This is a genomic window from Bacillus sp. DHT2, assembly GCF_026241455.1.
Lineage (GTDB): Bacteria > Bacillota > Bacilli > Bacillales > Bacillaceae_G > Bacillus_A > Bacillus_A pseudomycoides.
In genome coordinates this window covers 1-57671 of the sequence record NZ_JAPHWH010000018.1, presented here as the reverse complement: position 1 = coordinate 57671, position 57671 = coordinate 1, and the positions used below count along the sequence as shown (strand labels likewise).

The 57671-nt window shown below is 36.1% G+C and carries 59 protein-coding genes, 3 tRNA genes, 3 pseudogenes and 1 riboswitch (1 of these 66 running past the window's edge); of the genes and pseudogenes, 44 read left to right on the top strand and 21 right to left on the bottom strand.

Annotated elements, in window-relative coordinates; translation table 11 throughout:
• Nucleotides 1-26: pseudogene (locus ORL93_RS27345) on the top strand (peptide-binding protein) (its annotated part extends 109 nt beyond the left edge of the window); the annotation flags it as partial.
• Nucleotides 27-61: 35 nt separating this feature from the next.
• On the opposite strand, the gene ORL93_RS27340 reads toward ORL93_RS27345, so the two are convergent.
• The 7 genes and pseudogenes from ORL93_RS27340 to modA all read right to left on the bottom strand — a co-directional run bounded on the left by ORL93_RS27340 (nt 62) and on the right by modA (nt 7351).
• On the bottom strand, nt 62-529 hold the full coding sequence (locus tag ORL93_RS27340; RefSeq protein WP_003194504.1) for a YusW family protein: 468 nt from the start codon (nt 527-529) through the stop codon (nt 62-64).
• 343 nt (nt 530-872) lie between these two features.
• A complete protein-coding gene (locus ORL93_RS27335; protein ID WP_098160166.1) occupies nt 873-2513 on the bottom strand; it encodes a peptide ABC transporter substrate-binding protein in 1641 nt (546 codons plus the stop codon).
• A gap of 142 nt (nt 2514-2655) precedes the next feature.
• A riboswitch (SAM riboswitch) is annotated at nt 2656-2760 on the bottom strand.
• 195 nt (nt 2761-2955) lie between these two features.
• Nucleotides 2956-3107: pseudogene (locus ORL93_RS27330) on the bottom strand (aldo/keto reductase); the annotation flags it as partial.
• Between the two features lie 26 nt (nt 3108-3133).
• Entirely contained in the window at nt 3134-3937 is an 804-nt protein-coding gene (proC, locus tag ORL93_RS27325) for a pyrroline-5-carboxylate reductase (RefSeq protein ID WP_097794853.1), read from the bottom strand.
• Nucleotides 3938-4371: 434 nt separating this feature from the next.
• Complete coding sequence (locus ORL93_RS27320) at nt 4372-5223, bottom strand: GRP family sugar transporter (protein WP_003194497.1); 852 nt, start codon at nt 5221-5223, stop codon at nt 4372-4374.
• Between the two features lie 641 nt (nt 5224-5864).
• A complete protein-coding gene (modB, locus tag ORL93_RS27315) occupies nt 5865-6539 on the bottom strand; it encodes a molybdate ABC transporter permease subunit (RefSeq protein ID WP_003194495.1) in 675 nt (224 codons plus the stop codon).
• 5 nt (nt 6540-6544) lie between these two features.
• Nucleotides 6545-7351, bottom strand: coding sequence for a molybdate ABC transporter substrate-binding protein (gene modA / locus ORL93_RS27310; RefSeq protein WP_018767158.1), 807 nt, complete (start codon nt 7349-7351; stop codon nt 6545-6547).
• A gap of 132 nt (nt 7352-7483) precedes the next feature.
• Between modA and ORL93_RS27305 the strand changes: the two genes are divergently transcribed.
• Entirely contained in the window at nt 7484-8431 is a 948-nt protein-coding gene (locus ORL93_RS27305) for a substrate-binding domain-containing protein (RefSeq protein WP_097794854.1), read from the top strand.
• Nucleotides 8432-8494: 63 nt separating this feature from the next.
• Here the strand turns inward: ORL93_RS27305 and ORL93_RS27300 are convergent, their stop codons facing one another.
• Nucleotides 8495-8599, bottom strand: coding sequence for a DUF3948 family protein (locus ORL93_RS27300; protein ID WP_016116987.1), 105 nt, complete (start codon nt 8597-8599; stop codon nt 8495-8497).
• A 338-nt stretch (nt 8600-8937) separates the two neighbouring features.
• Here ORL93_RS27300 and ORL93_RS27295 point away from each other — a divergent pair, with 338 nt between their 5' ends.
• Complete coding sequence (locus ORL93_RS27295) at nt 8938-9543, top strand: lysophospholipid acyltransferase family protein (protein WP_026008688.1); 606 nt, start codon at nt 8938-8940, stop codon at nt 9541-9543.
• A gap of 71 nt (nt 9544-9614) precedes the next feature.
• On the opposite strand, the gene ORL93_RS27290 is transcribed toward ORL93_RS27295, so the two are convergent.
• Complete coding sequence (locus ORL93_RS27290; RefSeq protein WP_018767156.1) at nt 9615-9710, bottom strand: DUF3948 family protein; 96 nt, start codon at nt 9708-9710, stop codon at nt 9615-9617.
• Nucleotides 9711-10205: 495 nt separating this feature from the next.
• On the opposite strand from ORL93_RS27290, the gene ORL93_RS27285 reads away from it, so the two are divergent.
• Nucleotides 10206-10646 carry a YitT family protein gene (locus ORL93_RS27285; protein ID WP_097794855.1) on the top strand — a complete coding sequence of 147 codons (441 nt, stop codon included), beginning with the start codon at nt 10206-10208 and terminating at the stop codon, nt 10644-10646.
• Between the two features lie 32 nt (nt 10647-10678).
• Here ORL93_RS27285 and ORL93_RS27280 read toward each other — a convergent pair whose 3' ends face one another.
• From ORL93_RS27280 to nirB, 5 genes are read right to left on the bottom strand one after another with little or no spacing between them, the layout of a single operon-like run.
• A complete protein-coding gene (locus tag ORL93_RS27280) occupies nt 10679-11128 on the bottom strand; it encodes a precorrin-2 dehydrogenase (protein WP_018781995.1) in 450 nt (149 codons plus the stop codon).
• A complete protein-coding gene (locus ORL93_RS27275) occupies nt 11121-11831 on the bottom strand; it encodes a sirohydrochlorin chelatase (RefSeq protein WP_018781996.1) in 711 nt (236 codons plus the stop codon). The genes ORL93_RS27280 and ORL93_RS27275 overlap by 8 nt, the downstream gene beginning before the upstream one ends.
• On the bottom strand, nt 11828-13252 hold the full coding sequence (locus ORL93_RS27270; protein WP_265959983.1) for a uroporphyrin-III C-methyltransferase: 1425 nt from the start codon (nt 13250-13252) through the stop codon (nt 11828-11830). The genes ORL93_RS27275 and ORL93_RS27270 overlap by 4 nt, the downstream gene beginning before the upstream one ends.
• 58 nt (nt 13253-13310) lie before the next feature.
• The gene (gene nirD / locus ORL93_RS27265) at nt 13311-13628 is read right to left on the bottom strand and encodes a nitrite reductase small subunit NirD (RefSeq protein ID WP_003194479.1); all 318 of its coding nucleotides are present in this window, start codon (nt 13626-13628) and stop codon (nt 13311-13313) included.
• 12 nt (nt 13629-13640) lie between these two features.
• Nucleotides 13641-16046, bottom strand: coding sequence for a nitrite reductase large subunit NirB (gene nirB, locus ORL93_RS27260; protein WP_265959982.1), 2406 nt, complete (start codon nt 16044-16046; stop codon nt 13641-13643).
• A 270-nt stretch (nt 16047-16316) separates the two neighbouring features.
• Between nirB and ORL93_RS27255 the strand changes: the two genes are divergently transcribed.
• The gene (locus ORL93_RS27255) at nt 16317-16673 is read left to right on the top strand and encodes a YxeA family protein (RefSeq protein ID WP_029427329.1); all 357 of its coding nucleotides are present in this window, start codon (nt 16317-16319) and stop codon (nt 16671-16673) included.
• A 188-nt stretch (nt 16674-16861) separates the two neighbouring features.
• On the opposite strand, the gene ORL93_RS27250 is transcribed toward ORL93_RS27255, so the two are convergent.
• Nucleotides 16862-17047 carry a hypothetical protein gene (locus ORL93_RS27250; RefSeq protein WP_255262485.1) on the bottom strand — a complete coding sequence of 62 codons (186 nt, stop codon included), beginning with the start codon at nt 17045-17047 and terminating at the stop codon, nt 16862-16864.
• Nucleotides 17048-17459: 412 nt separating this feature from the next.
• On the opposite strand from ORL93_RS27250, the gene ORL93_RS27245 reads away from it, so the two are divergent.
• Nucleotides 17460-18230, top strand: a complete 771-nt coding sequence (locus tag ORL93_RS27245; RefSeq protein ID WP_033795823.1) for a TatD family hydrolase — start codon at nt 17460-17462, stop codon at nt 18228-18230.
• Nucleotides 18231-18534: 304 nt separating this feature from the next.
• Nucleotides 18535-19068: a transglycosylase SLT domain-containing protein gene (locus ORL93_RS27240; RefSeq protein ID WP_265959981.1), complete on the top strand. Its 534-nt coding sequence runs from the start codon at nt 18535-18537 to the stop codon at nt 19066-19068.
• A 17-nt stretch (nt 19069-19085) separates the two neighbouring features.
• On the opposite strand, the gene ORL93_RS27235 is transcribed toward ORL93_RS27240, so the two are convergent.
• Together ORL93_RS27235 and ORL93_RS27225 are read right to left on the bottom strand one after the other, a co-directional pair.
• Nucleotides 19086-19871, bottom strand: a complete 786-nt coding sequence (locus tag ORL93_RS27235; RefSeq protein WP_097794858.1) for a DUF4931 domain-containing protein — start codon at nt 19869-19871, stop codon at nt 19086-19088.
• A gap of 397 nt (nt 19872-20268) precedes the next feature.
• Complete coding sequence (locus ORL93_RS27225; protein WP_026008686.1) at nt 20269-20397, bottom strand: hypothetical protein; 129 nt, start codon at nt 20395-20397, stop codon at nt 20269-20271.
• 416 nt (nt 20398-20813) lie between these two features.
• On the opposite strand from ORL93_RS27225, the gene ORL93_RS27220 reads away from it, so the two are divergent.
• From ORL93_RS27220 to ORL93_RS27190, 7 genes are all read left to right on the top strand, one after another.
• On the top strand, nt 20814-20948 hold the full coding sequence (locus ORL93_RS27220) for an RAxF-45 family protein (RefSeq protein ID WP_018767146.1): 135 nt from the start codon (nt 20814-20816) through the stop codon (nt 20946-20948).
• Between the two features lie 124 nt (nt 20949-21072).
• Nucleotides 21073-22947, top strand: a complete 1875-nt coding sequence (gene abc-f, locus ORL93_RS27215) for a ribosomal protection-like ABC-F family protein (RefSeq protein WP_265959980.1) — start codon at nt 21073-21075, stop codon at nt 22945-22947.
• 174 nt (nt 22948-23121) lie between these two features.
• Nucleotides 23122-24315, top strand: a complete 1194-nt coding sequence (locus ORL93_RS27210) for a sensor histidine kinase (protein WP_097794860.1) — start codon at nt 23122-23124, stop codon at nt 24313-24315.
• The gene (locus ORL93_RS27205; RefSeq protein WP_265959979.1) at nt 24312-24974 is read left to right on the top strand and encodes a response regulator; all 663 of its coding nucleotides are present in this window, start codon (nt 24312-24314) and stop codon (nt 24972-24974) included. The genes ORL93_RS27210 and ORL93_RS27205 overlap by 4 nt, the downstream gene beginning before the upstream one ends.
• 138 nt (nt 24975-25112) lie before the next feature.
• Complete coding sequence (locus ORL93_RS27200) at nt 25113-26045, top strand: ABC transporter ATP-binding protein (RefSeq protein ID WP_265959978.1); 933 nt, start codon at nt 25113-25115, stop codon at nt 26043-26045.
• Nucleotides 26046-26060: 15 nt separating this feature from the next.
• The gene (locus ORL93_RS27195; protein WP_097794861.1) at nt 26061-27257 is read left to right on the top strand and encodes an ABC transporter permease; all 1197 of its coding nucleotides are present in this window, start codon (nt 26061-26063) and stop codon (nt 27255-27257) included.
• An 11-nt stretch (nt 27258-27268) separates the two neighbouring features.
• Nucleotides 27269-28414, top strand: a complete 1146-nt coding sequence (locus ORL93_RS27190; protein ID WP_018782008.1) for an ABC transporter permease — start codon at nt 27269-27271, stop codon at nt 28412-28414.
• A 16-nt stretch (nt 28415-28430) separates the two neighbouring features.
• On the opposite strand, the gene ORL93_RS27185 is transcribed toward ORL93_RS27190, so the two are convergent.
• Nucleotides 28431-28628: a hypothetical protein gene (locus tag ORL93_RS27185; protein ID WP_018767142.1), complete on the bottom strand. Its 198-nt coding sequence runs from the start codon at nt 28626-28628 to the stop codon at nt 28431-28433.
• Between the two features lie 91 nt (nt 28629-28719).
• Here ORL93_RS27185 and ORL93_RS27180 point away from each other — a divergent pair.
• The 6 genes and pseudogenes from ORL93_RS27180 to ORL93_RS27155 all read left to right on the top strand — a co-directional run.
• Nucleotides 28720-28827, top strand: a pseudogene (locus ORL93_RS27180) (oligopeptide-binding protein oppA); the annotation flags it as partial.
• A gap of 241 nt (nt 28828-29068) precedes the next feature.
• Entirely contained in the window at nt 29069-30796 is a 1728-nt protein-coding gene (locus ORL93_RS27175; RefSeq protein WP_033795824.1) for an ABC transporter substrate-binding protein, read from the top strand.
• A gap of 109 nt (nt 30797-30905) precedes the next feature.
• Nucleotides 30906-31862, top strand: a complete 957-nt coding sequence (locus ORL93_RS27170) for an ABC transporter permease (RefSeq protein ID WP_018767140.1) — start codon at nt 30906-30908, stop codon at nt 31860-31862.
• Between the two features lie 12 nt (nt 31863-31874).
• Nucleotides 31875-32792 (top strand): oligopeptide ABC transporter permease, encoded by a 918-nt coding sequence (gene opp4C, locus ORL93_RS27165; RefSeq protein ID WP_018782010.1) that lies wholly within the window; start codon nt 31875-31877, stop codon nt 32790-32792.
• Nucleotides 32793-32802: 10 nt separating this feature from the next.
• Nucleotides 32803-33783 carry an ABC transporter ATP-binding protein gene (locus ORL93_RS27160; RefSeq protein ID WP_006093147.1) on the top strand — a complete coding sequence of 327 codons (981 nt, stop codon included), beginning with the start codon at nt 32803-32805 and terminating at the stop codon, nt 33781-33783.
• Nucleotides 33780-34745 carry an ABC transporter ATP-binding protein gene (locus ORL93_RS27155; protein WP_018782011.1) on the top strand — a complete coding sequence of 322 codons (966 nt, stop codon included), beginning with the start codon at nt 33780-33782 and terminating at the stop codon, nt 34743-34745. Before ORL93_RS27160 ends, ORL93_RS27155 begins: the two co-directional genes overlap by 4 nt.
• Nucleotides 34746-34783: 38 nt before the next feature.
• On the opposite strand, the gene ORL93_RS27150 is transcribed toward ORL93_RS27155, so the two are convergent.
• Complete coding sequence (locus ORL93_RS27150) at nt 34784-35656, bottom strand: Cof-type HAD-IIB family hydrolase (RefSeq protein WP_369124022.1); 873 nt, start codon at nt 35654-35656, stop codon at nt 34784-34786.
• Between the two features lie 434 nt (nt 35657-36090).
• On the opposite strand from ORL93_RS27150, the gene ORL93_RS27145 reads away from it, so the two are divergent.
• The 14 genes from ORL93_RS27145 (at nt 36091) to uvsE (ending at nt 49639) form a co-directional block, all read left to right on the top strand.
• The gene (locus ORL93_RS27145) at nt 36091-36201 is read left to right on the top strand and encodes a DUF3948 family protein (RefSeq protein ID WP_018782013.1); all 111 of its coding nucleotides are present in this window, start codon (nt 36091-36093) and stop codon (nt 36199-36201) included.
• A gap of 76 nt (nt 36202-36277) precedes the next feature.
• Nucleotides 36278-36388: a DUF3948 family protein gene (locus ORL93_RS27140; protein ID WP_018782014.1), complete on the top strand. Its 111-nt coding sequence runs from the start codon at nt 36278-36280 to the stop codon at nt 36386-36388.
• A 77-nt stretch (nt 36389-36465) separates the two neighbouring features.
• Nucleotides 36466-36576 carry a DUF3948 family protein gene (locus tag ORL93_RS27135; RefSeq protein WP_033797748.1) on the top strand — a complete coding sequence of 37 codons (111 nt, stop codon included), beginning with the start codon at nt 36466-36468 and terminating at the stop codon, nt 36574-36576.
• 69 nt (nt 36577-36645) lie between these two features.
• Nucleotides 36646-36756, top strand: a complete 111-nt coding sequence (locus ORL93_RS27130) for a DUF3948 family protein (protein WP_016117022.1) — start codon at nt 36646-36648, stop codon at nt 36754-36756.
• Between the two features lie 69 nt (nt 36757-36825).
• The gene (locus tag ORL93_RS27125) at nt 36826-36936 is read left to right on the top strand and encodes a DUF3948 family protein (RefSeq protein ID WP_016117023.1); all 111 of its coding nucleotides are present in this window, start codon (nt 36826-36828) and stop codon (nt 36934-36936) included.
• A gap of 336 nt (nt 36937-37272) precedes the next feature.
• Nucleotides 37273-38391, top strand: a complete 1119-nt coding sequence (hppD, locus tag ORL93_RS27120) for a 4-hydroxyphenylpyruvate dioxygenase (protein ID WP_003205593.1) — start codon at nt 37273-37275, stop codon at nt 38389-38391.
• A gap of 77 nt (nt 38392-38468) precedes the next feature.
• A complete protein-coding gene (locus tag ORL93_RS27115) occupies nt 38469-39425 on the top strand; it encodes a fumarylacetoacetate hydrolase family protein (RefSeq protein ID WP_265959976.1) in 957 nt (318 codons plus the stop codon).
• Complete coding sequence (locus ORL93_RS27110) at nt 39391-40560, top strand: homogentisate 1,2-dioxygenase (protein WP_098017824.1); 1170 nt, start codon at nt 39391-39393, stop codon at nt 40558-40560. The genes ORL93_RS27115 and ORL93_RS27110 overlap by 35 nt, the downstream gene beginning before the upstream one ends.
• A gap of 378 nt (nt 40561-40938) precedes the next feature.
• On the top strand, nt 40939-42354 hold the full coding sequence (bcaP, locus tag ORL93_RS27105; RefSeq protein WP_018767131.1) for a branched-chain amino acid transporter BcaP: 1416 nt from the start codon (nt 40939-40941) through the stop codon (nt 42352-42354).
• Between the two features lie 108 nt (nt 42355-42462).
• Nucleotides 42463-43737 carry an MDR family MFS transporter gene (locus ORL93_RS27100; RefSeq protein WP_006093154.1) on the top strand — a complete coding sequence of 425 codons (1275 nt, stop codon included), beginning with the start codon at nt 42463-42465 and terminating at the stop codon, nt 43735-43737.
• Between the two features lie 446 nt (nt 43738-44183).
• Entirely contained in the window at nt 44184-45269 is a 1086-nt protein-coding gene (locus ORL93_RS27095; protein WP_018767130.1) for a D-alanine--D-alanine ligase, read from the top strand.
• 61 nt (nt 45270-45330) lie between these two features.
• The gene (locus ORL93_RS27090) at nt 45331-46707 is read left to right on the top strand and encodes a UDP-N-acetylmuramoyl-tripeptide--D-alanyl-D-alanine ligase (RefSeq protein ID WP_006093155.1); all 1377 of its coding nucleotides are present in this window, start codon (nt 45331-45333) and stop codon (nt 46705-46707) included.
• A gap of 305 nt (nt 46708-47012) precedes the next feature.
• Nucleotides 47013-48587, top strand: coding sequence for a degradosome RNA helicase CshA (gene cshA / locus ORL93_RS27085; protein ID WP_018782018.1), 1575 nt, complete (start codon nt 47013-47015; stop codon nt 48585-48587).
• 89 nt (nt 48588-48676) lie between these two features.
• Nucleotides 48677-49639, top strand: coding sequence for a UV DNA damage repair endonuclease UvsE (gene uvsE, locus ORL93_RS27080; protein WP_265959975.1), 963 nt, complete (start codon nt 48677-48679; stop codon nt 49637-49639).
• 3 nt (nt 49640-49642) lie between these two features.
• Here uvsE and ORL93_RS27075 read toward each other — a convergent pair whose 3' ends face one another.
• A complete protein-coding gene (locus tag ORL93_RS27075; RefSeq protein WP_042511364.1) occupies nt 49643-50203 on the bottom strand; it encodes a rhomboid family intramembrane serine protease in 561 nt (186 codons plus the stop codon).
• A gap of 92 nt (nt 50204-50295) precedes the next feature.
• Between ORL93_RS27075 and acpS the strand changes: the two genes are divergently transcribed.
• From acpS to ORL93_RS27045, 6 genes are all read left to right on the top strand, one after another.
• The gene (gene acpS / locus ORL93_RS27070; protein ID WP_006093158.1) at nt 50296-50655 is read left to right on the top strand and encodes a holo-ACP synthase; all 360 of its coding nucleotides are present in this window, start codon (nt 50296-50298) and stop codon (nt 50653-50655) included.
• 156 nt (nt 50656-50811) lie between these two features.
• Nucleotides 50812-51759 carry a LolA family protein gene (locus tag ORL93_RS27065; RefSeq protein ID WP_029427332.1) on the top strand — a complete coding sequence of 316 codons (948 nt, stop codon included), beginning with the start codon at nt 50812-50814 and terminating at the stop codon, nt 51757-51759.
• Nucleotides 51760-52025: 266 nt separating this feature from the next.
• Nucleotides 52026-53195: an alanine racemase gene (gene alr / locus ORL93_RS27060; protein ID WP_018782022.1), complete on the top strand. Its 1170-nt coding sequence runs from the start codon at nt 52026-52028 to the stop codon at nt 53193-53195.
• Between the two features lie 248 nt (nt 53196-53443).
• Nucleotides 53444-53731, top strand: coding sequence for an antitoxin EndoAI (locus ORL93_RS27055; protein ID WP_000004571.1), 288 nt, complete (start codon nt 53444-53446; stop codon nt 53729-53731).
• Between the two features lie 4 nt (nt 53732-53735).
• Nucleotides 53736-54086: a type II toxin-antitoxin system endoribonuclease NdoA gene (ndoA, locus tag ORL93_RS27050; RefSeq protein WP_003194532.1), complete on the top strand. Its 351-nt coding sequence runs from the start codon at nt 53736-53738 to the stop codon at nt 54084-54086.
• Between the two features lie 65 nt (nt 54087-54151).
• Complete coding sequence (locus ORL93_RS27045; RefSeq protein ID WP_018782023.1) at nt 54152-56320, top strand: Tex family protein; 2169 nt, start codon at nt 54152-54154, stop codon at nt 56318-56320.
• Nucleotides 56321-56429: 109 nt separating this feature from the next.
• Here the strand turns inward: ORL93_RS27045 and cmpA are convergent, their stop codons facing one another.
• Nucleotides 56430-56546, bottom strand: coding sequence for a cortex morphogenetic protein CmpA (cmpA, locus tag ORL93_RS27040; protein ID WP_017154227.1), 117 nt, complete (start codon nt 56544-56546; stop codon nt 56430-56432).
• A 254-nt stretch (nt 56547-56800) separates the two neighbouring features.
• On the opposite strand from cmpA, the gene ORL93_RS27035 reads away from it, so the two are divergent.
• The 4 genes from ORL93_RS27035 (at nt 56801) to ORL93_RS27020 (ending at nt 57621) form a co-directional block, all read left to right on the top strand.
• Nucleotides 56801-57286 carry a SprT family protein gene (locus ORL93_RS27035; protein WP_018767122.1) on the top strand — a complete coding sequence of 162 codons (486 nt, stop codon included), beginning with the start codon at nt 56801-56803 and terminating at the stop codon, nt 57284-57286.
• Nucleotides 57287-57369: 83 nt separating this feature from the next.
• Nucleotides 57370-57444 (top strand) — tRNA-Asn (locus ORL93_RS27030).
• A gap of 3 nt (nt 57445-57447) precedes the next feature.
• Nucleotides 57448-57538, top strand: a tRNA-Ser gene (locus tag ORL93_RS27025).
• An 8-nt stretch (nt 57539-57546) separates the two neighbouring features.
• Nucleotides 57547-57621, top strand: a tRNA-Glu gene (locus ORL93_RS27020).
• Nucleotides 57622-57671: the final 50 nt, after the last annotated feature.

Below are 57671 nucleotides of genomic sequence, written 5' to 3'. Positions count from 1 at the left end.
CAAGCTTACGACATGCGAAAAAGTAAGCAAAAAATAAAGAAGTAGGCATTTGCCTACTTCTTTATTTTACTTCCTTCTTATACTCTTTCTTCGTTCCATCTGAGAACACAACTTCTAAGTCGAATTTTTGGTAGTCTTTATCAAGTTGGAATACGTCTACCACTTGATCAATTACCTCTTGATCAGGTGTGTTTTTATCAAATGTTAACTTTTGTAGAAGTGGACTTAGTTTGGCAATAGCTTTGTCACTCGTTAGCTTTACATCTGTCTTGTGATCCTCAATCTTTCCTTCCATCTTTTTGTCTGCACCTTTACTTTTGTACTCCGCTTCATAATCTTTCTTCGTATCTTGGTAGTCTGCATTTAAGTGAAATTCGTTAAAGTTAAGTTTTAAATCTTGAGGTGCTTCATTTTTAGCTTCGTCCGTTGTTTTCTTATCAGAAGTTGGAGTTTCCTTTTTTGGTGCAGTACAACCTGTTAGCGCAGGTACTAGCATAAGTGCTAATAAAACTGAAAGTAAAATTCTCATAATATATTCCTCCTTAGTGTATCGTTCCTTCCATACAAGTTTTTCCCAATTTCATGTAATTATGTATGTGCTCGACATAAATTATTTCCCGAAACGTACGCTACAAATGGTTATTATACAATAATATTTGGTGGTGGAAATTTAAAAGAAAATATTATCTCTCTATTATTTATAATTGTTATTACACAAATTTTAGCTTTAATCGCTGTAGGACTATTATCTGTATTAAAGGGAAAGAGACATTTAGTAAAAGAAGCATAAAGAAAAAGGGCATCCTTTTGGAGGATACCCTTTTTCTCTTGTAATCGAAGCTTTCGTTAAAATTAACTTCTATAAGGCGAGATTAATTCTCAACCTTTGCCCATTTGAAGTTAAGTGGTCCTGCAAAATCAACTTCAACTATTCCTTTTACATAAGAACGTTCTAAGTATGTTGTTCCATTTTGATAGAGAGGAGAGATAACAGCATCTTTAAATAAGATTTTTTCTGCCTGTTTTAAAGCTTCCCAACGTGCTTTTTCATCACCAGCTAAATCAGTTTTTACTTTTTGGATCAAATCATCAAATTCTTTATTAGAATAGTGATCTAAGTTGTATGAGTTATCAGTTGTAAATAATTCTAAGAATGTAATCGGGTCAGCAAAATCAGGGCTCCAGCCATCAACAGCAATATCATAATTTCCTTGTAGCAATAATGTGACTTGCTGTTTACGTGGTTGAGGCTTCAAGTTAATTGTTAAGCCTTCTAGATTTTTCTCTAGTTGTTCTTTTAAATATTCACCAGTTTTTTTCGAAAGGTCATTATCGCTTGTTAATAATTCAATTGAAATTTTATCAGAACCTAATTCTTGTTTTGCTTGCTTCCAGAATTTTTGAGCATCTTTTGTATTTTCTTTCGTTAAATTGCCATTCTCCTCACGAAAATCTTTTCCATTTGGTCCCTTTGCAAAGTTTTTTGGAACTAGAGAATAAGAAGGAAGAGAGCCATCATTTAAGAGAACATTTACAAATGCCTTTTTATCTATCGATTTATCGATAGCTTGGCGGATATTTACATTTTGTAACGTTTTATTTTTTTGATTCATTCGTACGAATTGTACACCAACATCTGGTCGTTCTTTAAAGTTACTATCTTTGCGATATTTATCAACAAGATCAGAGGTTAAAGTAAGTCGATCGATTTGTTTTGATTCATATAAATTAACGGCTGTTGAATGATCTTTGACGATATTAAAATTAATTTCTTCAAGTTTCACATTATCCTTATCCCAATAGTTGGTACTTTTCTTAAACTTAAAGCTTTGTTCATGTTTCCAATCACTTAATGTAAAGGCCCCATTATAGATAAGCTTATTATCTTCTAATGCATATTTATCACCTTGTGATTTAAAGAATTCTTCATTAATCGGTAAAAATGTTGGGAATGCCGTTAAGCTAATGAAGTATGGAACTGGACGCTCTAATTCAACTTCAAAAGTGTGGTCGTCGATTGCTTTTACACCAAGTTGATCAGCCGAAAGCTCTTTACTATTAATCTTTTTTGCATTTTTTATATCAAAGAATAAAAAGGCATATTCAGAAGCTGTTGCTGAATCAACTGCACGTTGCCAAGCAAAGACGAAGTCCTTCGCTGTTACGGGTGTTCCATTTGACCATTTGGAATCTCGTAAATGGAATGTATATTTTGTTTTATCCGGACTCACTTCATGAGACTTTGCAACACCAGGCACAGGTTTGTTTCCTTCACCAAGGTTATATAGACCTTCAAATACGTTTCTCATTACTTGACCAGAGTCAGTATCTGTAGCGCGTGCAGTATCCATTGTGCGGATTTCTGTACCAGCAGCTAAGTTCAATACTTGTTTATCAGGTGCTTTATCTTTTGCTTTTGCTCCGCTTGCATCGTCTTTATAGCTACCGCATCCTGTTAATAAAATACTTGCTCCTAAAACAGATGCGACAGCAGGTACAAATTTCTTTTTCATGTAAAATTCCTCCCTAAATTGTTTGGGTATTAAAAAATAGTTAATGAACAACTTTGAGGGAAAGAAAAAATCCCTCTTTTCTTATCGAGAAAGAGGGATTTTTGTTTACAAGGCATGTACCTGTATATAAACGAAGTCCCTCATTCTATCTTTCAAGCATAATGCTTGCAGGAAGTGGCACAGTATTCAAAGTGAACCTGTTGCCGAGGTTTCAAAGGGCCAGTCCCTCCACCTCTCTTGATACAATGAGTAAACATAGTAATTTGTATTAATTTTTTTGTTTCTTTGATTATTCAAAATCTTACACCCGGATAAATGAACTGTCAATGAAATGAAATATAGTTTAAATTTTCAGTCTATTAAATAGGGATATAAAAAGAAAGAGCACTGTGCAATTGCACAGTGACTCTCGTTTTTAAAAATCAAAATTATCAGGGTCTGGACCAACGCCATCTTCATTTTTGTATATTGCCGCTGTATCGATGCTGCGGTATCCATTTTTAATAGCTGCTTTTACAGAATCAATTACTTCTGTGCCATCTTCAACTTTAAAAAACACCTAAGCCAAACCAAGGCGTTTACACCGTTATGTAATGTTGTGTAAGCTTGTGAATTTCATATTAATTCCCTCTAGCTTTTTTATTGGTTGCTTCAATTGCTTGATAAATAATCTTCGGAAAATTATTTTCATATAGAACTTTTAAACCTTCTGCAGTTGAACCACCTGGTGTTGTCACTTGTTCACGAAGCATAGCTGGATCTTGTTCTTGCTCAAGCATAGCAGCAGAACCAGCAATCATTTGGATAACAAGATGTTTTGCTGTTGCTTCATCGATTCCATAGCTTTTTGTTGTTTCAATTAAACCTTCAGCAAAATGGTAAAGGAAGGCAGGTGCACTTCCAGTAACAGCGGTCAGCTGATGAACTTCTTCTTCCGTGCATAGCTGTGCTGTACCAATCCCCTTTAAGAGTAGTTGTAAAGTTTCTTGATGTTCAGCATTTACGAACTGTCCCATTGTATATAGAGAAATAGATTTTCCAATTGTCGCAGCTGTATTTGGCATAATCCAGGCAACAGGTGTACCTTGAGGAAGTTTTTCTTCTAAGTAAGATGGACCAATCCCGGCAGCAACCGTTACAACAAATTGATTGGTTAGAAGAGGAGATAACGCTGCTAATAATTGTTCATGTGCAGCTGGTGGCATCGCTAAAACAATGGTATCAACAGTTTTGATATGTTGAGTCCAATCACTCGTAATGGAGATATTATATTTTTTCTCTAATTGTTTAAGCTTTTCTATGTTACTTCGATTGGATACGATAATTTTTTCAATGTGTTCGTTACTTGTTTTGAGAAGTCCAGCAAAGATTGCTTCTGCCATACGGCCAGCACCAATAAATAAAATTCTATGTTTCTTTAGCATATCTTTTATTCCTTCCTGATTAGAATAGGGCATAAAAAACGATAACATCTTTGAGAGATCTTTGTAAAAAGAAAAGACTTATATGAATTTGCTATAAGGATTAGTATATGCCATATTAACTTTTATAGTAATTTAGCTATTGATAGGTTGGTAAGAGAGGAATGAAAGTTTTGAAAATATATAAATCCCAATTAAAACACCTACATAAAACTTTTCTTTTTAGGTGAGAGAGCATCTGGTCATGTTTAAAAGCGGATAGATTGCCAAGCTAAAGCAGAGAGAAAACAAGTGAAAGTCCCCTTTTGTTTGTCATAGCGGTAACTTAAATGTCTAAAGATCAAATTACACAGATAGATTGGAAAGAAAAGTGATTAATGAATAGAAAACCCTCTGAAGCATGTATGCTTCAGAGGGTTTAGTAATAGATTGTGTAATTATGCTTTTGTCATACCAAGTAAAACAGCACCGCCGATAATTAGGACACTACCTAGTGCAATAAATCCCATTTGGCGTTTCGTTTTCTTTTCTCCTAAGAAGACAATCGCACCGAATGTAGAGATAACGATGCCAGTTTGAGATAATGGGAAGCTTGTTGCTACTCCAACTCGTGGTAAGGAAAGAAGTAAGAATAAGTTTCCTGTTCCCCATAGTAAACCAGATAATATGTTACGAACTGCATATTTGTTAAACGGTTTATATTTAGATGTCAGTACCACTGCACCAACAAACATACCGACTGCTTGCGGTAAAATAGCAGACCAACCATCGATATTGTACCAACGAATGATAATTACATATACAAGATAACCAAAAGTAGAAACAATTAAAGTTAAAAGCCCTTTTTTCAGTTGTCCCGGTGGCTGTGCATTTTCTTTATCATCTAGTGAAGTAAAGACAACACCAATTACAATTAAAAGGATTGCAATCGTTCCCATAATAATCGTAGTAGTAGTAGTCCACTCATGGAAAGCGATAACGCCAAAGATAGAAGTCGCAACAAGTTGCATCCCAGTTGAAATGGTTACAGTTGTTGAAACACCTAGCTTTTCAACAGTTTTTAATTGGTTTGCTTGTCCTAAAGCCCAGAATAGACCTGAAATAAAACCGACGATTAAGATTGTCATAGTTAAAGCCGGTTGAGTAAATATATACATAATTGTTGCAAAGAATAAGGCACCAATTGTCATACCTAATGTTTGGCTATATGCACCGCCGCCCATTTTTACGCTTACTAATAAGACGTTTCCCCATGCAATTGCAGGAAGAAGCGCTAATAAAATGTCCATTACAAGACTCCCTTCACTTTTCTATATCAATATAATTTAATTTAATTTCGTTTTAACGATCGGTAATTTCCCACTTAGAAAGTGGAAGATTACCGATTGTTAAAACAGGATGAAGAATTTACGATATAAATGCGGTTTCATTTCTTCATTTTTTTCAAATACCTAAATATAATAACAGGAAAGTACCTATTTTAGAAAGTAAATTCAAATAGAATGTATATTTCTACAAAAATTAAGATTCTGTTATTTGATCTCGTTTTTTAAGCTTAGTAAGACCTTATCTCAAAAGTCAGCAAAAGCTAATCAAAGTTTTATTTTATCAAAATAAAAAAAGACCTCAAATTGAGGTCTTTTTTAAATGGGGATGGGGGGAATAAAGTTACTTAGCTCTTTTTAAGAAATGGGGAGAGGGGGACAATCTACTTCCCATTGGCTTTACTTTATAACTTAATTATATGGAATGTGGGAAATAGTAACTATCGAATTAGCTTACAATAGGATTACAATTTTGTAAGGTTAGGATAAAGTGAAACTTTAATCAATGGGGTTTTACAGCACTCGAACAGCAGGATAAATTGTTTCATTCTACAAAACAATTTATTTTTCGGGAAATAAAAAAGCAGCTTTTGTCGAAAGCCGCTTTAAGAAGTAGTAATTCTTTTATTAATTAGCTGGATGCACAATAAGAATAGGAGTGACATACCGACTGTTATGATAACAAGCGTCCAGGCGAGCTGCATGTTACTTGCGTCAATCGCCATATAAATGGCTGTAGGAATTGTTTGTGTTTTTCCTGGAATGTTACCAGCAAACATAAGTGTTGCTCCAAATTCACCAAGTGCACGTACAAAGCTTAATATCATTCCACTAAGTAGTGCGGGGAATGCAAGCGGCAATGTGACATGTAAGAAGACTTGGTATTCACTGGCCCCAAGATCACGGGCACCGTCTTCAATTTGCTCGTTTGCAATAGAAAAACCTGTCTTGGCCGATTGATACATAAGTGGGAATGAAACGACTGTTGAAGCGATGACAGCAGCCCATGATGTAAACATAATAGAGTGTTGAAATAATGATTCAATCCACTTACCAACTGGGCTGTTATTCCCAAAAATAATAATGAGAAAGAACCCAATAACAGTTGGCGGGAGCACCATCGGTAATAGAAAAATGGTTTCTAATAACACTTTATAGCGCCACGAGGAGCGAGCTAATACTCGTCCAATAATTGTGCCGAAAATCATAACAATAATGGTGGCGAGTGCAGCTACTCGTAAGGAAAGAAAAATAGGCGGCCAAAGTGCATCAAATGCCATGGTAGTTAAGATAGAATTGTAAATCCATATTTTTTAAAGATAGATTGTGCCTCTTTTGACTGTAAATATTCATAGAATGAAGTCGCCTCTTTCTTATGCTTGGATTCTTTTATAACCCCTGCTGGATAGTGGATCGGTTCATGAGAATTAGTTGGTGCTGCATTTGCAATTTTTACTTTGTCTGAAATGAGAGCATCTGTTTTGTATACAATTCCAGCATCTACATTTCCTGTTTCTACATATGTTAACACTTGGCGGACGTCTTTTGTAAATACAATTTTGTTTTGGAGGTCATTCCATAGATTTTCATGCGTAAGTGAAGCTTTTGCATATTTTCCGGCTGGTACAGATTCAGGTGTACCAATTGCTAGTTTCTTCACTTTTTCTTCTTTTAACTCTTGAAATGTTTTAATGGAACTTTCCTTTGGAACGACTAAAACAAGTTCATTTCCAAGAAGATTTTTCCCCTCTTTTTCATTAATAAATCCTTTTTTTACAAGCGTTTGAAATTTATCTTCTGCTGCAGAGAAGAATATATCAGCAGGAGCCCCTTGTTCAATTTGCTGCTGAAGTGCACCAGAACCACCAAAGTTAAAGGAAAGCTTTATGTTTGGTTCTTTCTGTTTATATTGTTTTTCAATTTCTTTGAAAGCATCTTGTAAACTTGCAGCTGCAGATATCGTAAGTTCAACTGTCTTTTCTTCTTTAGCAGTCGTTTTTTCTTTTTTTTCTCCACTTGTGCAAGCCGAGCTAAATATAAGAAGGAAAGAAAGCATGAATACCCCAATGTACCGTAATGTAAATCTGTTCATAAATATAATCCCCTTTCTTTTCACCATATTAATTATAACTAATTATATTTAATTATAAATAGATATAATTAAATATAATGTGAAATAAATCACTTTTTGAAAAAATAGGAGAAATTTTCTTTCTTTGTTACAATGAAAAGAGAAAGTGAGGAATCGTCTATGGATCATCATTCCTACACAACGGAAGAAGTAGCAAATCGATTAAAAGTCTCAAAGTTAACAGTGTATGATTTAATTAAAAAGGGTGAACTACCTTCCTACAGAGTTGGTAGACAAATGCGCATCGATGCAGTGGACTTAGAACAATATATTAAGCAAATGAAAACAGGGAAAGTACAAACTGCTTCTATGAAACTAAAGGAGAAGAATAGAGAATCTTCCTGTGTAATTAGTGGACAAGAGTTAACATTAGATATGCTAGCGAAACATCTTGAAAGATTTTTAACAGGCTCTAGTATGCTCCGGGCTTATCAGGGGAGTTTAATGAGTTTAATTAAAATGTCTCAAGGAGAAGGAAGTATCGTTAGTTTACATTTGTTTGATGGAGATACAGGAGAATATAACATCCCGTATGTAAAACGAATTTTAGTTGGACGGCCATGTATTGTGATGAACTTATTAGCGAGAAATGTTGGGTTTTATGTCCAAGAAGGAAATCCAAAAGGAATACAAAAGTGGGCTGACTTGAGTCGTTCATCGATTCAATTTGTGAATCGTGAAAAAGGATCGGGAATTCGTGTACTAGTAGATGAACAGGTGAGAATTCAAAATGTAGATAAAGCAAATATTCGAGGATATAATTGGGAAGAGTCTAATCATCTTGGTGTTGCCTCTCAAATTGCTAATAGGAAAGCTGATGTCGGCATAGGAACAGAAAAGGTAGCACAAATTGTGAATGTAGATTTTATTCCACTTATGGAAGAACAATATGACTTAGTAATCTTAAAAAATAAAGAAAATGAACAACTTATTGAAGCAGTAAAAGAAATACTGCAATCGACAGAATTTCAAAATGAACTACGAGCAATTGGTGGGTACGATATAAGTAAAACAGGTCAAATTATATATGAAACAAATTGAAAAAGCTGCTTGTCTATGGACGAGCAGCTTTTTCTCTATATAAAGGGGTTAGGGGAAACAAGTTTATAGGACAAGACCTTGAGCAAGTGCGTAAATAAATGCTGTAAGAAGAGCTGCGCCGCTTGCAAGTCCGATAAAGTCTAATTTGTTAAAAGTAATGTTGTTCATAGTTATCTCTCCTTATTTGTTTAATGTAGTAGCAACCGCTTTTGCATCGACAAGAGCGGATAACACCATACTCATTGTATTTACAAATTTATTTGTTTTCATTTTGTTCATTATCCGTATCCGCTCCTTTCCGAATTGTTGTTGCCCTTGTTTCTGTCTTAATTATATGAAATACGACCAGGAGTAACTATCGAATTAGCTTACAGCAAGATTACACCTTTGTAAGAATTAATTTTTGAAAATTGTCACTTAATTTTATTACCAACTACTAAAACTTAGTGTTATAATTGTTGTAAGGATATAATTAAACTTTGGATATTAAGAAAGGAACGAAACGAATGTATAAGCTAATTACATTTTTGTTGAAATATATATTTAAAACGCTTGGAAAAGTGGAGGTTCAAGGAAAAGAAAAATTACCTGAAGGTGGGCCGTATGTTATTGCTTGTACGCATACGAGTTTTATGGATGTTTTAATGCTGGCAGCTGGGATGTACCCAACGGAAATTCATTATATGGCCAAAAAGGAACTGTTTGAAAGTAAATTTACAAATTGGTTCTTTAAGAATGTAAATGCTTTTCCGGTAGATCGCGCAAATCCAGGGCCAAGTACATTGAAAATTCCATCCCGTTTATTAAAAGATGGGAAAGTAGTAGGGATTTTTCCAAGTGGAACGAGATCGACAGAGGATGTTTCTTTAAAAGCAGGAGCTGTTACGATTGCAATGCGTTCTAATGTTCCTTTAGTACCAGCAGCTTATGTTGGGCCATCAAGTGTAAAAGAATTAATTAAGGGGAAAAGAGCACAATTAATTTTTGGTAATCCGATTCAAGTTGAAGCGGGAGAGACAGTGGATCGAAAAACGGCTATGAAAATGATGACGGATCAATTAAATACAATGTTTGAAGAATTAACAGAGACATTACAACAAAATAAAAAATAGGAAAAGACGACCGGGCATAGACGGTCGTCTTTTCTATTACTATCTATATAAAGGGGAAAGGGGACACAAAATTATAGAAGCGTAGCAGCATAAATGAAAGCTGTAAGAAGAGCTGAGCCGCTAGCTAATCCGATAAAATCTAATTTGTTAAAAGTAATATTGTTCATCATACTCTCTCCTTACTTATTTAATGAATGAGCAACTGATTTTGCATCGACAAGAGCGGATAACACCATGCTCATTATATTTACGAGTTTATTTATTTTTATTTTGTTCATCATGCGTATCCGCTCCTTTTCGAATGGTTGTTGTTACTTTCTGACCTAATTGTACGAAATATAGAGGGAAGTCACTATCGAATTAGCTTACAGGAGGATTACACTTTTGTAAGGAAACTGAACATCTATGTAAGGATATAAATATTTGACAAGGGATTATGAAATTCGTACGTTAAAGAAAGAGGTGAGCACATGACAAATATTAGAGATATCGCAAAGTTAGCAGGTGTGTCCGTTATGTGCCATTACATAGCGGATTTTTTTGAGAATTTTTTTTGACTGGAAACGCGTTTCATACTTTATAACTGAATTATACCGGTTATGTAGTAATCCATGGATTCTTTTCAAGTGTTACGACAGTGAATAGAATTTGGAGGAGTATTGATGGATGAACTATTATTGAATGTGAAAAAGTATGTAGAGCCTGATGAACAAATCTTGTCTTTTATTGATATTGTTGTAATTGTAGGATCGGTATTCATTATTGGGCAAGAAATAGCAATGTATACGCTCGTTGCAGTATTTATCGGAGCAAAAGTAATCGACTTCATTGTAGAAGGAATTAATACGAAAACAGCAGTTACGATTATATCTAGTCAACCAGATTTAATTCGTGAAACGATTACGAAACATATGACACGGGGTGTTACTGTTTTAGAAGGTCGCGGTGGTTATACTGGAAAAAATAAAGAAGTACTATATGTCGTAATTAATAAGCAAGAGCTTGTAAAATTAAAACAAGTAATCAGTAATGTAGATGAAGATGCATTTGTTGTTATTCACGATGTACGAGATGTACTTGGCGGTGGTTTTAAAGCAAGCTAAAAAGATGAACGAGGGGATTCGTTCATCTTTTTTTATTTTATAATTTGGGGAAGGATCTTCATTAGTTTTTCTTTTATTCGTTTTGCAAAGGATGGATTTTTACCAGAAGTTGATATGCTTATAACATATTCGTCATTTCGAATGATTGCAGGTGTATGAAAGGATGACTCTGTGCCATCACTTACGATATTAACCCATTGAAAATCATGTGCAGCTTGTTTAACCATCATATTTACATCATGATGATTTGTTGCAGCATAGATGAGATGAGCATCTTTAATATCTTCTTCTGTAAACATTTTTTCCTTCCATGTAATATAGGTGAGATTCTCCATTTCTTCACAAATATACGGGCTCACAATCGTGACACGAGCTCCTGTATTCTTTAAACCAGCTGCCTTTCGATATGCAATTTTTCCACCACCGATGATCACAACCGTTTTGCCTTGGAGATTACACATAATTGGATAAATGTTATACATGTACATATTCCTCCATTCGCTCTAATAAAGCAGATTTCATGTAGGAATCAAATTGAAGACAATTACAAGTTGTAACGTTAGCATATTTTTTTGCATGCCGATTTATTTTCTGAAGTAATAACCCAGTGAAGAGAAGATAAGGCATGACATATACATGCCTTGCGTGCGATGACTTTTCATTGAGTTCATCAGTAAAAGAAGGTGTTCCTTTTGTTAAAAAGGAGCAGGAAACCGGCAAGCAGAGTCTTTGCTGGGCAGCTGCCCCAATTTGTCTTAATTCATGTATAGGCTGAGAATCACTGCTACCACGGCCAACAAGTAAGATTTCACTATTTGGCATTGGCATAGCTTCACGTATTCGTTTTATGACAAGTTCGATCATAAGCGGATGTGTACTAAAAGGTGGTATAACTGAAAATGTAATGTGTGGATAGTGCTTTTTTATTTTCTCAATTTCAAAAGGAACATCACGTTTATAATGGGCCGCTGCAAATAATAAAACAGGGACAATTAAAATCTCAGTTGCACCTTCAGTGATTGCTTCTACAATCGCATCTTGAACAGTCGGTGTTGTTAGTTCGAGAAATCCAATTTTTTGGATATTTTCACTTCGCTCGTTTATAACAGACTGAACAAAGTGAATGAACTGTTTATTGCCTTCTTGTAATCTGCTACCGTGTCCAATATAAACGATGCCTTTCATTGTGTAAGCACCTCTTTCTCATTGATGATAGTTTGTAATTGATAATCAATGTGATGAAGTCCAACTTTATTGGCATATTGTAAAGTTGGTTCATCGATATAGGAGAATGGTAAATTCAGAATATCTGTGAAGCCAAGGCGGTTTACTTCTGTGATAAACGTATCGATTGCAGCACGTCCTTCAAATACAATGCTATCCCATGTGAATTCAGTCAGTGTACGTGAATGAACTTCATCAAAACGATGATCAATTTTATATTCGTGTGTCATGATATAAGAGCCAGCACCTATTTTTTCCTGAATGACGGCAATTCGATTAATATTTCGACCTAAATAAACAGTTGTTTCGTTGGAAAGTGTTGCAGGTAAGCTTAAAAGCCCATACTGCATAAGTGCCTTCTGTGTAGTGGCATTCATATACTGCAATGTTGCTTTTAAGGAGCGAATATCTTTTTGATGCTGCGCACATGATTGGAATAAGATTGCTACACTTTCAGCTGAGCAGAAAACAAGGCGCTCAGCATTAAAAATTTCACTAATCTGCTCAGGTGTTAATACATATTTTTGTTTTTTGAAAGTTGGTATTTGATATATTTCTGCGCCCGCTGCTTGTAACTTTTGCGCTAGTATACTTGTTTTGTTTGTTGCAGAGGCAAATAAAACTTTTTTTCCATGTAGTGGCTTGTGTTCTTTCCAGGCAATTTGTTTTCGTAAGGACACCACTTCACCAACAATTGTCATCGATGGATTTAAAATCTGTTCTTTTTTCACATCATCCACGATTGTGGAGAGTGTACCTGTAACAACTCGTTGTTTTCCAGTTGTACCCCATTCAATGACTGCTACTGGTGTATCTTTTTTTCTTCCTGTTTGTAATAAATTCTCGCAAATTACCGGCAAGTTTTTAACGCCCATGTAAAAAGCAATTGTATCGCTGTTTAAGAGGGAGCTGTAATTTACTTGGTCGCTAATTGCGCCTTTTGTATGACCGGTTAACAAAGTTACACTATTACTGTAATTACGATGGGTAAGAGGGATGCCGGCATATGCACTAGCGGCAATACTAGATGTAATCCCTGGAACAATCTCGTATAAAATGTTTTCTGCTGCTAAAGCGGCTGCTTCTTCACCAACGCGACCAAAAATAGATGGATCTCCGCCTTTTAAGCGGACGACCGTTTTACCTTCTTTTGCAGACTGAATTAAATGAGCGTTAATCATTTCTTGTCGCATAATATGATTTGTTGGCATTTTTCCGCAATAGACGAGTTCGCATGTTGGCTTTGTATAGCGAAGTAAAGTTTGATTTAATAAGCGGTCATATAAAACAACATCTGCTTGTTTTAGGCAATCTATTGCTTTTTTAGTAATAAGTCCTTCATCACCAGGTCCTGCACCAACTAAATATACGTATCCGTTCATCTCTACACCTCATCTATTTTTACTTGAAAGGAAGCCAAAAAGGGCTTCCCTGTACAAGTTACATATATATATAAATATCACCATCAATAACTTCTACTTCATATGTTTGGATACAACCATCATCAGGCTTTTGAACTTCACCTGTTATTAATGAAATTTTCCAGTCATGCAATGGACAGAAGACGAATTCTCCAGAAACAATTCCTTCGGCTAAAGGTCCGTTTTTATGAGAGCATCGATTTTCTACAGCGCGAATATCACCATTTGAAAGGCGAAATAAGGCGATGGATATATCCTTAATGCGCACTTCCTTACCGATTTGCACAGGAAGGTCTTCTGCATGCATTATTTTTATTTTTTCTTTAGTTTGCAACATGTAGATCGCTCCTTACTTTACAGTTTCTACTTCATACATGGCTTTTAATGACCTAGTTTCCAGTGCTTGTCCCCAAGCTTCTTCATATGTGTTACGCGCTTTTTGGAAACGTTCATTTAGCATAGTAACCATGCCTTCATCTTGCAGCACTTCTTTTATATGAGCTAATCCCATTCGTTCTACCCAAGGGGCTGTTCGTTCGCCGTAAATACCAGTTTCACGGTAATGTTGTACGTAAGCTGTGGCAATGCGAAGTACATCTTCTTCTGTAGGGACAATCATTACAAAATCAGCTTCACGCACTTCTGTACCACCGTTGCCACCAATATAAAGTTGGAAGCCATTTTCAACACAAACGACGCCAAAGTCTTTTGTTAATGCTTCTGCACAGTTACGTGGACAACCAGTTACACCCATTTTCATTTTGTGAGGTGTATCTACCATTTCTAACGATTGTTCAAGTAACATACCAAGCCCTAATGAATCTTTTGTACCAAAGCGGCAGAAGCGAGAGCCGACGCATGATTTTACATTGCGAAGGGATTTCGAATAGGCATAACCAGAAGTCATATCGAGGTCAGCCCAAACTTTTGGTAAATCTTCTTTCTTAACACCATATAAGCCGATTCGACTTGCACCTGTTATTTTTACAAGCGGCACATCATATCTTTTAGCAACTTCAGCAATTTTCATTAAATCATCTGCCGTAGTAACACCGCCGTACATACGAGGAATAACAGAAAATGTACCATCATGCTGAATATTGCCATTCATTCTTTCATTAACGAAGCGGGATGATTTATCATCTGCATATTCTTCTGGGCGTGTCATACGTAAATAGTAATTTAATGCAGGGCGGCATTTTGAACAGCCGTCTTCATGTGCGAAGCCAAGGACGTTTCGTACTTCTTTTGGCGATTTTAAACCTTTCTCATGAATCGCTGTGACAACTTCATCACGTGATAAAGTTGTACATCCACATATACCAACGGATTGTGCAGATGCATCGAAGCTATCCCCGAGAGTATGAGATAAAATTTGTTCAACAACTGGACGACATTTACCACATGAACCGGCAGCTTTTGTACATCCTTTTACTTCTTCAAAAGTTGTTAAATCTTGTTCTAAAATAGCATGAACGATTGTTCCCTTTGTCACGCCGTTACATCCACAAACGGTGTCATTAGCACTCATACTGGTAACGTCAAGTCCACTTTCTTCACCAGCTTTGTGAAGAAGAGAGACGGGTGTGTATTCTTGTATATCTTCTTCCTTTTTTAACATGCTAAAGAGGCGTGTACCTTCAGCAGTGTCTCCATATAAAACAACACCAACGACTTTATTGTCACGGATTAATACTTTTTTATAGGAACGCGTACACTCATTAAAGATTGAGATTGCTTTTGTTACGTCATCTTCATAAATTTGTCCAGCAGAGAATAAATCGCATCCTGCAACTTTAAGTTGTGTACCGACGATGCTACCAGCATATCCATCTGTTTGTGAATTCGTTATATGCTTTGCCAGTGCGGTCCCTTGTTCATATAATGGGGCAACAAGACCATAGGCAATACCGTCATGTTCTGCACATTCACCAACTGCATAGACTGATTCATCATCTGTTTGCATATAGTCATTTGTAACTATGCCACGATTTACAATTAAACCAGCATCTTTTGCTAAATGTGTATTTGGACGTATCCCAACAGCCATTACAATTAAATCGCATGTTACAACATCCCCATCTTCAAATTGGATACCTTCAACACGGTCAGTACCAAGAATTTTCACTGTTTTCTTTTCCATAAGAAACTTCATACCTTGTGATTCTAAGTCTTCACGCAGTAATGAGGCGGCTTTGGCATCGAGTTGTTGCTCCATTAAGTAAGGCATTAAATGAACAACGTGAACATCCATTCCTAAGTCAATAAGCCCTCGTGCGGCTTCTAAACCGAGTAATCCCCCGCCAATGACGACAGCCTTTTTATATCGCTTAGCAGCATCCAGCATAAATTGTGTATCTTCAATTGTACGAAAGCCTGTTACACCTGGAAGTTGTGAGCCTTCAACAGGTAAGATGAAAGCGCTGGACCCTGTTGCGATAATGAGCTTGTCATATATGACAATACGGTTCTTTTCTGTAATGATGACTTGTTCTTCCCGATCAATATTTATTACCTTTTCATTTGTATACAGCGTAATATCATTTTCCTCGTACCAACTGTATTCGTTCATAATGATATCTTGGATATTTGTTTTTCCTTGTAAGACGTGAGATAGCATAATGCGGTTATAGTTTGGATGAGGTTCATCACCAAAAATAGTAATATCATAAAGTCCTGAATCTAGTTTTAAAATTTCTTCAATGCAGCGTATACCAGCCATACCATTCCCGATCATAACTAAACGCTTTTTCATATTCATTTCCCCTCTTAAATGTGAAATGTTTAACAAACTTGTATACTCGTATTATAGAATCTTTGGAAAGTAGAGGGTGTGATGTTTATCACAGTTTTGGAGGGTTCACAAATTGTTAAAAATCATATAAAATTTCATTCGAATTCTTACAAAAATGTAAGGGAAATGTAATGGGATTCAATGGCGGGATTAAGTCCTTCTCTTTAAAATAAGTTTATAGAAAACTACACATATTGTGTGGAGGAGGAATTTACCTTGGAGTGGGGAAGAGTGAAAAAGCGAGTAATTATTACTGGAATTGCGCTGGTAGCTGTTATTATCTTACTACTACCAACAAAACTGGGACCAGTAATTGATAAATATAATCCATTTTGTAAAACAAAAGAATATTACACGATTGTGAATGATGTCGGTCAACATATTGGTGATGAATGGTATGAATATGAGTTTGCTGCATATGATGAAAAAGGTAGGGCACAGACGATAAAGAAAACAGTGAAGCACATGTTAAAACGAAGTGAGTCATTGAAAATTACCGCAAAAGGACGTTACGGTGAATCGTTGGTAGAGATTGAGGTCCAAAATATTCCTGTGCAGGCGAGAAGTAAGCTATTGGCGACAAGATAAAATATTGTAAAACACTGTAACATACTGAGTATGTTACAGTGTTTTTTATTACATATAAATCATTTAAAGAAGAAATTTTTCGGTGTCAGTATTTAAATATACGTTTACTATATAAAATAAGTTTTAACAAGACAGAGAGTATGGAATTTAGGGGATTTTAACTGTATAACAAGAAAGCGGACATAAGTTTATACTAGGATAACTGTAGCAGCAGAAATGAAATCCGTAAGAAGAGCCACATTGCCAGCAAGTCCGATTGCATCTAATTTGTTAAAAGTAATATTGTTTATGACAACATTGTAAGGTACATGTAAGTTAATTCGATAGTTGTCATTTTTGAATTCTATTACAATACAAGTAGGAAGTTTGAACATACAACTTTCTGTCTGAAATAGTGATGAATGTTTTAAAACCAACTATTGCATAGCCATTATCTCTTTATGAGATGAGGCTATTTTTTTTAAACCTTACAATATTGTAAGGTTTTCGTAAGTTAATTCGATAGCTTATTTGTCATATTTTCTGCATAATAAAAAAAGATAAAAAATTAGGGAAGGTAATCAGAAGGGAGAAGAATGAGATGCAAAAAAAAGAAGTAGTTAAGTTTCCGATAAAAGATTTCTGTAGCTACTTTACTGTTGCTGTCGTATGTGTTGGACTTTTTGACATAATTACAAATTTAATTGTTAAATAATATAGATGAAAAAACAAGAAGGAGATTCCTTCTTGTTTTTTATTGCCCTTAATCTGAAGCGGCGTATTAAAATAGATGTAAGAGGTGATAGGATGAAGTGGATTGATAGTCATATACATTTGGACCAATATAAGAATAAAGAGCAAATGAAACTAATTGATGATGTAAAAAGAAGTACTGAGATTGATGGATTGATTGCGGTATCAATGAACTATCATTCTTGTCAACAAACATTATCTTTAGCAAGACAACATCCATTTGTACATCCGGCACTTGGTTTTCATCCAGAACAGCCGATTAACCAAAAAGAATGTGAACAAATTTATAAGTTAATTGAGGCAAATGTAGAATGGCTTGTTGCCATAGGTGAGATTGGTCTGCCCTATTATTTAAGGCAAGAAAAGAAAGATATCGTATTAGACCCTTATATAAAAGTATTAGAGAGATTTATAATGCTTGCAAAAAGGTTCAATTTACCGATTGTTTTACATGCAGTCTATGAAGACGCTGATATTGTATGTGATTTACTGAAACAGTATGAGATATCACGTGCGCATTTTCATTGGTTTAAGGGGAGTAAAGAAACGATGGAGCGGATGATTCAAAATGGCTACTTTATTTCAATTACGCCAGATGTTATGAAGAAGGAGAAAATTAGAAAAATCGTTTCGTTTTATCCGCTAGAATATATGATGGTGGAAACAGATGGACCATGGAAATTTCAAGAAAATATTATGACGCATCCGGGTATGATTGAGGGTGTGTTAAAAGAAATTAGCTTGATAAAAAATATTTCTATAGAGAAGGTTGCAGAGCAAATATATCAAAATACGTTTCGGTTTTATGGGGGGAAATGTCTTTAGTTTTTGACTTTTCATGTAGGTAGTCTCCTATTCTTTGTGTAGAATTCAATTTACAATTATATGCAAAAAAGGTAGAAACTATTTAAAATGGATATTGGTAAAAATTACACACATAAGAAGTGGGATAGGGATGTTACATTTTTTATAATATTTTACTATTGATTTTCAGAAAATCAGTCTAAAGCACGATGTTAAGATAGAGCTTCGTTTGATATCATTTAAGAGTAACAGGGTGATAGATTGCAGGTAATTGTAAGGAAGGGCTGAAAGGGGACAAATTTCAGCGGAGAAAGAGGTAGAGGTAGTGAAAAAATTCTTTGTAGGATTTTTAGTTGTTCTTGGAATGTATTTGTATTTCCAAGGAGAGTCTGAAGGAATGGAAAGATTGACGAATCAAACAAGTTATGTTGACTCAGAGGAAGCAAAACAGATGAAACAAATTATTACTGAAGAAGCAAAGAAAGTAAATCTTCCAGAATGGATACCTCTTACAATTGCCGAGCATGAAAGTCGTTTGAACCCACGAAGTGTTGGAGACAATGGCACTTCTTTTGGATTGTTTCAGTTACACCGAGGTGGGGGACTTGCTCCTGATCACTTAACGGACGAGCAATTGAAGGACCCGCGGACAAATGCCCAGATTGCGATGCCTCATTTAATGAAAGGGTATAAAAGAGGTGTGCAAAAAGGTTTAACAGATTTAGCGTTACTAAAATATATAGCAAATACATCTGGTTGGCCAGGTAATTTAGGGCCTGAGTGGACTGATAAAAATATGAAGTATAACGAAGGGCTAAAGAACGTATATTATCGAAATAAAGGAGTAGTAAAAGAGTAGGTGATCTGACACCTACTCTATTTGTCTATAAAAAGTTCCATTTCATTTGTAAAATATCGCTCAAGTTGCTGTTTTACATCTTCTAACTTTGTAGAAACTTGAGGGATTTTATATCCAACATATAATGGTGAAACAACGAAACGTGGAACAACCTTACAAATCATTTTACCCTCAAAATGATAGAAGAATAAATTATAGCTGCTACACCCTTTATGGAAATCTGTTAATATGTAACGCACAGTTTGTTGAATATAATGTGCCATTATATCAATGGATTTTATATCCTCAATGACAATATTAAATTCAGTAAAACCGATAATTGGACGTGTAGAAATATTAAGTTCAATTTGCTCATCTTTTTGTACGATTACGCCTTGAAAGTGTTCAGGTGTTACATTTTCTCGGTAGTCTACATATTTCATTCCAATAATTTGCATATGTGCATGATGCAAACTTCCGCCTGAAAATGGACCATGATTTTTATATAAAATAACAGAAGTAAATTCGTTGCTCTTTTCTAAAGCTAACCAATGCTTTATAGAAAAATGCAGTAGCTTTTGCATATGTTCAGGTGCGTAGGTTGCAATATGATCATGACAATTATCTGTTTCTATAAGAACAGTTTGAAACGTATCTTTCAATGTTGGAAATTTATTTTTCAACCAGATAATAGAGTCTTCCGTTTCTAAAATGTCAGTGAGGTTTTCCGTATCGCAAAAAGGACAAGCTGTATTTTTATTACGGATGCTCTCTGGTTTTTGCTTGCCAATATCATTTAGAAAATAAAGTTGTTGTGTATCCATTCGTATATACCCCTTTAAAAATATATGTGAAATTCCCGTCTACTATATTCGTGAAAGGGAAAGGAAAATCCTGTATAGTGGAAAAGGAGGAAATGGTAAAAGAAGGAGTTAGAAGATGGAAGAACAGAAAAATGTATCATTTCGTGATATATGGCGGACTGCTAATCCACCAAAAAAATATTTCCGAGTAGAACGACATTTGTTATTGCACATCGTTTATCAACGGTAGTACAAGCAGATACCATTTTTGTAATAGAGAATGGCAGTATTATAGGAATTGGTATACACGATGAATTAATGAAGCATCATACATATTATAAAAAGATTGTAGAACAACAATTTTTAATAGAAAAAACAAAAGACAAGATATCCTAATTGTACTTGGGTATCTTGTCTTTTATTTTTTTTGTAATAATGTGTATGGATAATATAGAGTATTTTCATTTTGTTTCTTTTTTCTATTTTTCAGTGCATGTAGGGCAAAGAATGTACCTACAATTGCAAAGATGGCTTTCTTCATATTCATTTTCCCCTTTTTATTGTTCATTTAATTCTTGGCTAACTGCTTTTGCATCAATTAAAGCGTGGAGAATCATTTTTACCATGTTCATCATTTTTATTCCTCCTTTTATAGTCGGTTTAGTTCTTTTACAACTGCTTGTCCGTTTACTAACACCTCGAAGACTGCTTTTACGATTTCTTTCATCAGGACTGTTTCCTCTTTTTGTTTACCTCTTGCTTACATCTTTATTGTATAAGGAGGCACGATTTCGTACTATTGCTTTCCATTACGTGAACATAACAGTTGTGTAAGATTGGATGTAATTTGTTGAAATGTTTAGTCTATATTCATTATTTTCAGAAAAATGACTATTCAAACATCAAATGGGGAAGTATAATAAAGAAGTAAGTATTAAATTCCGTACGAAAGGAGTGAATGAGATGAAACGTTCTTTAGCTGCACGCGCAAAATTTTTAGATTTTATCTATTTTTGTCGTGCGATTTTTCATGATGTGATTGCTAACGGGATACGTATGCCCTTTTTTAGCAATTGCATAGCAGTTATTGAACGATAGAAATCTCTTCACCCATTTTATAAAACGTGTGAAAAGGGAGCTATTTGGCTTCCTTTTTCTATGCCAAAAACCATGGGGAAAGTTTCTTTCCCTATGGTTTTTTACGTTGAAAGGAGTACGGAAAATGACAATTTGTAGTGTAAACAATGTAACGAAATCTTTTGGTGGAAACATCATATTTGAAAATATATCGCTTGAAATACAAAATGGTGAACGCATTGGATTAGTTGGCAGAAACGGTAGCGGGAAAACCACAATTTTTCAGCTATTAACAGGAATAGAGAATGTAGATGCTGGAGTAATTCATATGAAAAAAGGGATACGTGTTGGTCATGTAGCACAAATTCCGAAGTTTGCTGGTGAAACAAATGTATATGATGTATTGAGCGCTGCCTTTGTAAAAGAGAAAGAATTAGAAAGAAACATGCGAAATTTAGAGAAAAGTATGGCGGAGGAACACGATCCAACTAGTTTAGAGAGGTTAATGGAGAAGTATGGCGCAGTGCAAGAACAATTTTCGTTTTTAGGTGGTTATGAAATAGAAGCGAACATCATGAAAGTAGCAAATGGTTTACAAATAACGGAGCTATTTTCTCGAATTTTTGCTGAACTGAGTGGCGGGGAGCAGACGAAAGTAAGTCTTGCTTATATGCTGCTCAAGAAACCAGATTTACTACTGTTAGATGAACCGACGAACCATTTAGATTTATTTGCAGTAGAATGGCTCGAACAATTTTTGAAAGAGTATACAGGAACAGTTGTTGTGATCTCACATGATCGTTATTTTCTTGATGAAGTCGTTAAGAAAATTTTTGACTTGGAAGACGGAGAAATTCATGTATATCATACGAACTACTCGCAGTTTGTGAAAGAAAAGGAAGAAAGGTTACTGCAAGAGTTCCAATCTTATCAAGAACAACAAAAGAAGATAAAGAAAATGAAGGAAGCAATTAAACGTTTAAGAGAATGGGCGAATCAAGCGAATCCTCCGAATGAAGGACTGCATAAACGTGCTAGAAATATGGAACGCGCGTTAGAACGGATGGAAAAATTAAAGAAGCCAATTTTAGAAAGAAAACAAATGGGGCTTCAGTTTGAAGGACAAGAGAGAAGCGGAAAAGATGTTGTTGTAATGAAGGAAGTTGGCAAAAATTTTGCTGAGCGTATTTTATTTGAGGGAGCAAATTTACATGTGCGTTTTCAAGAGCGTGCAGCTATTGTTGGACGTAACGGTACAGGAAAAACAACATTATTAAAATTGCTATTAGAAGAAATGAAACCAGATGCTGGGGAGATCAGAATCGGTAATAGTGTGAAAATCGGTTATTTATCGCAGCATGCATATGAGAATGTAAAATATGATGTATTAGAAGCATTCCGGGAGCATGTAGCTGTAACTGAAGGAGAAGCTCGCCATATATTAGCTCGTTTTTTATTTTATGGTCCAGCCGTTTTTAAAAAGGTCAATCAGCTTAGCGGTGGTGAACGAATGAGATTACGTTTGGCACAGCTTATGTATCAAGATATAAATTTCCTTGTGTTAGATGAGCCCACAAACCATCTTGATATCGAATCAAGGGAAGTGCTGGAAGAAGCTCTCGAACAATATAATGGAACCATTCTTGCTGTTTCACACGACCGTTACTTTTTAAATAAATTGTTTGAAAAAACATATTGGATCGATGAACATACATTGTTTGAATTTGCGGGGAACTATGCATGGGCACGTCAGAAATGGGCAGAGAGAATAGAGAAAGAAGAAGTGAAACAACAAGAGATTCCAAAAATTAAAGTAATGAATGTAAAAAAGAAGGAATCTATTGGTATAGAAGAAATTGAAGATAAGCTTATGTATATAGAAGAAGATATATATGCGCTGGAGTGCACAATGGAAGAAACAAGCAATGTTGAAAAGTTAGAACGGTTATATAAAGAAAAAACAGAAAAAGAACGATTACGGGCGGAATTATATAATCGATTAGATAGTATGATGGAATAGATGAAAGAAAAACAAGTCATCCTCTTAGGAGATGTGGGGGTGACTTGTTTTTCTATTAATATCCGTTAACTCGAGATGGAAATGGTATAATTTTCTTTATGTTATATTGTGAAAATGATTTTTTACATGTTGGTATGATTTAAAACAATAGTTCAAAAACGCGAGGAGAATTTTATGTTAAGGTATGCACGTCTCATTACGATTGTTATGATTTGCATGGTATATATAAATCATGTTTCACGTGAAACAGTAGAGTTACAAATATTTGTTGGTATTGCATGTTTAATGTACGTTATAAATCATGTTTTACTTATACAACCACATCAAGGGAGAAGGCGTGAATTTTATGTATTCCTCTCAAATGGAGTAGTTACAGCACTACTAGGCTTTTTATTTCCCGAGACATGTTTGTATTTAATTATATTTGGGATTGATGCGGTAGGAGTATTTATTCATACGTGGCGAAAAGCAGTTGTATATTTTTTTGTGAGTTTTTTCTTTGTATGTTGGTCTGCTATTTTACTATATACGTATCAATATACTGGAAAGATAGAAGTTGATAGTAATGCTATTAATTTTATGTTCGTTGTCTTCAGTGCTTTATCCGGGAACTTAATTAAAAAACTGACAGTAGCCCGCCAAACTGTCGACGATCAATATGAAAAATTGACGTTATCACATATAGCTCTAAAAGAAGCGCATGAACAATTACAGCTTTATGCGAAAGAAGTAGAAGAACTAACTACAGTTCGGGAGAGGAACGATATTGCCCGAGAAATTCATGACACAGTTGGTCATAATATGACGGCTTTACTTGTTCAATTGCAGCTTGCAGAGGCTTTATGGAAGCAAAAGTCAGATGCTACAGAAGAAGTTTTACATACATGCCATGAATTAGCTAGAAAATCCCTTCAAGAGGTAAGAGCTTCAGTCCGTGCGTTGAAGGAAGAAAGAGATCTAGGGAACATAATAGAAAATATGAAAGGAATGTTAAATGAATTTTCAAAGGTAACCAAAGTACAAGTAACCTTTCATTTACAGGGAGATCCAATTATAATCCCATTGTCATTACAACCTACTTTGTTGCGTATTATGCAAGAGTCATTAACAAATGCACAACGCCATGGAAAAGCTAGTTTATGTAAAGTTAGCTTATTGTGTTTAGATGAAAAAGTTATGCTATTGATTACGGATAATGGTGTTGGCGTAAATGAAGTGAGTCCTGGTTTTGGTTTAATAAATATGAAAGAACGTGTAGAAGAACATGGTGGGATCATTCGATTTGAAAGTGAAAAAGAGAAGGGTTTTCGATTACAGATTGAGTTTCCACTTAAGGAAAAGACGTGGGTAATAGGAGGAACGAAATGATTCGTATTATGATCGTTGATGATCAGTCACTTATTCGTGATGGTTTAGCAATGCTATTAAATTTACGTTCAGAACTTGAAGTGGTGGGAACAGCAAATGATGGGGATGAAGTAGTTCGAATAGCAGAACAATTACAACCTGAAATTATTTTGATGGATATTCGAATGCCTCGTATAAATGGCGTTGAAGGGACTCGCTTAATAAGGGAAAGGTTTCCTGATATGAAGATTCTTATGCTGACGACATTTAATGATAGTGAACTCATTTTTGAAGCATTAGAGCAAGGAGCGAGCGGTTACTTATTAAAAGATATGGAGACAGATGCAATTGTTCAGGCAATATTAACGGTCCATGCAGGGGGAGCGGTATTGCCACAAGATATAACAGCGCAAATTGTGAAGGAACTAAAAAGAACAAAAGTAGTGGAAATATCAGAGCAAAATCAGCCAAAGCAAGTGGAACAATTAACAGAGCGTGAAATAGATGTATTAAGAGAAATAGGCCTTGGATTAAATAATAAAGAAATTGCTGAGAAATTGTTTATTACAGAGGGAACCGTAAAAAATCATGTTTCTAACTTAATCAGTAAGCTGGAGCTGAGGGATCGGACACAAGCAGCTATATATGCAGTAAGATACGGTATTACAACATACACATGACTTTTGGCATAGAGAAAAATAAAAAAGCAGCAAATTATGCTGCTTTTTTATTTTGCATTTCTATCTTAAGGGTGATGGAAGAAAGAGGATGTTTTTTTACAATGAAATTGTAGATTAATGCAAAGGGGCTGAATCGGCATGTTAGTCGTAGATCATATTACAAAGTCGTTTGGAAAGAAGGAAGTTGTAAAGAATGTATCTTTTGAAGTTAAGAAAGGAGAAACATTTGGTTTGCTTGGTCCAAACGGTGCAGGAAAGTCGACGACGATATCAATGATTTGTGGGCTTATTCCATATGATGGTTGTGATATAAAAGTTGGGGGGAAATCTGTAAAAGAATATCCATTAGATGCGAAAAGGAAGATCGGTATTGTCCCGCAAGATATTGCTTTATATCCTACGCTATCTGCGAAAGAAAATTTAATCTTTTGGGGGAAAATGTATGGTTTAAGTGGAGCTATTGCAAAGAAACGAGCAGATGAGGTATTAGCATATGTTGGTTTACAGGATCGCGCAAAGGACAAAATTGAAACATTTTCAGGTGGAATGAAACGCCGAATTAACATTGGTGCGGCACTTATGCATGAACCAGAGTTATTAATTATGGATGAGCCGACAGTCGGGATTGATCCACAATCACGGAATCATATTTTAGAGACGGTAAAAGGATTAAATGAGAAAGGTATGACGGTCATTTATACGAGCCATTACATGGAAGAAGTGGAGTATTTATGTGAACGAATTGCAATTGTTGATTATGGAAAGGTAATTGCACTAGGAACGAAAACGGAGTTATGTAATCGTCTTGCTGATGGCTTTATGGTGAAGTTACAACTGAATCGTTATAGCCAGGAGTTACTGCAGAAAGTAAAAGAAATTCCCACTGTAGAACGGATTATCATTGATGAGGATACGAATACACTCGATATTGGACTGAAGACTGGAGAAGCTGTCGGTACGGTTGTCTCGATCGTAGTAGAAAATCATGTGCAAATTTTAAAGCTTGAAGTACAAGAGCCAAATTTAGAAGCTCTCTTTTTACAGCTAACAGGGCGTTCACTTCGTGATTAAGGAGGTTAGGAACTCATGAAAAGTTTCATTATTGCATGGAAAGATTTAAAAATTCGTTTAATAGATCGGCGTGGATTTATGATGATGTTACTTATGCCACTTCTATTAACGACTATTTTAGGATCAGCACTAAGTAACATATTAGATAGTGGTGGATTACCTAAAACGGTGATTGGTTATTATCAAGAAGGAACAGATGAGTTTGCAAATATATTTCAAAAAGATGTATTGCATTCAAAAGAGATTAAGGATGATGTGAAGATAGAGGTCGTAGCTTCACAAAAAGAGCTGGAGGATCTGCTAAGAAAACAGAAAATTGATGTTGGAATGATTATCCCAAACGAGTGGAGTGAACATATAAAGGATGGAAAATTAAAAGAACCCAAATTGATTACTGATCCATCAAAAGATATACAAGCAAAAATAGCTGAATCGCTTATTCGTTCCTTCTCAGAGCGTGTGCAAACAGTTGCCGTTTCTACTAAGACTGTCGCAACAGATTTAGCAAAGGCACAGCCAGGAAATATAGAAAAGGTTGCAAAAGAGGTAAGTGCTAATTTACAAGCAGTGGCGGCTTCGAATACGGATGGAATTGAAAAAGGAACAATCGGCAAAAAAACAGTGGCTGCGATGCAATATTATGCTGCAGCAATGTTAGTGATGTTTTTACTATATAACATAACAGTAGGAGCAAAATCTATTATAACAGAGCAACGAACTGAAACATTAGCAAGATTATCAAGTACACCGACAAGCTCTTTTGCCATATTATTAGGTAAATTTTTAGGTACATTACTATTTGCTTGTATTCAATTTGGAGTATTTGTAGTTGCTACTTATTACGCATTTCATGTGAATTGGGGTGAAGATGTTTCACAAATTGTAGTAGTAGGAATTGCTTATGCAATTTGTGTTTCTGGCTTATCTATGCTCATCGCAGCATTTATTCGTGAAGAAAAAACAGCGGATTTAATGGGTGGCATTGGAATTCAGTTGTTAGCTATATTAGGCGGATCTATGTTACCAATCTATGCATTTCCGGATACTCTTCAAACAATTGCTAACATCGCTCCGAATAAATGGGCACTTACAAGTTTTTTAAACATTATGTCGGGTACATCATGGTATGCGTTACTTCCAGTTATATTAAGTTTATCTAGTGCGGGTATTGCTTCCGTTATCATCGGAACCTTCCGTTTGCGTACGAGATAGGAGGAGAAATCATGAAGAAAGTTTGGGCGCTTTGCTGGTTAGAGTTAAAACAAATTTTAATTAAGCCACAAAGCTATACACTCATGTTCGGAATGCCGATTATTTTCACACTCATTTTTGGCGGACTTTTAGGTGGAAGTGGAAACGAGAAAGTAAATATTAGTTTAGTAGACCAAGATGGATCTACATTATCCAACTCCTATTATGAGGAAATAAAGAAAAGTGATTTAATTTCTATAGAAAAGGTAACGTATGAGGAAGCGAAACAAAAAATCGAAAATAAGAAGTCCTCAGGTATTGTGACAATTCCAAAAGAATTTCAAAAGAGTATGACGGACGGGAAGATAGAGAAGGTTAAATTCCAATCAAGTGCTGATTTCACGGGAGGAGCCTCTGTAGAACAAGTATTACAAAGTGCAATGAAAAAGATGGAAATAGAAGTAGCGGCAGCAAAGGATTCAGAGAAAAAAGGAGGAATGTCCTGGGAAAAGCTGTATGAAACGATTCATACAAAGGTAGAACCAGTTTCACTTCAAAAGGAATCCATTGTACCTGGGGAGAAAAAGCTGAATAACGTAACAGGGCGAGCAGCAGGGTTTTCTATTCTTTTTGTAATGATTGTGATGCTAAGTGCGACAGGAACAATTTTAAAATCAAGACAACTTGGCGTTTGGTATCGTTTATTAGGAACGCCTGTTTCAAAGGCTCAAATACTTGGGGGATATATACTTTCCTTCTTTTTAATTGGATGGATTCAATTTGGAACTTTAATGGTATTAACGAATGTTTTGTTCGATGTACAGTGGGGAAATCTACTAGGGATAATCATACTTGTTTCAGTGTTATTGTTAGCGGTCATTGGTTTAGCACTATTATTAGCAAGTATTGTGAAAACAACGGAGCAGCAGTCAGCTTTAGGTAATATCGTTGTTATTTCAACTTGCATGATTAGTGGGCTGTATTGGCCAATTGAAATAGAACCAGAATGGATGCAAACCGCAGCGAACTTTGTTCCTCAAACTTGGGCAATGCGCGGGTTTACCGAATTGATTGCAAGAGGAGGGACATTGGCAGATATAGCAGGATATATTGGTATACTTATGTTATTTGCTGGTGTATTCTTTATAATCGGTTTAACAAGAATACGTTATGATTGAAAAAAGAAAGCAGAGTCTACAGCTTCGCCCGCTGAACTCTGCTTTCTTTTTGTGTATCGTCTTCCCCTATAGAAATAGCAATCGCAATTCCAAGCATAAAGAGAAATGCTAAAAAGAGGACGAACCTTGGGAAGAACGGAAATAGTAGTAATGCCCCGACGATCATGAGTGTTAATGCAACATAGTGCAGAACATATTGGAATAGTTTGTCCATATTTTCGCCCCCCTTTTTGGTAGTTTGTTAGCATTCTATGCTCGTCCACTGAATAATAGAATTATTTTTTTAATCGTTTCTTCATAGTAAAAATAATAGTAAAGTTGTGTCTGCAGATAATGCGAGAATACAAGGATTACAGGAAGGTAATTATAATGGAATATTGTTAAGTCTACCTAAATTAAAAATCCAGCAATAGCTTTTATAAAAATCTTGAAATATTTAAATAGAAATAATTGACAGAATATAACGAACAATATAAGCTAATAACCATAAAGTCTAGCGGAAAGGTCGGAATAAAATTATTACCCCTCTAAACATCTATTTTTTTGTATTTAAAACTGACTTTTCCGATGGGTTATAAAATGTTGCTGTGGGAGGCATATATAAGGCAAGCAGTTCATAAGGTGTAATTATTAAAAAAAGTTAGGGTGGGGACAATGAAGAAAAAGACAAAAAAATGGGCTGGTGTGTTTTCTGTTTTACTGAGTAGTTCGCTTGTGTTATCAGCTTGTGGGGGACAAGAGGATAAGGCTTCGACAGAGCCGGCGAAACAGCAGGATGTGAAAGATTTAAAAATAGAGAAGGTTGCAGCGACAGATAAATCAAAAAATCCTGAGAAAGCGAAGCAGAGAAAAGATACACTTATTTTAGGGATTTCAAAACCTGGTGGTGTGTTCTTACCTTATTTCCAAGAGAATGGTTGGGACGGTAACGTAACATCAGTTATATTTGCGTCTCTTGTATCAACAGATAAGCAAGGGAAACCAGTTCCAGAGCTTGCAGAGAAATGGGATGTATCTTCTGATCAATTGAAGTATACGTTTCACTTACGAAAAGATTTAAAATTTAGTGATGGTTCACCGTTAACAGCAGATGATGTAGCATTTACATTAACATTGCTACATGATAAGGCTTATGAGGGTGGTACAGATATTTTACAATATGCAATTAAAGGTGGAAAAGATTATAAAGAAGGAAAAGCTACATCGATTGAAGGGATTAAAGTTGTTAATCCGCAAACAATTGAAATTACGACGGAAAAAGTAAACTCACAAGCGTTAGTAAACTTGGGAGGACCTGTCTTATCTAAGGCTTATTATGGAAAAGATTATAAGCAAAATACTAGCTTAAACTATTTAAAAGATTTATATGGTAAACCAATGGCAGCAGGGCCTTATAAATTTGAAAAGTATGTCCCAGGTCAAGAAGTAAGATTTGTAGCAAATGAACATTATTATGCTGGTAAGCCAAAAGTTAAAAACTTTATTTATAAAATTACAACACCTGACACGAATTTCCAGTTATTCCAAACAGGAGAAACGGACTATGATGGGTTTGCTGCGAATAATGACAATATTGAACAATTAAAGAGCTTAGGCTTTGCTAATTTCAATATTGAAACAGTGAGCTCATACTCATTCGTTTACTTTAATAATAAGAAGCCATACTTAAAAGATAAAAAAGTACGGCAAGCGCTTATTTACGGATTAGATCGTAAAAAATATGTAGATACATACTTCCAAGGAAATGCTTCTGTTGCGAATATACCGATTTCACCAACATCATGGGCATATGATGATAAGGGTATAAATCAATACGAATACAATGTAGAGAAAGCAAAAAAATTGTTAGATGAAGCTGGTTGGAAAGTTGGATCTGATGGTATTCGTGAAAAAGACGGGCAGAAATTAAAGTTGAGTTATTATGCGGCAAGTGGAAGAAAGCAAGAAGAGGTGTTTATACCAATTGCGAAAGAGAATTATAAGGCGTTAGGTGTGGAATTTAATCCAGAAATCATGGACTTTAATACACTTGTTTCGAAAGTTGGAAAGTTTGATTATGATTTAGCAGCTGTTGCAACATCGATCATTTCTGATCCGAGTGAACCTGTAGGTGAGTTTGAATCTACGCATCCAGATAATTCAGCGGGTTATAGTAACCCAAAAGTGGATGAATTAATTAAAAAAGGTATTGAAACAGTTGATATTGAAAAAAGAAAACCTATTTATAAAGAATTATATAAAGAATTAAGCGATGATCCCCCTGTCATTTTATTAAATTACCGTAAAAGTATTTCAGCACACAATGCACGTGTAAAAGGAATTAATCCAGAAAAATACGATAGCATTAGTTCAAACTTACCTGTTTTATCTATTGAACAATAGAGATAAGTAATTAATGAATAGAAGACGTTTTTTCATACAGTTGTTAGTTCTTGCTGTTTTGAAAAAATGTTCTTCTATTTTTAAGTAACTATGATTGGGGAGACAAAAGGTGAAAACATATCTCATTCGTAGGTTTCTACAAATGATTCCTACTTTGTTTGGTACATCTATTATTATTTTTTTCTTATTTGCTCTTCTGCCGGGAGATTATGTTGATTCGAATCCAAAGTTAACGCCAGAACGTGCACAGGAATTAAGAGAATTGTATGGATTAAATAAACCTATTATAGAAAGATACTTTCATTGGCTAGGTAATGCGCTACATGGTGATTTTGGTTTCTCGCTGCAATACCAAGAGCCTGTTACATCATTACTTAATAAATTTATTTGGAATACCTTTATTGTTGCTGTTGCAGCTTTATTTTTTACTTGGATCATTGCACTTATTGTGGGTGTTATTTCAGCAACAAAGCAACATTCATGGTTTGACGCACTTGTAACAATCGGTGTTTTTGCAGCGATGTCATTCCCATCATTCTTTATCGGTCTATTTTTAATTAAAGTATTTGCTGTTGATCTTCATTTATTACCGATTGGTGGGATGATTGATATAGGAAGTAATTCGACGGGTTTTACGTACATATTGGAAGTACTAAGGCACATGATTTTACCGGTATTTATTTTAACACTCCTTGGTGTCGGCTCATTGACTCGTTATTTTAGAACGAGCATGCTTGAGGTCGTAAGACAGGATTATATCCGTACTGCACGTGCAAAAGGATTGAAAGAAAAAGCCGTTATTTATAAACATGCACTAAAAAATGCGATTTTACCAGCAATCACATTACTTGCGTTTGAATTGCCGGGATTGTTCTCTGGTGCAATTATTATTGAACAAATTTTTAACTGGCCAGGAATTGGGACCATTCAATTAGAAGCGTTAAGTTTTCGGGATTATACGGTATTAATGGCATTTACAATGTTTCTCTCTTGCCTAACAATTATCGCAAACTTTTTAGCAGACATCGTTTATGCGATTGTCGATCCGCGTATTCGATTAAAGTAAGGAGGGAGAAAGATGGAGACTATTGTAACGGTAAAGAAGAAAGAAAAGAGAAAAGGAAATTTGACTTCGCCATGGCGACAAGCATTTACTAGAATTAAGAAAAATAAATTAGCACTATTTGGATTTTATACTTTGATTTTTATGTTTGTATTTTGTTTTATTGGACCATTTTTTTCACCATATGTTTCTGGAACAATTCAAGTAACACAAATTAATAAACCACCAAACTTTTCACATTGGCTTGGCACAGATCAATTGGGAAGAGATATTTTAACGAGATTAATGCAAGCTGGCCGGATTTCATTAACAATTGGTTTAGCTTCGATGCTACTATCCGTCATACTCGGTGCATTATTAGGAGCTATCTCTGGTTTTTATCGTGGTATTGTAGATCATATTATTATGCGTATTGCAGACGTGTTAATGTCTATTCCGGGATTACCATTACTTATCATTATGGGTGCTATCTTATCAGAATGGAAACTTCCATCTGAATATCGACTTTATGTTGTTATGATCATGTTAAGTTTGATTGGATGGCCGGGACTTGCACGTCTGGTACGAGGACAAATTTTAACACTTCGAGAACAATCATTTATGCAAGCTGCTGATGTATTAGGATTAAAGGATTACCGGAAGATTTTACATCATTTAATTCCGAATGTATTCCCTTTATTAATTGTTGTGGCAACGTTAGGTGTAGCGGGAGCTATTTTAAGTGAATCAGCATTAAGTTATTTAGGTCTTGGGGTTGTTCCACCTACGCCATCATGGGGAAATATGATTAGTGCAGCAAACTCATTAATTGATTTCCAAAAACGTCCATGGTTATGGATACCGCCTGGTTTTGCGATTTTTATAACAGTTGTATCAATTAACTTACTTGGTGATGCACTTCGTGATGCATTAGATCCAAAAATGAAGCGGTAGGTGAGGAATCATGAGTAAAGCAGTAATAGAACTAAAAGATTTACAAACACACTTTCATACGGAAGAAGGTACAGTAAAAGCTGTGAATCATGTTAGCTTTTCTGTACGAGAAGGTGAAACAGTTTGTGTAGTGGGAGAATCAGGTTGTGGGAAAAGTGTAACGGCTTTATCTATTATGGGACTTATTGCGGAATCTGGCGGCATTGTTGGTGGTGATATTCTTTATGAAGGCCAAAGCCTTTTGGGGATGAAAGAGAAAGAACTCCGAAGTTTAAGAGGAAATGATATCGCGATGATTTTTCAAGAACCAATGACATCTCTTAACCCAGTTTTTACTGTTGGAGAACAAATTGTTGAGACGTTAAGAGAGCATGAGCTCCTTAGTAAAAGTGAAGCATATAAAAAAGCTATTGAATTAATTCGTAAGGTTGGTATTGCACGTTCTGATGAAATTGTTCATTCGTATCCCCATGAGCTAAGCGGTGGGATGTTGCAACGGATCATGATTGCGATTGCACTGAGTTGTAACCCTAAATTACTAATTGCTGATGAGCCCACAACAGCACTAGATGTTACAATTCAGGCACAAATACTAGATTTATTAAGACAGGTAAAAGAAGAATTTAAAACATCTATTTTATTAATTACACATGATTTAGGTGTTGTAGCAGAAATGGCAGATTATGTTGTTGTAATGTATGGTGGCAAAGTCATTGAAGAAGCACCTGTACTGGAGCTATTCCAAAATCCTAAACACCCATATACAAAAGGATTATTAAAATCAAAGCCGGTAATGGGGAAACGAACAGATAAACTTTATTCGATTCCGGGGCAAGTTCCAAACTTAGTTGGTTTAGATGAATTTTGCTACTTTAGCGGTCGCTGTGAACGTTGCATGGATATATGTAAGAATGAGGCGCCAGGCCTTGGAGTGCATGAAGATCATCATAAAGTAGCTTGCTGGTTATATGAGGAGCGTGCAGAGCAATGAGTGAACCTTTATTAGAAGTGAAGAATTTAAAAACGCATTTTCCGATTAAGGGCGGCGTATTTGGTAGAACGATTGGGCATGTAAAAGCAGTAGACGGAGTAAGCTTTACGATTAATAAAGGTGAAGTGTTTGGTCTAGTAGGTGAATCTGGAAGTGGAAAAACGACAATTGGTAAAACTATTCTTCGTCTCGTTCAAAAAACAGAAGGTGAAGTGAAATTTAAAGGGCAAGATGTTCATACGTTATCGAAAGAGGAATTACGAAAGTATCGTCCTAATATGCAACTTGTATTCCAAGACCCGTTTAGTTCATTGAATCCACGGATGAGAATTGGAGAAGCACTTGGTGAACCAATGCTAGCACATGGCTTAGCTACGAAAGAGAATGTTCGTGAAAAAGTGTTAGAAGTATTAGAACTATGTGGTTTAGCACCATATCATATTGATCGTTATCCGCATGAGTTTTCGGGAGGACAACGCCAGCGTATTGTTATTGCAAGGGCGATGGTATTAAATCCAGAATTTATTGTTGCTGATGAACCTGTTGCAGCATTAGATGTATCTATTCAAGCGCAAATTATAAACTTGTTCAGTGAATTACAAGCGAAAAAAGGTTTATCCTATTTATTTATTTCACATGATTTAAGTGTTGTCGAACATTTATGTACAAAAATTGGAATTATGTATTTAGGGACAATTGTGGAAACAGCTCCCCGTGACAAGTTGTTTGCAAATCCGCTTCATCCATATACGAAAGCGCTGTTATCAGCTGTACCAATTCCTGATCCCACTGTTAAGCGAGAACGAATTATTTTGCAAGGTGATATTCCAAGTCCAGCGAATCCACCTTCAGGCTGCCGCTTTCATACACGTTGCCCGTTTGCAACGGATATTTGTAAGCAAGCTGTACCAGAATTTCGTGATGTTGGGGAAGGGCATCTCGTTGCTTGTCATCATGTGTAAAAGAAAAAGGGCTCTTTCAAATATGAAAGAGTCCTTTTTTATTTGCTTGAGGATGGTTGTTTTAGTACATACTGTTCAATTGCATGAGCAACACCATGCTCGTCATTTGTTAATGTAACAACATCACATAATTTCTTTACATCTTCTTCAGCATTCCCCATAGCAACAGATAGGCCAGCTACCTCTAGCATTGGTACATCGTTAAAGTTGTCTCCAATGGCAATCGTATCTTGAATTGGAATATTGAAATAAGACGCCATTTCTTGTAATCCATTTCCTTTATGACCATACTTGTCCATAATTTCTAAATTTGTCGGAGCTGATGCTGTAACCATAATTTCTTTATCTTCTTGTAAAGACTGTAGTAGTTGTGAGCGATGCTCTGCGTCAAACGTCAAAATAAAGAATTTCGAGATTTCTAACTCTGGATTATTTACGACATCTTCGATTTTTTGGAAATCAGTAATTAAGTTCGCTTTTTTTTGCTTCTCTGTAATTCGTTTCAGTTCTTCAATTGTGACATCAAGTGCATGCTTATTTTCTTCGAATGCATGCATTACTTTTTCATTCCAATTATAAGGAGAATAAACTCCTTTATTTGTGTACAATTTATATGGAAATCCTTCAGATTCTAGTAATTTAGCAAGCTTGTATACTTTAGCATTTTGTAAACAACGTGCGTTAATTACTTTTCCATCAACGTAAACAATTGCCCCATTGCTTGCTCCAACTGGAAGTGATAATTGATACTCTTCCAATAGTTTTAAAGCATCTTCTTTTGCACGACCAGAGCAAATCATTACAACATGACCGGCTGCTTTAGCATCACGAATAGCTTGTAAATTTTCCTTGGAGATTTCAAGATTAGATGATAGTAGTGTACCATCCATATCTAGTGCGATTAATTTCAAACTGACCACCTCTTTGTTTTTTATTATACATAGTTATCTTGAGGAAACATATAAACTTATCTTGGGCTTTATGGAAATGTTAATGAGACAAACTTTAAAATGATTCCGAAAGAGTATGATGAGGGAGCAAAATTGAAAAGGTGCTCGTTCTACTACGTTTTATTTCGATTTGTAACTCCAATGTTACATTAATGTTACAAGTGTGTATGTGTTGTAAACCGCTGTATAAAGGGGTTTATAAAAAAATATTAATAATATCGTAAAAAAAATGTAATAAATTTTATGTATTTATATTGCAGTATGAAAAAACTTATGTTACATTAATGTTACAAACGTTACACAAGTTAATTTAATGTAACGTTAAGATAAAAACTATGAATTAATCATTTCTTGGAAATTACATATAAATATCTATTAATAAGGAGAGAGTAAATATGAAAATCGAACAAGTATTACAAGTAACAAAAATGGACTTCTTAGGATCAGCAGGTGGAGCAGCAGTATTAACAGCATTGATCGTACTTCTTTCTAACGTTTTAGTATAATAGAAATTTTGTATGAGCAGTAGAACGGATCGTATCACATAAAAAAAAGTTATAAGTTGAAGGGAGAATGGGAAACATGGAAAACAAACAAGTATTACAAGTAACAAAAATGGATTTCTTAGGATCAGCAGGTGGAGCAGCGGTACTAACAGCATTAATCGTACTTCTTTCTAACGTTTTAGTATAATAGAAACTTTGTGCAAGCAGTAGAACGGACAGTACCAAATAAAAATAAAGTTATGAATTGAAGGGAGAATGGGAAGCATGGAAAACAAAGAAGTATTACAACTAACAAAAATGGACTTATTAGGATCAGCAGGAGCAGCAACAGCATTAACAGCATTCATCGTATTCCTTTCAAGTGTATTAGTATAATAGAAGTTTTGTACAAGTAATAGAGCAGAATGAAGATTGCAAAATAAAGCTGAAAGGGGAATGGGAAACATGGAAAACAAAGAAGTATTACAATTAACAAAAATGGACTTATTAGGATCAGCAGGAGCAGCAACAGTATTAACAGCATTAATCGTATTTCTTTCAAGTGTATTAGTATAATAGAAGTTTTGTACAAGTAATAGAGCAGAATGAAGATTGCAAAATAAAGCTGAAAGGAGAATGGGGAATATGGAAAACAAAGAAGTATTACAAGTAACAAAAATGGATTTATTAGTATCGGCGAGTGGAGCAGCAGTATTAACAGCGCTCATTGTATTCCTTACAAATGTATTAGTATAATGAATATAGAGAAACAGAATTACCTATATCTTATTAAGACAATTATCCTAAAAAAATAAAGGCCCTAACGTATTATAGATGTTTAATATGTTAGGGTCTTTTTGTTTTTGAGGTAATAAAGAGACATACTACCAGCTTTGATTATGTTGTTTTAAATAGAAAAAAGTCGAATTTTATATGGGAGAAAAAAAGAGGGATTTGACAGAAAAGATAGAAAACTTTAAAAGTTAGAAATTTGTTAGCTTGCTAACTAATTTTTTTATTGGTAGATGGAAGCGTTTTCGGATGGTTCTAAGTATGTAACATTCAATTTATTTACAGGGGGATGAGGAATTTATGAAACAAAAATCTATGGATACGTTAGCTGCACAAATGGAGGATTTCTTTCCGGTACGTGATGTCGATCATTTAGAATTTTATGTAGGAAATGCAAAGCAATCAAGTTATTACCTTGCAAGAGCGTTTGGATTTAAAATTGTTGCCTATTCGGGATTAGAAACAGGGAATCGTGAAAAAGTATCTTATGTTCTCGTGCAAAAAAACATGCGTTTTGTTGTGTCTGGGACTTTAAATAGTGATAGCCGTATTGCAGAATTTGTAAAGATCCATGGTGACGGAGTGAAAGACGTAGCTTTACTTGTTGATGATGTTGAGAAAGCATACTCAGAGGCTGTAAAACGAGGTGCGGTTGCGATTGCTCCACCTGAAGAGTTAACAGATGAACAAGGAACATTAAAAAAAGCAGTAATCGGTACGTATGGCGATACAATCCATACGCTAGTAGAGCGTAAAAATTATAAAGGAACATTTATGCCTGGTTATGAGAAGATTGATTTTGATATTCCGAGTGACGAATCAGGTTTAATTGCTGTAGACCATGTTGTTGGTAACGTTGAAAAAATGGAAGAGTGGGTTAGCTATTACGAAAACGTTATGGGCTTTAAACAAATGATTCATTTTGATGATGATGATATTAGCACGGAGTATTCCGCGCTAATGTCAAAAGTTATGACAAATGGAAGCCGTATTAAGTTTCCAATTAATGAACCGGCAGATGGAAAGCGAAAATCACAAATTCAAGAGTACTTAGAGTTTTATAACGGTGCAGGTGTACAGCATCTTGCATTGTTGACAAATGATATTGTGAAAACGGTTGAAGCGCTTCGTTCAAACGGAGTTGAATTTTTAGATACACCAGATACGTATTATGAAGAGTTAACAGCACGCGTTGGGAAAATCGATGAAGAAATTGATAAGCTAAAAGAGCTTAAGATTCTTGTGGATCGTGATGATGAAGGGTACTTGCTACAAATTTTCACAAAGCCAATTGTAGATCGCCCAACATTATTTATCGAAATTATTCAGCGTAAAGGTTCTCGGGGATTCGGAGAAGGAAACTTTAAAGCTCTATTCGAATCAATTGAAAGAGAGCAAGAACGACGCGGAAATCTATAAAAATTTACTTATCAGTGGGGGCTGTGTCTCCCACTGATTAAAGTTTCATTTTGTATAAATAGTGAGGAGGAAAATTGATGAGATTGATTACATTTCGTCTTCCTTCAGGAGAGATGCGAGCTGGTTGGCTGGAAGGTGACAAAGTAATTGATATGAATATAGCAAGTAATGGCACTCTTCCTTCATCTATGCTTGCTTTTTTAGAGAAAGCAGATGAGTATGTAGAAATAGCCCATGGTATTCGAAAACCAACAAGTGGCATGTACGCTTTGGAAGATGTGCAGCTTTGTGCAGCCATCCCAAACCCAGGTAGTATTCGTGACTTTTATGCATTTGAGCAACATGTCAAAACGGCTCGTGTACGTCGTGGATTAGATGTTGTTCCAGAGTGGTATGATATTCCGGCTTTTTATTTTACAAATCACCGTGCTGTCATCGGGCCAGAAGTTACAGTTTCTTGTCCGAAACAAACTCAAAAGCTTGACTATGAGTTAGAAATCGCTTGTGTTATTGGGAAAGAGGGAAGAAATATTTCGCGTGAACAAGCAGAAGAATATATTTTCGGTTATTGTATTATGAATGACTGGAGCGCAAGAGATTTGCAAGCTGAGGAAATGAAAGTAGGGCTTGGTCCGGCAAAAGGAAAGGACTTTGCTACTTCATTAGGAGCTTATCTTGTTACAAAAGAGGAGTTAGATGTTTATCGCACTGGTGAACGTTATAACTTGGAAATGACTGCCCATGTGAACGGGGAGCTTTTGTCTAAAGGGAATTTCCGAGATATTTACTATACGTTTGCAGAAATGATAGAACGTGCTTCGCAAGATGTTACGTTATATCCAGGAGATGTAATTGGTTCTGGCACGGTTGGCACTGGTTGTATTTTAGAACTTGGTACAGAAAAGTGGTTACAAGATGGTGACGTTGTAGAACTTACGATCACTGGACTAGGTACATTGCGTAACACAGTGAAAAAAGAAACGAAAGCGGGTGATGGGCATGTATTATCGTCACATGGGGGAGCTTCCTCATAAACGACATGTACAATTTCGTAAAGAAGATGGATCACTTTATCGTGAACAGGTGATGGGAACGAAAGGTTTCTCTGGTACACAATCTATTTTGTATCATCATTATATGCCAACTGAAGTAGGACATGCTGCGTTAGCGCATTCTTGTCAGTTACAGTATGAAGAAGATGTGGCGCTTGCTCATCGTCATTTTCGCACGAAAGAGAATAGAAAAACTGGAGATGCGCTAAGTGGGAGGAATTTTATATTAGGAAATGAAGATTTATTAATTGGTGTTGTTAATCCGACAGAAAAAATGGATTATTTTTATCGTAATGGTGATGGAGATGAAATGTTATTCGTTCATTATGGAACTGGGAAAATTGAGACAATGTTTGGAACGATTCATTACCGGAAAGGTGATTATGTAACGATTCCAATCGGAACAATTTACCGAGTTATTCCAGATGAAGGAGAGTCTAAGTTCCTTGTTGTAGAAGCGAATAGCCAAATTACAACACCGCGTCGTTATCGTAATGAGTATGGTCAATTATTAGAACATAGCCCTTTCTGTGAAAGAGACATTCGAGGGCCGGAAAAATTAGAGACATATGATGACAAAGGCGAGTTTGTTGTCATGACAAAGTCGAGAGGTTATATGCATAAACATGTTATGGGACATCATCCTTTAGATGTTGTCGGATGGGATGGATATTTATATCCTTGGGTCTTTAATGTAGAAGATTTTGAACCGATTACAGGCCGTATTCATCAGCCACCGCCAGTTCATCAAACTTTTGAAGGTCATAACTTTGTTATTTGTTCTTTTGTGCCGCGTTTATATGATTATCATCCGGAAGCAATTCCAGCACCGTATTATCATAGTAACGTAAATAGTGATGAAGTTCTTTATTATGTAGAAGGGAACTTTATGAGCAGAAAAGGTGTAGAAGAAGGTTCAATTACACTCCATCCGAGTGGTATTCCACATGGGCCGCATCCCGGGAAAACAGAAGCAAGCTTAGGGAAAAAAGAAACAATTGAATTAGCGGTTATGATCGATACGTTCCGTCCGCTCCGTATTGTGAAACAAGCGCATGAAACGGAAGATGAGAAGTATATGTATAGCTGGATTGAAGAAGGTTCATATACTAAATAAAGTGAAACTTCCATCAGGGGAGGCTCACTGCTCGTAAATAGCGAGATAAAAGAAAGAGGCATGCTCATAAAATGATTATGCCTCTTTCTTTGGTTGGAATCGACAATTTATAGAATATCAAAAATAATTATAAAAAGATATAGGGATATAGTTATATGTATTGTTTGTATATTATTTATCTTTTTATGTCGAATTACGAATTTAATATGGTTAAAAACCTAAATAATGGAAATAATTGTGTGTTGATTGCATTTTATTCTACTAGCTGATGAGATGTTTTTCTGCTTATTTCGACAAAAGTATTGACTAAAAAATATGTTATGAGTAAAATAAGAAATAATTAAATTTTCAGAAAATTAAAATTTAGAGGTGCATGCTATGAAGCAAATTTTTCAAAAAAAGCCGATTGCAAAACTAATGCAAGAAAGTAAACAGAAAACATTAGCTAGAACATTGGGAGCATTGGATTTAACAATGCTTGGAATTGGGGCTATTGTCGGGACAGGTATTTTTGTTCTTACGGGTGTTGTGGCAGCGAAACACTCTGGACCAGCTATCATTTTATCATTTGCTATAGCTGCGTTAGCTTGTGCCTTTGCTGCATTCTGTTATGCAGAATTTGCATCTTCTGTTCCGGTTTCAGGAAGTGTTTACACGTATACGTACGCAACGATGGGAGAGGTATTTGCATTTTTAATTGGATGGGATTTAATGTTGGAATATTTATTAGCAACATCTGCGGTAGCCAATGGATGGTCTGCTTATTTCCAATCTTTGTTAAAAGGTTTTGGGATTCATATTCCGACCATTTTATCTTCTGCTCCTGGAACAGGAAAGGGTGGCCTTATCGATTTACCAGCTGTTATTATCATTTTAATTATGACTGCCCTTTTATCTAGAGGTGTACGTGAAAGTGCTCGCGTAAACAATATTATGGTTTTTATTAAGCTAGCAGTTGTATTACTCTTTATCTTTGCTGGTTTTAATTATGTAAAGCCGGAAAATTGGACGCCGTTCATGCCATTTGGTCTTGATGGTGTAATGGCTGGGGCTGCAACGGTATTCTTTGCATTCATTGGATTTGATGCTGTATCAACGGCAGCGGAGGAGGTAAAACGTCCGCAACGCGATTTACCAATTGGTATTATAGCATCATTACTTATTTGTACGATTCTTTATATCGTTGTTTCACTTATTTTGACAGGAATTGTACCTTATGGTCAGCTGAATATTTCTGATCCAGTAGCTTTCGCACTTCAGTTTATTGGACAAGATGGTTTAGCGGGTGTTATTTCGGTAGGAGCAATTACAGGGATTACAACTGTAATGTTAGTTATGATGTATGGGCAGGTTCGTGTTTCATATGCAATGAGTCGCGATGGGTTATTACCAAAGCGTCTTGCGAAAGTTCATCCGAAATTTAAAACACCGTTTTTAAATACATGGACGACAGGAATTATCGCAGCACTTATTTCGGGGCTTATCGACTTAAATGTATTAGCACACCTTGTAAATATGGGAACATTATCGGCATTTGCTCTTGTAGCAGTTGCGGTTATCGTAATGAGAAAAACACACCCAGATTTACCACGTGTTTTTAAAGTGCCACTTGTACCAGTTTTACCTGCATTAACGGTTATCTTTTGTGTATATTTAATGCTTCAATTATCAGGAACCGCATGGATGAGTTTCGGCATTTGGATGGTGATTGGTGTAGCATTTTACTTCTTATATAGTCGAAAGCATAGTGTTTTAAGTAATAAAAAAGATGAGGAGAATGCAGCGAATTTATAGGAAAAAGATCCGTTCTAAATAGAATAGAACGGATCTTTTGTTTTGAAAATTTACATTTTTCTAAAATTAATATAAGATAAGGAGTGGTTGATTAAAGGGGTGTTGTAAATGAAAAAGACATGGCGTGAATTACAAGCAATGGACCGTAATGTGTGGATTCGTTTTATAGGAGAAACACTGAATGGAATTGCAATGATGATGTTAATGCCATTTTTTGCATTGTATTTAAAAGATAAAGTAGATTCTTTATTACAAGTAGGGATTATTATGGCGCTTTCTCCTATTGCGGCAAGCTTTGGTTCGCTTATAGGTGGCCGAATTGCTGATATATATGGTAGAAAACCTATTATGATATTTTCGATGGCAAGTAATGCATTGTTGATGCTCGGTTTTTTATTTATAGAAGGATTTATTCCTTATGCTATTTTGTCTATTTTTTTAGGGTTAAGTAATTCATTATTTCATCCAGCAGCATCGGCGATGGTAGCGGATGTCACAGCGCCTGAAAAGAGGACGGAGGCATACGGTTTATTGCGAATGGGGCATAATATTGGCGCGGCAATCGGACCGATTATGGGTGCTTCTGTAGTTGTACTTTCGAAAAACCTTGTATTTATTATTGCTTCCTCTACAATGCTGCTTTATGCACTTCTTGTGTTAATGCTTATTCAAGAAACGATGCCGAAAACTGCATTGAAAGAGGACGGGAATACGAAAAAGGAAGCAGAATCTGTTTGGAAAGTTGTTTTGAGAGATAAGGTACTTATGATTTATTTATTGGCTGGTATTATTATTTCCATGGGTTTCTCGCAAACAGAAGGCATGCTCCCCCTTCATTTTGATAATGAAATGAAAGAAATCTTTGGGAAAAATAACCCATATCCATATTTAATGGCTTTAAACGGCTTGTTAGTTGTCTTATTCCAATTCCAAATTTCAAAATGGGCAACAGATAAACCAGTTGGAAAGACGATGTTATATGGGGCATGGTTATTTGGAATCGGGCTGTTATTCATCGGTTGGCTTCCAAGGTGGTTTGGTGAATTTGGAACAGAGGGTACGGTTATTTTAATAACATTACTTGTTGTCTATGCGGTATATACGCTAGGTGAAATGATTATGTCTCCTGTACAAATGACATTTGTTGCAAATTTGGCACCAGAGCATTTACGTGGAACATATATGGGGGCGGCAAGTTTGCAGTGGATTACAGGGAATGCGTTCGGCCCGCTTCTTGGCGGACTACTACTTGATCGATCGCTTGGGCATGTATTGTTTACGATTTTAGGAGTGGGGTGTGTAATAGCCGGTCTTGTATATATTTCTTTAGATCACCTTGTAGAACAAAGACAAAAGGGAAATGTGGCGAAACAATCTTCTTAATCAATAGGTGACATACACAAAAAACAGCATTTCTTCATATATATTAGATACATAACTAGATCAAGGGATGACACAGATTTGGTGCAAGAAAAGGATATGAATTTACAATAGCTGTTCGTAAAAATGCAATTGGTGAAACCGTTCTGCTATTTATCCCGCTATTTGCGGGCAGTAAGACCCCCGCCTCAAAATTCAGCAAAAGTAAAGAAGTTAGGTGGGGGGAATTGCCCGTAAAAGCCGGATTCGTTCAACTAATAATCAGTGAGGGATGAAGAAAATCCCCACTGATTAAAGTTTCACTTTATGGAAGTTTCATTTTATCGCGCTATTCGAAGGCGGTAAGACTCCTATTGAGAAAAGTTTTACTTTATTTCAAATAGGAACTGCCTATTTTTATAAAAAGTGCTAAAATAGAAAAATGAAAACAATTGGTTAGGGTGATTTCATTGACGAAAATTAAATTAGGTTTATTATATGGTGGGAAATCAGCAGAGCATCAAGTTTCATTACAAACAGCTCTTGCTGCTATTAAAGCATTAAATCAAGAAAAATTCGAGATTCATCCAATTTATATTACAGAGCAAGGCCAATGGATGCGTGGTGAACGCATTGAAGGTGAAGTAACGAGCGTGCAAGCATTGCAAATGAATGGAGAGGAAAATGCAATTTCTCCAGTATCATTAAGTACAGAAATTATACCTTCTTCTTCTAAACAAGAAGAGGCAATTGATGTTATTTTCCCGCTGTTACATGGACCGAATGGTGAAGATGGAACAGTACAAGGGTTATTAGAGTTAATGAATATTCCATACGTTGGTAACGGTGTATTAGCATCAGCTGCTGGTATGGATAAAGTTGTTATGAAAAATATCTTTGCTGAAGCTGGATTGAAACAAGCGAAGTATGCATCTTTCATTCGCAGTGTATGGGAGAAAAATTGCCAAGCAGCTTATGAAAAGGTAGAAGAAGTATTAGGCTACCCATGCTTTGTCAAACCAGCGAACCTTGGATCAAGTGTTGGTATCAATAAATGTAAAGATCGTGAAGAATTAGAAAAAGCATTTGAAGAAGCGTTCCAATTTGACCGCAAAATTATCGTAGAAGAAAATATTGTAGGTCGTGAAGTGGAAGTTGGCGTTTTAGGTAATGATGAGCCAAAATGTTCTGTTATCGGTGAGATTGTACCGAAGAAAGAGTTTTATGATTATAAATCAAAATACATTGATGGCGATACGGCATTAATTATTCCAGCTGAAGTTACAGAAGAAGAGTCAAAGGCGATTCAAAGAGATGCAATTCGTGCATTCCAATCTTTAGATGGTGCTGGATTAACAAGAGCGGATTTCTTCTTAACGAAAGATGGGGAAGTATATATTAATGAAGTAAATACAATGCCAGGATTTACGCCATTTAGTATGTTCCCGCTGCTATGGCAACACACGGATTTGCCATATCCGAAGTTAATTGAAGAATTGATTCGTTTGGCAATTGAGCGTCACGAAGAAAAGCAAAAAATTAAATATACAATCTAACAAAAAAGGGGGAAGCACTATTCAAGAGAATAGTGTTTCTTCTATGTAAGGAGTGGTATGTATGATGAAACGAACGTTAAAACAAGTAGAGCAAATGGTAATGGGTGCAGGTTTAGCGGAAAAATACGTTAATGAAACTGTACAAGGTGTATCTATTGATACAAGAAAAATTACAACAGGAAACTTATACATTCCGATTCAGGGTGATCGCTTTGATGGTCATTCTTTTGTAGAAAAAGCAATTGAAAATGGCGCTGTAGCTACGCTTTGGAAAAAAAATGTGCAAAATCCTCCTGTGAATATACCAGTGATTTTTGTAGAAGATACATTAGAAGCGCTGCAAACATTAGCAAAAAGCTATCGTGATCAGTTAGATGTAAAAGTTATAGGTGTAACAGGAAGTAACGGTAAAACGTCTACGAAAGATATTGTGACAAGCCTCCTTGCAACCAAATTTAAGGTTCAAAAAACAGAGGGGAACTTTAATAACCATATCGGTTTGCCGCTTACTATTTTAAGCCTAGAAGAAAATACAGAAATGGCTGTATTGGAGATGGGAATGTCGAGCCGAGGTGAAATTGAATTTTTATCTAAGTTAGCTCGCCCGAACGCTGCAATCATTACAAATATTGGGGAAGCACATTTGATGGATTTAGGATCTCGCGATGCGATTGCTGAGGCGAAACTTGAAATTGTTACAGGATTACAGGATGGTGGAGTATTTGTATACAATGGTGATGAACCGCTTTTAACAAATCGTGTTCCGAGCATGAACCTAGCTGCGGAGACAATTACATTTGGTGATGCAAGGGCGAATAATTATTATCCAACATCTGTAACGTTGCAGGCGACAGGAACGTACTTTAAGATGAATCAGGATGAGAATGTCGTGTTCTATCTTCCAGTTCTTGGGAAGCATAATGTGTATAATACACTTGCATCAATGGCGATTGCGAAATACTTCGGTGTAACGTGGGAAGAAATGAAGCAAGGTTTAGTAACACTTCAAATGACAGGTATGCGAATGGAAATTGTGAAAACAGAAAATGGGTTAACAATTATTAATGACGCATATAATGCAAGTCCAACAGCTATGGAAGCTGCCTTTCATTTAATGAATGGTTTAGACGGATTTTCTAAAAAAATTGTTGTTCTTGGTGATATGCTAGAGCTTGGAGACCAAGAGGTGCAATTTCATTATGAAGTTGGTAAGTTAATTGACCCTGCACGAATCTCCTATGTATTTACGTACGGTAGACTTGGGGCGCAAATTGCTGAAGGAGCAAAAATTAACTTCCCTAATGAACGTGTAAAAGTATATGACAATAAAGAAGAGCTTGTGAAAAATTTACAAGCAATCGTTGATGTGAAAGACGTTGTATTAGTGAAAGCATCTCGCGGAATGAAGTTGGAAGAAGTTATTACGATGTTGAAATAATTGGTGCGTGTAAATAGGGATGATAGATACAAAAATAGTGGAAACTGCTAATAAGCGCTTACAGTAAAAAATAAAAAAATAAAAGTGAAGAAAAAAGCTCTTTATATGAAATAAGGTAACAGTTGGGTTTGCTTTTTGCACATACAAAACTTATAATTGATAAAGTGTAATAACGTTTAGAAGTATTTTCGCGAAGAATATACGCCCGTTTATATACGTGAGCATTCAGGAAAAGGGCTTTTCCGCAAATTCGGAAAACGCCTTTTTTTAAATGATAAGTATAGGATAGAAAAGGAGAAGTAACATTGACAACATTTCGAGAATTAGGATTAAGTGATTCTTTACTGCAATCTGTTGAAAGTATGGGCTTTGAAGAGGCTACGCCAATTCAAGCTGAAACAATTCCACATGCATTGCAAGGTAAAGACATTATTGGGCAAGCACAAACAGGTACAGGGAAAACAGCAGCATTTGGATTACCACTATTAGATAAAGTGGATACACATAAAGAATCAGTTCAAGGTATTGTTATCGCGCCAACGCGTGAATTAGCAATCCAAGTTGGAGAAGAGCTTTACAAAATTGGTAAACATAAACGTGTTCGTATTTTACCAATCTATGGTGGCCAAGATATTAACCGCCAAATTCGTGCTCTAAAAAAACACCCACACATTATTGTTGGTACGCCGGGTCGTATTTTAGATCATATTAACCGTAAAACACTTCGTCTACAAAACGTAGAAACTGTTGTTCTTGACGAAGCAGATGAAATGTTAAACATGGGCTTCATTGAAGATATTGAAGCAATTTTAACAGATGTGCCAGAAACACATCAAACATTATTATTCTCAGCAACAATGCCAGACCCAATCCGTCGTATTGCTGAACGTTTCATGACTGAGCCTCAACACATTAAAGTAAAAGCAAAAGAAGTAACAATGCCAAACATTCAGCAGTTCTATTTAGAAGTGCAAGAAAAGAAAAAGTTTGACGTGTTAACACGTTTATTAGATATTCAATCTCCAGAGCTTGCGATTGTATTTGGTCGCACAAAGCGTCGTGTGGATGAGTTATCAGAAGCTTTAAACTTACGCGGTTATGCAGCAGAAGGTATTCATGGTGATTTAACACAAGCGAAACGTATGTCTGTATTGCGTAAATTTAAAGAAGGTTCTATTGAAGTTCTTGTTGCAACAGACGTTGCGGCGCGTGGTCTTGATATTTCAGGTGTAACACACGTATATAACTTCGATATTCCACAAGATCCAGAATCATATGTTCACCGTATTGGTCGTACTGGCCGTGCTGGTAAAAAAGGTATTGCGATGCTATTTGTAACGCCACGTGAATCAGGACAATTAAAAAATATCGAGCATACAACAAAACGTAAAATAGACCGTATGAATGCACCGACACTTGACGAAGCATTAGAAGGTCAACAACGTTTAATCGCAGAAAAACTTCAAAGCACAATTGAAAGTGATAACTTATCATACTACAAACGTATTGCAGAAGAAATGTTAGAAGAAAATGATTCTGTAACTGTTGTAGCAGCTGCTTTAAAAATGATGACAAAAGAGCCAGATACAACACCGATTGCTTTAACATCAGAGCCACCAGTTGTTTCAAGAGGTTCTAAAAAGCGCGGTGGTAACGGAAATGGATACCGTGATGGTAACCGTAACCGTAGTCGCGATGGACGCGGTGGAGATGGTCGTAATCGCGATCGCAACCGTGATGGTCGCAATCGTGACGGTAATCGTGATGGTAACCGTGATGGTAACCGTAACCGTGGTCGTAAAGGTGAAGGCCAGGGGCGCCCAGGATCTTCAAATGGACGCGGCGAAAGAAAACATCATAGCCGTAAGCCACAAGCTTAATAAAAAAGAGGATGACCAAAAGGTCAGCCTCTTTTTTATTTGTGTAATTGTGCATACTACAAATAAGTTGTATAGAAAAGAGGGACTTTATGCTTGTAAGACTTGGTTATGTAGCGATGAGTGTACACTTGAACAATGCATCTCCATCTCAAACGATGACATATGCACAATTTCAACGTATTAAAGATCGAGAGGCGGCGATTCATAAACTTGAAAGAATTGCTAATTCTAATTTGGAAAATTGTTTACGGTTATTAAAGCATAATAAGGGACATGATATAGCATTTTTTCGGTTTAGTTCAAAGTTAATTCCTCTAGCAAACCATGAAGAATTGTTGGATTGGAATTACATTCGTCCTTTAAAAGAGAAATTAAAAGAAGTGGGTGAGTATGCGCATCGGATGAAGATGAGGATCGATTTTCATCCTGATCACTTTGTTGTGTTAAATTCACCGCAAGAAAATATTTTGAAACAATCAATAAAGACGCTTCAAATGCATCGGAAATTATTGAAAGGAATGGGCATACAGCGGAGTCATCGCTCTGTGTTACATGTTGGTGGTGGATATGATGATAAAGAACTTGCGTTAGAACGTTTCATTGAAAATTGGTCAAATGTTCCTGCAAGTATTCAAGAAATGATTATGTTAGAAAATGATGATACGACCTTTTCATTAAAAGAAACACTATATTTAGGTGAAAAATTGGCAGTTCCAGTCGTGTTTGACCTGCATCATCATATGATGAATAACGATGAAGAAGATTGGTATGAAGATTGGGACCGTGTAGTAAATACTTGGAAAACATCTTTATTACCAATCAAAATGCATATTTCCAGCCCGAGAGAAGGCAATGATCCTCGAGCACACGCAGACTTTATTGATGCAGATACATTTCTATCCTTTTTACAGAAAATCAAAGGTAGCGTTTCGCAAATTGATTGTATGATTGAAGCGAAAAAGAAGGATGAATCTTTATTTCGATTAATACGAGATCTTGGTACAAAATCAGAGGTAGAAATGATTGATGGTGGGAGCTTTTATATTAAATAAGCTCTACACCATCGTTTTTTTTGCTAAAAATGGAGTGCAAATACCACCAATTAGTAGTCCGGTTAAATGGCTAATAGGATTAGCGGACGGATTGAAGAATGTGAAAAGAAGTAATAGTAATATAATTAAAGAAAAGAAAATTAACTCTTTTGGTTGAGAAGACCGATAGCGACTATATAAAAGAAAAAGCTGTGCACCGAGTAATCCGAAAATTCCACCGGATGCGCCGGCATGAACATACCCGATGGGCATAATAATATAAGAGAAAATATTGCCGCTAATGCCAGCAGTAAAAAATAAAATAGGGAATCGAATACTCCCTAGTTGTTTTTCGATAGATTGACCGAGAAGAAATAGACAAATGCTATTGGAAAGAAAGTGCTGAAAGTCTACATGTATAAATAGAGAAGTTATAAATCGCCACCATTCTCCCTTAGAAATATATTCATTGTAAGCAGCTAAAGTAGGGAAGAAAAGATCTCCTATTATCATCATGATTAGTTGCAAGAAAAGTAAAGAGAGAATGACGGGTTGTAAGGTGGTTCGCATATAGGGTATTGGCATTTTATATTTTCACTCCTTTTGCATCGGAAAGATTCTCTGTTATTCTTACAATATGAATGAAGGAAGACAAATAGAAGAAGGGGAATTTTGAAATGATTATAGGGATCGGAATTGATATTATCGAACTAAATCGAATTGAAAAAATGCTAGATGGAAAGCTTAAATTTATGGAGCGTATTTTAACTGAGGAGGAACGTAGTGTTGCTTCTAAATTAAAAGGGAATCGTCTTGTAGAATTTGTAGCGGGAAGATTTGCAGCGAAAGAAGCGTATTCTAAAGCTCTTGGAACAGGTATTGGAAAAGAAGTGAGTTTTTTGGATATTAAAATAAAAAATGATGATAGAGGTAAGCCAGTTCTTATTGCAAATACAGAGCACATCGTTCATCTATCAATCAGTCATAGTAGAGAATTTGCAGTGGCACAGGTTGTTTTAGAAAGCTCGTCACGCTAGTCTGCATATTTTACATCTTTGTCTCATATATTTGATTTAGCGATAAGGAAGAAATATCTTCCATTCATTTATAGGGGCAAAGGGGCTGAAATGATGAAAAGGCGGCTATTTTTAGTTATTGTCGGTTTATTGACCGTTTTCGTGTTAGCGGGTTGTATGGAAAAGAAACAGGAAGACATCGTGCGAGATTTAGAAGCGAAGGTTAAGAGTATGAAGAGTTATCAAGCTGAAGCAAAGTTATCTATTAAAACGGGGAATGAACCACAAGAGTATAACGTGGAAGTTTGGCACAAAGAACCTTCTTATTATCGTGTGAATTTAAAAAACACGAAAAAGGATCAAAGCCAAATTATTTTACGAAATAATGAGGGTGTTTTTGTATTAACACCAGCTCTTAATAAAAGTTTTCGATTTCAAAGCGACTGGCCGCAAAATAGCAGCCAAGCTTATTTGTATGAGTCACTTGTAAGAGATATTTTAAATGATAAGAATCTTTCATTTGAGAAAACGGATAAATATTATGTGTTTAAAACAAAAACGAATTACCACCATCAAAATATGCTGCCGAAGCAAGAGATTAAATTTAATAAAAGTGATTTAGCGCCTGTTTCGGTGAAATTGATGGATAATGATCAAAATGTTCTTGTGAAAGTAGATTTTTCAAAAGTGAAGTTTGATACAAAGTTTGATAAGGGGGCATTTGATACGAAACAAAATATGTCCAGGGCGCAAGTGGATGTGCAAACAACAGCGAAAGAAGATAAGCCATTTGCTATTTTATATCCACGTGATACTCCGCAAGGGATGGTTTTAAATGAAGAAAAAGAGTTAAAGACAGACAGTGGTAAGCGTGCGATACTCACATACACTGGAAATAAGAAATCCTTTACATTGATACAAGAAAAAGCGAAGGTTGCTGAAGCTTCAGCGTCAATAAGTGTAAGTGGAGAGTTAGTCGATCTTGGTTTTACAATTGGTGCTCTAGCGAAAGACTCATTAACATGGTCGCATAACGGAGTGGAATATATGCTCGTGTCTAAAGATTTAAAACCAGATGAGCTGTTAATGGTAGCTCGTTCTGTTGCAGAAAAGCAGGTGAAATAAAGTGGAAATTCCATCAGTGGGGGATTCCAAATTGATGGAAAGTCATCACAAATCAGGCTTTTACGGGCAGTTACTCCCCATCTATTTTCTTTGTTTTTCTCTAAATCTTGAGGGTGGGGTTTTAATGCCCGTGAATAGCGGGATAAACTTTTAAGGCGTGGTGATGTATATGCACCACGTTTTTTCTTGTCTTGAGGAATGGATTTCATAAAAAGACGAATATAAAAGAATGAGCTTCGCATATCGTATATAAGGAAGTGTTTTTTATGGAAAAATCATCGTTTTACCGTGATACGTGGGTAGAAGTAAATTTGGATGCAATTTACAATAATGTAACGCACATTAAAGAAATCATTCCGGAAAGTGTCGAGATTTTTGCTGTAGTGAAAGCGAACGCATATGGACATGACTATGTTCTAGTAGCAAGAACAGCATTAGAAGCAGGAGCAACAAGATTAGCAGTTGCTTTTTTAGATGAGGCACTAGTACTTAGGCGCGCTGGGATTACTGCACCAATTTTAGTAATAGGTCCTTCACCGCCACGTGATGTGAATGTAGCTGCTGAGAATGATGTAGCACTAACTGTTTTTCAAAAGGAATGGGTTGAAGAAGCAGTAGAAATTTGGGATAGCCCGTTCCCGATGAAGTTTCATATTAACTTCGATAGTGGTATGGGTAGAATTGGGATTCGTGAACGTAAAGAGCTAAAAGAGTTCTTACGAAGCTTAGAAGATGCCCCCTTTTTGGAGTTGGAAGGGGTATATACGCATTTTGCAACAGCAGATGAAGTAGAGACATCTTACTTTGATAAGCAGTATAACACTTTTTTAGAGCAACTTAGTTGGTTGAAAGCATTCGGGGTGAATCCAACATTTATTCATACGGCAAATAGTGCAGCTACTATGCGATTTGATGGAATTACATTTAATGCAGTTCGAATTGGAATTGCAATGTATGGGTTATCACCTTCTGTAGAAATACGCCCTTATTTACCAATTAAATTAGAACCTGCTCTTTCACTTCATACAACAGTCGCACATATTAAACGAGTCATTAAAGGTGATAGGATTAGCTATAATGTCACATATCGGACGAAGACAGAAGAGTGGATTGCGACAGTACCGATTGGATATGCAGATGGTTGGCTTAGACGACTACAGGGATTTGAAGTGCTCGTTCAGGGGAAAAGAGTTCCTATTGTAGGTCGGATTACAATGGATCAATGTATGTTGCATCTTCCCTGTGAAGTACCACTTGGAACAAAGGTTACCCTGATTGGACAGCAAGGTGATGAGTACATTAGTGCAACTGAGGTTGCCGAGTATTCAAATACCATTAATTATGAGATTATCGCGACAATTAGTTTTCGTGTTCCACGTGTATTCATACGACATGGGGAAGTGGTAAAAGTAATAAACTATTTAAATGATATATAAGCAAACATCTTTGTGATAGTTCCTACTTGCTAGTTATCAATGATGATGGGGGCTCCCGTTCGTGGAAATTTCCCTTCACTTCTTGTTAAAAAGAGATAAAAAGTAAATGAGAGTGAATGTTTTATTTGTTAATTGGAAAACATAAACAAGGAATAAGGAAGTCTTTGCAACAGGCTCCATACAATGGTATTATTACAATAGGTGTCATATATATTTGGGTGTGTAGTTGACGGTGGAGGTGTATTTTTGTGTCCGAATCAAGTGTAACTACTGAAATCGTGGTTCGGTTGCCAAAGCAAGTGGTAACGGAATTGGACGGAATTGGAAAACAAGAGAATAAGAATCGCCATGAACTAATTTGCCAGGCAACACAACTGTTATTGCGTCAACATAAGACGAAGAAACGCTACCAACATGAATCAATGCGACGTGGGTACATTGAAATGGGAAAAATTAATCTTGGTATTGCATCTGAAGCTTTCTTAGCAGAGTATGAAGCAGCTCATACAGTAGAACGCTTAGTTAGCGGGGGGTAATATTTTGATTGTAAAACGCGGCGACGTGTATTTTGCAGACCTTTCCCCAGTTGTTGGTTCTGAGCAAGGAGGCGTTCGTCCGGTTCTTGTCATTCAAAATGACATCGGAAATCGTTTTAGTCCGACTGTGATTGTAGCGGCTATTACTGCACAGATTCAGAAAGCAAAATTGCCCACACATGTGGAAATCGATGCAAAAAAGTACGGATTTGAGAGAGATTCTGTTATCTTGCTCGAGCAGATTCGAACAATCGATAAGCAACGCTTAACGGACAAAATCACTCATTTAGATGAGATGATGATGAGTCGTGTAGACGAAGCTTTACAAATTAGTTTAGGACTAATAGATTTTTAAATCGGCAGTTTAAGTTGCTCTCTTTTAGGGGCAACTTTTTTTATTAGAGGAGGTTTCGGTTGTATATGGGAATGGTAGATAATCGACAAGCGTTAATGAAAATGTTAGTGAAAGAATTAGGCTTTACAGAAAAGCAAGTTCGTCATGTTATTCAATTAACAGAAGAAGGTAATACAGTTCCATTTATTGCTCGTTACCGAAAGGAATGGACAGGTTCTTTAGATGAAGTGCAAATCCGTGCAATCTTAGAAAGATGGCAATATATGATGCAACTTGAAGATCGAAAAGAAGAGGTTCTTCGTCTGATTAATGAAAAGGGAAAATTAACAGAAGATCTGCACCATCATATTTTATCTGCAACAAAGTTACAAGAAGTAGAAGATTTGTACCGTCCTTATAAAGAAAAAAGAAGAACAAAAGCAACAATCGCGAAGGATAAGGGGCTAGAGCCACTAGCTGAATGGCTACTTCTATTTACAAAAGAAGATCCGACAGGTAAGGCAAAGGAATTTGTTAATGCCGAGAAAGAAGTACAATCCGCTCAAGAAGCACTTCAAGGTGCACAAGATATTATTGCAGAACTTATATCGGATAATGCGGCGTACCGCAGCTGGATTCGAAATGTTACCTTTAAAAAAGGAATGATTGCGTCCTCTGTAAAAGATGAAGAAAAAGATGAAAAAAATATATATGAGATGTATTACGGTTATGAAGAGCCACTGCAAAAGATTGTACCTCATCGTGTATTAGCTATGAACCGTGGTGAAAAAGAAGAGGTCCTAAAAGCTTCTGTTGTCCCGCCAATAGAAGAGATTGTTCGTTTTTTACATAAAAAAGTAATTCATGATGTTTCTTCTGAAAGTGCAGATTATGTACAATTAGCGATTGAAGACGGATATAAGAGATTAATTCAGCCATCAATTGAAAGGGAAATTCGAAAAGAATTAACTGAAAAAGCAGAAGAACAAGCGATTCATATTTTCTCTGAGAACTTACGTAATTTGTTATTACAGCCACCTATGAAAGGGAAAGTGGTATTAGCGGTAGATCCTGCGTATCGAACAGGATGTAAGTTAGCAGTAGTAGATGATACAGGGAAAGTTCTGCATATTGATGTTATTTATCCGCATCCGCCTGTTCGAAAATATGAAGATGCAAAAGCAAAAGTTGTTTCTATTCTAGAAAAATATCAGGTTCAGATGATTGCGATTGGAAATGGTACAGCTTCTAGGGAAACGGAAGAGTTTATAGTAGATGTCTTACAGGTAGTACCGCAAGATGTATTTTATATTATTGTCAATGAAGCTGGTGCTAGTGTATATTCAGCTTCTGATTTGGCTCGTGAAGAATTTCCGGATTTGCAAGTTGAGGAAAGAAGTGCCATTTCGATTGGAAGACGTCTGCAAGATCCGCTTGCCGAACTTGTGAAAATTGATCCGAAATCAGTTGGGGTAGGGCAATATCAACATGATGTATCGCAAAAGAGATTAAATGAATCATTAACATTTGTCGTGGAAACAGCCGTTAACCAAGTAGGAGTGAATGTGAATACAGCTTCTGTAGCGCTATTGCAGTACGTTTCCGGATTATCAAAAACAGTTGCGAAAAATATTGTAAAAAAACGTGAAGAAGATGGGAAATTTACAAAGCGTACAGAGTTGAAGGGAATACCACGTTTAGGCGCCAAAACGTATGAGCAATGCATTGGTTTCTTACGCATACTAGAAGGTAAAAATCCACTTGATAGAACAAGTATTCATCCAGAGCAGTATAAAAATGTTGAGTTACTATTAAAGAGTTTAGGATTATCGATTGATGATGTAGGACAACCGCACTTACAAAAGTGTTTAGAAGGAGTAGAGCTCTCTAAATTATCTCAAGAGATAAATATCGGTGAGCCGACATTAATTGATATTATAGATGCTTTAATTAGTCCGGAACGAGATCTGCGTGATGAATTACCAAAACCACTTTTGAAAAAGGGAATTCTCAAATTAGAAGATTTAAAGCGTGGCATGGAGTTAGAAGGAACTGTTCGAAATGTTGTTGACTTTGGTGCGTTTGTCGATATTGGTGTGAAACAAGATGGTTTAGTACATATTTCTAAACTTAGCAAACAGTTTGTGAAGCATCCGTTAGATGTGGTGTCTGTCGGGCAAATTGTAAAGGTCTGGGTAGATGATGTTGATATGAAAAAAGGGCGCGTTGCCTTAGCAATGTTACCTATTGAATAATAATGGGAAGAGGGCAGGTATGACACTGCTCTTTTTTTATGAACGGATGTTAGTGAAATTTGAATTAGTGGGGGAGCCTTCATCCCCCACTGATATAACGTTCACTTTATCAGGAATTTTGATGTGTTTTGCTATAATAAAACCAGCATTCATTTAGTAACTTAATTTGATACCGGTTTTTTTCGAAATATGCACGTTGCATTTGTTTTCGGAGCCACGTAGGCATAAGAATCCCTCCTTGTTTAATCCGGCTCTAACAAGTAGCCCACTATACATTGAGATAAGATTCGAAGTAAGTAAAAAGCTCAATTTCGGGAACTGCTTATAAGAGTTTGGTTAGCGAAGTTCTATGGATAGATGAGGAAGAGGGTAGTTCATAGAAATTGCACTTTTGAATGAGGATGGGTATATGTACTATTTAATATATGTATAAGAAAGAGGAAAAGTGTAAGTTTATTTTTAGTTTTTGGGGGAATGAAAATGAATGAAAAAGAAGTTCAAAGACTTGTAGAAGAAATATCGTTGCAATATTTCGGTAGGGCTTTTTTACATAAAGCAATGTTCAATAAACGACTACGTACAACTGGTGGGAGGTACTTATTGCGAAGTCATAATATAGAATTAAACTATCGTTATTATGAAGTGTATGGAGAAGAAGAACTGATTGGCGTTATTAAGCATGAGTTGTGTCATTATCATTTGCATATTATGGGGAAAGGGTACCAACATCGAGATCGAGATTTTCGTCAGTTAATGAAGAAGGTTGGTGCGCCTAGATTCTGTAAGAGAATGAGCGAAGAAGAGAAGGTGATTAAAACTCATATGTATGAATGTATGAGATGTTTTCTTCAATATAGAAGAAGGCGTCAAATAAATACAAAAAGATATGTTTGCGGGAAGTGTAAAGGTAGATTGAAAGAGATAAAAAACACCTTGACAGTTAAAAATCAATCCAGTATATTATAAACATGTCACGTTTGTACAAGAATTTGTATAAACGACTTGACTTATAGTATGAACTTTTATAAGATATAACTTGTCTTTCTTATTCCGCAGTAGCTCAGTGGTAGAGCTATCGGCTGTTAACCGATCGGTCGTAGGTTCGAGTCCTACCTGCGGAGCCATACAGAGAAGTACCCAAGTGGCTCAAGGGGCTCCCCTGCTAAGGGAGTAGATCGCTAACGCGGTGCGAGGGTTCGAATCCCTTCTTCTCTGCCATTCATATTGGCCCGTTGGTCAAGTGGTTAAGACACCGCCCTTTCACGGCGGTAACACGGGTTCGAATCCCGTACGGGTCACCACTTTTGGAGGATTAGCTCAGCTGGGAGAGCACCTGCCTTACAAGCAGGGG

Coding starts and splice junctions, on each gene's coding strand:
- ORL93_RS27340 (WP_003194504.1), bottom strand. CDS start 529: ATGAGAATTTTACTTTCAGTTTTATTAGCACTTATGCTAGTACCTGCG.
- ORL93_RS27335 (WP_098160166.1), bottom strand. CDS start 2,513: ATGAAAAAGAAATTTGTACCTGCTGTCGCATCTGTTTTAGGAGCAAGT.
- proC (WP_097794853.1), bottom strand. CDS start 3,937: ATGCTAAAGAAACATAGAATTTTATTTATTGGTGCTGGCCGTATGGCA.
- ORL93_RS27320 (WP_003194497.1), bottom strand. CDS start 5,223: ATGGACATTTTATTAGCGCTTCTTCCTGCAATTGCATGGGGAAACGTC.
- modB (WP_003194495.1), bottom strand. CDS start 6,539: ATGGCATTTGATGCACTTTGGCCGCCTATTTTTCTTTCCTTACGAGTA.
- modA (WP_018767158.1), bottom strand. CDS start 7,351: ATGAACAGATTTACATTACGGTACATTGGGGTATTCATGCTTTCTTTC.
- ORL93_RS27305 (WP_097794854.1), top strand. CDS start 7,484: ATGAAAAGAGAAAGTGAGGAATCGTCTATGGATCATCATTCCTACACA.
- ORL93_RS27300 (WP_016116987.1), bottom strand. CDS start 8,599: ATGAACAACATTACTTTTAACAAATTAGACTTTATCGGACTTGCAAGC.
- ORL93_RS27295 (WP_026008688.1), top strand. CDS start 8,938: ATGTATAAGCTAATTACATTTTTGTTGAAATATATATTTAAAACGCTT.
- ORL93_RS27290 (WP_018767156.1), bottom strand. CDS start 9,710: ATGAACAATATTACTTTTAACAAATTAGATTTTATCGGATTAGCTAGC.
- ORL93_RS27285 (WP_097794855.1), top strand. CDS start 10,206: ATGGATGAACTATTATTGAATGTGAAAAAGTATGTAGAGCCTGATGAA.
- ORL93_RS27280 (WP_018781995.1), bottom strand. CDS start 11,128: ATGTATAACATTTATCCAATTATGTGTAATCTCCAAGGCAAAACGGTT.
- ORL93_RS27275 (WP_018781996.1), bottom strand. CDS start 11,831: ATGAAAGGCATCGTTTATATTGGACACGGTAGCAGATTACAAGAAGGC.
- ORL93_RS27270 (WP_265959983.1), bottom strand. CDS start 13,252: ATGAACGGATACGTATATTTAGTTGGTGCAGGACCTGGTGATGAAGGA.
- nirD (WP_003194479.1), bottom strand. CDS start 13,628: ATGTTGCAAACTAAAGAAAAAATAAAAATAATGCATGCAGAAGACCTT.
- nirB (WP_265959982.1), bottom strand. CDS start 16,046: ATGAAAAAGCGTTTAGTTATGATCGGGAATGGTATGGCTGGTATACGC.
- ORL93_RS27250 (WP_255262485.1), bottom strand. CDS start 17,047: ATGTTCAAACTTCCTACTTGTATTGTAATAGAATTCAAAAATGACAAC.
- ORL93_RS27245 (WP_033795823.1), top strand. CDS start 17,460: ATGAAGTGGATTGATAGTCATATACATTTGGACCAATATAAGAATAAA.
- ORL93_RS27235 (WP_097794858.1), bottom strand. CDS start 19,871: ATGGATACACAACAACTTTATTTTCTAAATGATATTGGCAAGCAAAAA.
- ORL93_RS27225 (WP_026008686.1), bottom strand. CDS start 20,397: ATGAATATGAAGAAAGCCATCTTTGCAATTGTAGGTACATTCTTTGCC.
- ORL93_RS27220 (WP_018767146.1), top strand. CDS start 20,814: ATGAAACGTTCTTTAGCTGCACGCGCAAAATTTTTAGATTTTATCTAT.
- abc-f (WP_265959980.1), top strand. CDS start 21,073: ATGACAATTTGTAGTGTAAACAATGTAACGAAATCTTTTGGTGGAAAC.
- ORL93_RS27210 (WP_097794860.1), top strand. CDS start 23,122: ATGTTAAGGTATGCACGTCTCATTACGATTGTTATGATTTGCATGGTA.
- ORL93_RS27205 (WP_265959979.1), top strand. CDS start 24,312: ATGATTCGTATTATGATCGTTGATGATCAGTCACTTATTCGTGATGGT.
- ORL93_RS27200 (WP_265959978.1), top strand. CDS start 25,113: ATGTTAGTCGTAGATCATATTACAAAGTCGTTTGGAAAGAAGGAAGTT.
- ORL93_RS27195 (WP_097794861.1), top strand. CDS start 26,061: ATGAAAAGTTTCATTATTGCATGGAAAGATTTAAAAATTCGTTTAATA.
- ORL93_RS27190 (WP_018782008.1), top strand. CDS start 27,269: ATGAAGAAAGTTTGGGCGCTTTGCTGGTTAGAGTTAAAACAAATTTTA.
- ORL93_RS27185 (WP_018767142.1), bottom strand. CDS start 28,628: ATGGACAAACTATTCCAATATGTTCTGCACTATGTTGCATTAACACTC.
- ORL93_RS27175 (WP_033795824.1), top strand. CDS start 29,069: ATGAAGAAAAAGACAAAAAAATGGGCTGGTGTGTTTTCTGTTTTACTG.
- opp4C (WP_018782010.1), top strand. CDS start 31,875: ATGGAGACTATTGTAACGGTAAAGAAGAAAGAAAAGAGAAAAGGAAAT.
- ORL93_RS27160 (WP_006093147.1), top strand. CDS start 32,803: ATGAGTAAAGCAGTAATAGAACTAAAAGATTTACAAACACACTTTCAT.
- ORL93_RS27155 (WP_018782011.1), top strand. CDS start 33,780: ATGAGTGAACCTTTATTAGAAGTGAAGAATTTAAAAACGCATTTTCCG.
- ORL93_RS27145 (WP_018782013.1), top strand. CDS start 36,091: ATGAAAATCGAACAAGTATTACAAGTAACAAAAATGGACTTCTTAGGA.
- ORL93_RS27140 (WP_018782014.1), top strand. CDS start 36,278: ATGGAAAACAAACAAGTATTACAAGTAACAAAAATGGATTTCTTAGGA.
- ORL93_RS27135 (WP_033797748.1), top strand. CDS start 36,466: ATGGAAAACAAAGAAGTATTACAACTAACAAAAATGGACTTATTAGGA.
- ORL93_RS27130 (WP_016117022.1), top strand. CDS start 36,646: ATGGAAAACAAAGAAGTATTACAATTAACAAAAATGGACTTATTAGGA.
- ORL93_RS27125 (WP_016117023.1), top strand. CDS start 36,826: ATGGAAAACAAAGAAGTATTACAAGTAACAAAAATGGATTTATTAGTA.
- hppD (WP_003205593.1), top strand. CDS start 37,273: ATGAAACAAAAATCTATGGATACGTTAGCTGCACAAATGGAGGATTTC.
- ORL93_RS27115 (WP_265959976.1), top strand. CDS start 38,469: ATGAGATTGATTACATTTCGTCTTCCTTCAGGAGAGATGCGAGCTGGT.
- ORL93_RS27110 (WP_098017824.1), top strand. CDS start 39,391: ATGTATTATCGTCACATGGGGGAGCTTCCTCATAAACGACATGTACAA.
- bcaP (WP_018767131.1), top strand. CDS start 40,939: ATGAAGCAAATTTTTCAAAAAAAGCCGATTGCAAAACTAATGCAAGAA.
- ORL93_RS27100 (WP_006093154.1), top strand. CDS start 42,463: ATGAAAAAGACATGGCGTGAATTACAAGCAATGGACCGTAATGTGTGG.
- ORL93_RS27090 (WP_006093155.1), top strand. CDS start 45,331: ATGATGAAACGAACGTTAAAACAAGTAGAGCAAATGGTAATGGGTGCA.
- uvsE (WP_265959975.1), top strand. CDS start 48,677: ATGCTTGTAAGACTTGGTTATGTAGCGATGAGTGTACACTTGAACAAT.
- ORL93_RS27075 (WP_042511364.1), bottom strand. CDS start 50,203: ATGCCAATACCCTATATGCGAACCACCTTACAACCCGTCATTCTCTCT.
- acpS (WP_006093158.1), top strand. CDS start 50,296: ATGATTATAGGGATCGGAATTGATATTATCGAACTAAATCGAATTGAA.
- ORL93_RS27065 (WP_029427332.1), top strand. CDS start 50,812: ATGGAAAAGAAACAGGAAGACATCGTGCGAGATTTAGAAGCGAAGGTT.
- alr (WP_018782022.1), top strand. CDS start 52,026: ATGGAAAAATCATCGTTTTACCGTGATACGTGGGTAGAAGTAAATTTG.
- ORL93_RS27045 (WP_018782023.1), top strand. CDS start 54,152: ATGGGAATGGTAGATAATCGACAAGCGTTAATGAAAATGTTAGTGAAA.
- cmpA (WP_017154227.1), bottom strand. CDS start 56,546: ATGCCTACGTGGCTCCGAAAACAAATGCAACGTGCATATTTCGAAAAA.
- ORL93_RS27035 (WP_018767122.1), top strand. CDS start 56,801: ATGAATGAAAAAGAAGTTCAAAGACTTGTAGAAGAAATATCGTTGCAA.